The organism is Brevundimonas sp. UBA2503, assembly GCF_002341485.1.
Taxonomy (GTDB): Bacteria; Pseudomonadota; Alphaproteobacteria; order Caulobacterales; family Caulobacteraceae; genus Brevundimonas; species Brevundimonas halotolerans.
Genome location: NZ_DDOD01000018.1, coordinates 1 through 48,232, shown reverse-complemented (window position 1 = coordinate 48,232; position 48,232 = coordinate 1). Strand labels below are relative to the sequence as shown.

At 67.7% G+C, this 48,232-nt stretch carries 49 protein-coding genes and 1 tRNA gene; 30 read left to right on the top strand and 20 right to left on the bottom strand.

Annotated features, from left to right (window positions below; all coding sequences use genetic code 11):
• Positions 1-17: 17 nt before the first annotated feature.
• Positions 18-1,889, bottom strand: a complete 1,872-nt coding sequence (cobT, locus tag B4K74_RS08335; protein ID WP_286692546.1) for a cobaltochelatase subunit CobT — start codon at positions 1,887-1,889, stop codon at positions 18-20.
• A gap of 566 nt (positions 1,890-2,455) precedes the next feature.
• Positions 2,456-3,007 (bottom strand): inorganic diphosphatase, encoded by a 552-nt coding sequence (gene ppa / locus B4K74_RS08330; protein WP_286692545.1) that lies wholly within the window; start codon positions 3,005-3,007, stop codon positions 2,456-2,458.
• A gap of 128 nt (positions 3,008-3,135) precedes the next feature.
• Between ppa and B4K74_RS08325 the strand changes: the two genes are divergently transcribed.
• Complete coding sequence (locus B4K74_RS08325; RefSeq protein WP_123287660.1) at positions 3,136-3,846, top strand: DUF599 domain-containing protein; 711 nt, start codon at positions 3,136-3,138, stop codon at positions 3,844-3,846.
• A gap of 241 nt (positions 3,847-4,087) precedes the next feature.
• Here B4K74_RS08325 and B4K74_RS08320 read toward each other — a convergent pair whose 3' ends face one another.
• Positions 4,088-4,969, bottom strand: coding sequence for an N-formylglutamate amidohydrolase (locus tag B4K74_RS08320; protein WP_286692544.1), 882 nt, complete (start codon positions 4,967-4,969; stop codon positions 4,088-4,090).
• 141 nt (positions 4,970-5,110) lie between these two features.
• Between B4K74_RS08320 and cpdR the strand changes: the two genes are divergently transcribed.
• Positions 5,111-5,467: a cell cycle two-component system response regulator CpdR gene (cpdR, locus tag B4K74_RS08315; protein WP_123287662.1), complete on the top strand. Its 357-nt coding sequence runs from the start codon at positions 5,111-5,113 to the stop codon at positions 5,465-5,467.
• Positions 5,468-5,566: 99 nt separating this feature from the next.
• Positions 5,567-5,641: transfer RNA gene (locus tag B4K74_RS08310), tRNA-Val, on the top strand.
• 67 nt (positions 5,642-5,708) lie between these two features.
• Here the strand turns inward: B4K74_RS08310 and cydX are convergent.
• From cydX to B4K74_RS08295, 3 genes are read right to left on the bottom strand one after another with little or no spacing between them, the layout of a single operon-like run.
• Complete coding sequence (cydX, locus tag B4K74_RS08305; protein WP_123287663.1) at positions 5,709-5,840, bottom strand: cytochrome bd-I oxidase subunit CydX; 132 nt, start codon at positions 5,838-5,840, stop codon at positions 5,709-5,711.
• Between the two features lie 17 nt (positions 5,841-5,857).
• Positions 5,858-7,006 (bottom strand): cytochrome d ubiquinol oxidase subunit II, encoded by a 1,149-nt coding sequence (cydB, locus tag B4K74_RS08300; RefSeq protein ID WP_286692543.1) that lies wholly within the window; start codon positions 7,004-7,006, stop codon positions 5,858-5,860.
• 23 nt (positions 7,007-7,029) lie between these two features.
• Positions 7,030-8,604, bottom strand: a complete 1,575-nt coding sequence (locus B4K74_RS08295; RefSeq protein ID WP_286692548.1) for a cytochrome ubiquinol oxidase subunit I — start codon at positions 8,602-8,604, stop codon at positions 7,030-7,032.
• A gap of 221 nt (positions 8,605-8,825) precedes the next feature.
• On the opposite strand from B4K74_RS08295, the gene cydD reads away from it, so the two are divergent.
• Both cydD and B4K74_RS08285 read left to right on the top strand, forming a co-directional pair.
• A complete protein-coding gene (gene cydD, locus B4K74_RS08290) occupies positions 8,826-10,337 on the top strand; it encodes a thiol reductant ABC exporter subunit CydD (protein WP_286692542.1) in 1,512 nt (503 codons plus the stop codon).
• Positions 10,334-12,022 (top strand): amino acid ABC transporter ATP-binding/permease protein, encoded by a 1,689-nt coding sequence (locus B4K74_RS08285; RefSeq protein WP_286692541.1) that lies wholly within the window; start codon positions 10,334-10,336, stop codon positions 12,020-12,022. The genes cydD and B4K74_RS08285 overlap by 4 nt, the downstream gene beginning before the upstream one ends.
• On the opposite strand, the gene B4K74_RS08280 is transcribed toward B4K74_RS08285, so the two are convergent.
• Positions 11,957-12,694, bottom strand: coding sequence for a Crp/Fnr family transcriptional regulator (locus B4K74_RS08280; RefSeq protein WP_286692540.1), 738 nt, complete (start codon positions 12,692-12,694; stop codon positions 11,957-11,959). The genes B4K74_RS08285 and B4K74_RS08280 overlap by 66 nt on opposite strands.
• 90 nt (positions 12,695-12,784) lie before the next feature.
• On the opposite strand from B4K74_RS08280, the gene B4K74_RS08275 reads away from it, so the two are divergent.
• Both B4K74_RS08275 and scpA read left to right on the top strand, forming a co-directional pair.
• Positions 12,785-14,182: a methylmalonyl-CoA mutase family protein gene (locus B4K74_RS08275; protein ID WP_286692539.1), complete on the top strand. Its 1,398-nt coding sequence runs from the start codon at positions 12,785-12,787 to the stop codon at positions 14,180-14,182.
• Positions 14,179-16,326 (top strand): methylmalonyl-CoA mutase, encoded by a 2,148-nt coding sequence (scpA, locus tag B4K74_RS08270; protein ID WP_286692538.1) that lies wholly within the window; start codon positions 14,179-14,181, stop codon positions 16,324-16,326. Before B4K74_RS08275 ends, scpA begins: the two co-directional genes overlap by 4 nt.
• 9 nt (positions 16,327-16,335) lie before the next feature.
• Here the strand turns inward: scpA and B4K74_RS08265 are convergent, their stop codons facing one another.
• The 8 genes from B4K74_RS08265 to B4K74_RS08230 form a co-directional block, all read right to left on the bottom strand.
• Positions 16,336-16,734 carry a hypothetical protein gene (locus B4K74_RS08265; RefSeq protein ID WP_123287669.1) on the bottom strand — a complete coding sequence of 133 codons (399 nt, stop codon included), beginning with the start codon at positions 16,732-16,734 and terminating at the stop codon, positions 16,336-16,338.
• A gap of 20 nt (positions 16,735-16,754) precedes the next feature.
• A complete protein-coding gene (locus B4K74_RS08260; protein WP_286692537.1) occupies positions 16,755-17,138 on the bottom strand; it encodes a hypothetical protein in 384 nt (127 codons plus the stop codon).
• Complete coding sequence (gene mnmD, locus B4K74_RS08255; RefSeq protein WP_286692536.1) at positions 17,135-18,952, bottom strand: tRNA (5-methylaminomethyl-2-thiouridine)(34)-methyltransferase MnmD; 1,818 nt, start codon at positions 18,950-18,952, stop codon at positions 17,135-17,137. Before mnmD ends, B4K74_RS08260 begins: the two co-directional genes overlap by 4 nt.
• A 111-nt stretch (positions 18,953-19,063) precedes the next feature.
• Positions 19,064-19,309, bottom strand: a complete 246-nt coding sequence (locus B4K74_RS08250; RefSeq protein ID WP_123287763.1) for a hypothetical protein — start codon at positions 19,307-19,309, stop codon at positions 19,064-19,066.
• 140 nt (positions 19,310-19,449) lie between these two features.
• Positions 19,450-20,322 carry a flagellar motor stator protein MotA gene (motA, locus tag B4K74_RS08245; RefSeq protein WP_123287672.1) on the bottom strand — a complete coding sequence of 291 codons (873 nt, stop codon included), beginning with the start codon at positions 20,320-20,322 and terminating at the stop codon, positions 19,450-19,452.
• A 78-nt stretch (positions 20,323-20,400) separates the two neighbouring features.
• Positions 20,401-22,200 (bottom strand): long-chain-acyl-CoA synthetase, encoded by a 1,800-nt coding sequence (locus B4K74_RS08240; protein WP_123287673.1) that lies wholly within the window; start codon positions 22,198-22,200, stop codon positions 20,401-20,403.
• 155 nt (positions 22,201-22,355) lie between these two features.
• Entirely contained in the window at positions 22,356-22,898 is a 543-nt protein-coding gene (locus B4K74_RS08235) for a lipocalin family protein (protein WP_286692535.1), read from the bottom strand.
• Positions 22,899-22,962: 64 nt separating this feature from the next.
• The gene (locus B4K74_RS08230; RefSeq protein WP_286692534.1) at positions 22,963-23,859 is read right to left on the bottom strand and encodes a DUF1206 domain-containing protein; all 897 of its coding nucleotides are present in this window, start codon (positions 23,857-23,859) and stop codon (positions 22,963-22,965) included.
• An 83-nt stretch (positions 23,860-23,942) separates the two neighbouring features.
• On the opposite strand from B4K74_RS08230, the gene B4K74_RS08225 reads away from it, so the two are divergent.
• Positions 23,943-24,905 carry an ABC transporter ATP-binding protein gene (locus B4K74_RS08225; protein WP_123287675.1) on the top strand — a complete coding sequence of 321 codons (963 nt, stop codon included), beginning with the start codon at positions 23,943-23,945 and terminating at the stop codon, positions 24,903-24,905.
• Positions 24,902-25,669, top strand: coding sequence for an ABC transporter permease (locus B4K74_RS08220; protein ID WP_123287676.1), 768 nt, complete (start codon positions 24,902-24,904; stop codon positions 25,667-25,669). Before B4K74_RS08225 ends, B4K74_RS08220 begins: the two co-directional genes overlap by 4 nt.
• Before the next feature lie 117 nt (positions 25,670-25,786).
• On the opposite strand, the gene B4K74_RS08215 is transcribed toward B4K74_RS08220, so the two are convergent.
• Positions 25,787-26,173 carry a hypothetical protein gene (locus B4K74_RS08215; protein WP_123287677.1) on the bottom strand — a complete coding sequence of 129 codons (387 nt, stop codon included), beginning with the start codon at positions 26,171-26,173 and terminating at the stop codon, positions 25,787-25,789.
• 44 nt (positions 26,174-26,217) lie between these two features.
• Positions 26,218-27,738, bottom strand: a complete 1,521-nt coding sequence (putP, locus tag B4K74_RS08210) for a sodium/proline symporter PutP (protein ID WP_286692533.1) — start codon at positions 27,736-27,738, stop codon at positions 26,218-26,220.
• Between the two features lie 136 nt (positions 27,739-27,874).
• On the opposite strand from putP, the gene B4K74_RS08205 reads away from it, so the two are divergent.
• Positions 27,875-28,120, top strand: coding sequence for a hypothetical protein (locus tag B4K74_RS08205; protein ID WP_286692532.1), 246 nt, complete (start codon positions 27,875-27,877; stop codon positions 28,118-28,120).
• Positions 28,121-28,123: 3 nt separating this feature from the next.
• On the opposite strand, the gene cysS is transcribed toward B4K74_RS08205, so the two are convergent.
• Positions 28,124-29,533 carry a cysteine--tRNA ligase gene (gene cysS, locus B4K74_RS08200; RefSeq protein WP_286692531.1) on the bottom strand — a complete coding sequence of 470 codons (1,410 nt, stop codon included), beginning with the start codon at positions 29,531-29,533 and terminating at the stop codon, positions 28,124-28,126.
• Between the two features lie 164 nt (positions 29,534-29,697).
• On the opposite strand from cysS, the gene folE reads away from it, so the two are divergent.
• The 15 genes from folE (at position 29,698) to B4K74_RS08125 (ending at position 40,485) form a co-directional block, all read left to right on the top strand.
• A complete protein-coding gene (folE, locus tag B4K74_RS08195) occupies positions 29,698-30,321 on the top strand; it encodes a GTP cyclohydrolase I FolE (RefSeq protein ID WP_123287679.1) in 624 nt (207 codons plus the stop codon).
• Positions 30,322-30,477: 156 nt separating this feature from the next.
• Entirely contained in the window at positions 30,478-30,921 is a 444-nt protein-coding gene (locus B4K74_RS08190) for a biopolymer transporter ExbD (protein ID WP_123287680.1), read from the top strand.
• A 105-nt stretch (positions 30,922-31,026) separates the two neighbouring features.
• Positions 31,027-31,347 (top strand): MmcQ/YjbR family DNA-binding protein, encoded by a 321-nt coding sequence (locus B4K74_RS08185; RefSeq protein WP_286692530.1) that lies wholly within the window; start codon positions 31,027-31,029, stop codon positions 31,345-31,347.
• A gap of 67 nt (positions 31,348-31,414) precedes the next feature.
• Entirely contained in the window at positions 31,415-32,260 is an 846-nt protein-coding gene (locus B4K74_RS08180) for an aldo/keto reductase (RefSeq protein WP_286692529.1), read from the top strand.
• 21 nt (positions 32,261-32,281) lie between these two features.
• Positions 32,282-32,530, top strand: coding sequence for a helix-turn-helix domain-containing protein (locus tag B4K74_RS08175; RefSeq protein ID WP_286692528.1), 249 nt, complete (start codon positions 32,282-32,284; stop codon positions 32,528-32,530).
• A gap of 52 nt (positions 32,531-32,582) precedes the next feature.
• Entirely contained in the window at positions 32,583-34,112 is a 1,530-nt protein-coding gene (locus B4K74_RS08170) for a UbiD family decarboxylase (RefSeq protein ID WP_286692527.1), read from the top strand.
• Between the two features lie 42 nt (positions 34,113-34,154).
• The gene (locus B4K74_RS08165) at positions 34,155-34,484 is read left to right on the top strand and encodes an AbrB/MazE/SpoVT family DNA-binding domain-containing protein (RefSeq protein ID WP_286692526.1); all 330 of its coding nucleotides are present in this window, start codon (positions 34,155-34,157) and stop codon (positions 34,482-34,484) included.
• Positions 34,484-34,798, top strand: coding sequence for a type II toxin-antitoxin system PemK/MazF family toxin (locus tag B4K74_RS08160; protein WP_286692525.1), 315 nt, complete (start codon positions 34,484-34,486; stop codon positions 34,796-34,798). The genes B4K74_RS08165 and B4K74_RS08160 overlap by 1 nt, the downstream gene beginning before the upstream one ends.
• Before the next feature lie 33 nt (positions 34,799-34,831).
• Positions 34,832-35,449 carry a hypothetical protein gene (locus tag B4K74_RS08155; RefSeq protein ID WP_123287687.1) on the top strand — a complete coding sequence of 206 codons (618 nt, stop codon included), beginning with the start codon at positions 34,832-34,834 and terminating at the stop codon, positions 35,447-35,449.
• A gap of 113 nt (positions 35,450-35,562) precedes the next feature.
• Entirely contained in the window at positions 35,563-37,350 is a 1,788-nt protein-coding gene (locus tag B4K74_RS08150; protein WP_286692547.1) for a M14 family metallopeptidase, read from the top strand.
• Positions 37,350-37,778, top strand: coding sequence for an MAPEG family protein (locus B4K74_RS08145; protein WP_286692524.1), 429 nt, complete (start codon positions 37,350-37,352; stop codon positions 37,776-37,778). The genes B4K74_RS08150 and B4K74_RS08145 overlap by 1 nt, the downstream gene beginning before the upstream one ends.
• Positions 37,779-37,832: 54 nt before the next feature.
• Complete coding sequence (locus B4K74_RS08140) at positions 37,833-39,182, top strand: TldD/PmbA family protein (protein ID WP_286692523.1); 1,350 nt, start codon at positions 37,833-37,835, stop codon at positions 39,180-39,182.
• Positions 39,179-39,973, top strand: a complete 795-nt coding sequence (locus B4K74_RS08135; protein WP_286692522.1) for a 3'(2'),5'-bisphosphate nucleotidase CysQ — start codon at positions 39,179-39,181, stop codon at positions 39,971-39,973. The genes B4K74_RS08140 and B4K74_RS08135 overlap by 4 nt, the downstream gene beginning before the upstream one ends.
• Before the next feature lie 43 nt (positions 39,974-40,016).
• Complete coding sequence (locus tag B4K74_RS08130) at positions 40,017-40,274, top strand: DUF4170 domain-containing protein (protein ID WP_286692521.1); 258 nt, start codon at positions 40,017-40,019, stop codon at positions 40,272-40,274.
• Positions 40,275-40,278: 4 nt separating this feature from the next.
• The gene (locus tag B4K74_RS08125; RefSeq protein WP_123287692.1) at positions 40,279-40,485 is read left to right on the top strand and encodes a hypothetical protein; all 207 of its coding nucleotides are present in this window, start codon (positions 40,279-40,281) and stop codon (positions 40,483-40,485) included.
• A gap of 3 nt (positions 40,486-40,488) precedes the next feature.
• Here the strand turns inward: B4K74_RS08125 and B4K74_RS08120 are convergent, their stop codons facing one another.
• Positions 40,489-41,154 (bottom strand): fused DSP-PTPase phosphatase/NAD kinase-like protein, encoded by a 666-nt coding sequence (locus B4K74_RS08120; RefSeq protein ID WP_286692520.1) that lies wholly within the window; start codon positions 41,152-41,154, stop codon positions 40,489-40,491.
• Between the two features lie 88 nt (positions 41,155-41,242).
• On the opposite strand from B4K74_RS08120, the gene B4K74_RS08115 reads away from it, so the two are divergent.
• From B4K74_RS08115 to lpxK, 4 genes are read left to right on the top strand one after another with little or no spacing between them, the layout of a single operon-like run.
• Complete coding sequence (locus B4K74_RS08115; protein WP_286692519.1) at positions 41,243-43,069, top strand: ABC transporter ATP-binding protein; 1,827 nt, start codon at positions 41,243-41,245, stop codon at positions 43,067-43,069.
• Positions 43,066-43,758: a lysophospholipid acyltransferase family protein gene (locus B4K74_RS08110; protein ID WP_286692518.1), complete on the top strand. Its 693-nt coding sequence runs from the start codon at positions 43,066-43,068 to the stop codon at positions 43,756-43,758. Before B4K74_RS08115 ends, B4K74_RS08110 begins: the two co-directional genes overlap by 4 nt.
• The gene (locus B4K74_RS08105; RefSeq protein ID WP_286692517.1) at positions 43,755-45,041 is read left to right on the top strand and encodes a 3-deoxy-D-manno-octulosonic acid transferase; all 1,287 of its coding nucleotides are present in this window, start codon (positions 43,755-43,757) and stop codon (positions 45,039-45,041) included. The genes B4K74_RS08110 and B4K74_RS08105 overlap by 4 nt, the downstream gene beginning before the upstream one ends.
• A complete protein-coding gene (gene lpxK / locus B4K74_RS08100; protein WP_286692516.1) occupies positions 45,038-46,048 on the top strand; it encodes a tetraacyldisaccharide 4'-kinase in 1,011 nt (336 codons plus the stop codon). Before B4K74_RS08105 ends, lpxK begins: the two co-directional genes overlap by 4 nt.
• Positions 46,049-46,051: 3 nt before the next feature.
• On the opposite strand, the gene B4K74_RS08095 is transcribed toward lpxK, so the two are convergent.
• Positions 46,052-47,380: a metal-dependent hydrolase family protein gene (locus B4K74_RS08095; protein ID WP_286692515.1), complete on the bottom strand. Its 1,329-nt coding sequence runs from the start codon at positions 47,378-47,380 to the stop codon at positions 46,052-46,054.
• Positions 47,381-47,505: 125 nt separating this feature from the next.
• Between B4K74_RS08095 and B4K74_RS08090 the strand changes: the two genes are divergently transcribed.
• On the top strand, positions 47,506-48,195 hold the full coding sequence (locus tag B4K74_RS08090) for a murein L,D-transpeptidase catalytic domain family protein (protein ID WP_286692514.1): 690 nt from the start codon (positions 47,506-47,508) through the stop codon (positions 48,193-48,195).
• The last annotated feature ends 37 nt before the right edge of the window (positions 48,196-48,232 follow it).

Below are 48,232 nucleotides of genomic sequence, written 5' to 3'. Positions count from 1 at the left end.
CTTTATGAGTTCAGAACCTAGGCGGCCCGCCTGAGCCTGCGGCCTGCGCGTTCCGTCTTGGGTTTGGCATCGAACAGTTCGGCCAGTTTCTCGATCATGGCGCCGGCCAGCTGGTCGACGTCGGTGATCATCAGGGCGCGGCGGTAGAAGCGGGTCACGTCGTGGCCGATGCCGATGGCCAGCAGTTCGACGTCGGACCTGTCCTCGATCTGGCCGATCACCTGCCGGAGGTGGCGTTCCAGATAGTGGACCGGATTGGCGGTCTGGGTCGTGTCATCGACGGGGGCGCCGTCGGAGATGACCATCAGGATGCGCCGGGCCTCGGTGCGGGCCAGCATGCGCTCGTGCGCCCACGCCAGCGCCTCGCCGTCGATGTTCTCCTTGAGCAGGCCCTCGCGCATCATCAGGCCGAGGTTGCGCTTGGACCGGCGCCAGGGGGCGTCGGCGGTCTTGTAGATGATGTGGCGCAGCTCGTTCAGGCGGCCGGGGTTGGCGGGACGACCGGCGGTGATCCAGGCCTCGCGCGGCTGGCCGCCCTTCCAGGCGCGGGTGGTGAAGCCGAGGATCTCGACCTTGACGCCACAGCGCTCCAGCGTGCGGGCGAGGATGTCGGCACAGACGGCGGCCACCATGATCGGCCGCCCGCGCATGGAGCCGGAGTTGTCGAGCAGTAGGGTCACGACCGTATCGCGAAACGGGCTCTCGCTCTCGGCCTTGAACGACAGGGGCGCGGTCGGGTCGGTGATGACGCGGGTCAGGCGAGCCGTGTCGAGGACGCCCTCTTCCAGATCGAACATCCAGCTGCGGTTCTGTTGCGCCAGCAGGCGGCGCTGCAGCTTGTTGGCGAGGCGGGCGACCACGCTGGACAGCTGGGTCAGCTGCTGGTCCAGCAGGGCACGCAGGCGGTCCAGTTCGACCGGGTCGCAAAGCTCCTCGGCGGCGATGACCTCGTCAAAGGCGGTGGTGAAGGCGCGATAGACGGAGGGGTCATTGCCGCCTTCGCCCTCGGTGCGGCCGGGGCGCATGCCCTCTTCGGTGTCGGAGGCCTGATCCGACTCTTGCCCGTCGGCCTCGGCCGGAGCGCCGTCCGGACGGCTGTCGCGCTCGCCTTCCGAGCCGGAGTCCTCGCTGCGGCCCTCGGGTGAATTGTCCTCGCTGTCGCCGGTGTCGGGGTCTTCGCTGTCGTCCTCGGTCTCGGAAGGGGCGTCGTCCGCCGCCTCGTCCTCGCCCTCGGTGTCGTCGGCCTCGTCGGCCTGGCCATTGCCGGGATCGAGGTCGAGGGCCTTCAGCACGGCCTGCATCTCGCGGCCATAGACCTGTTGGTCGTCCAGCGCCGCGACCAGCCGGTCGAGCGCCGGACCGGCCCGCTCGACCAGGTCGTCACGCACCAGATCGAGGGTGGCGGCGGCGGCTTTGGGCAAGGGGCGCTCGCCCAGTCGTTCGGCCAGCAGCAGGCCCACGGCCTGATCCAGCGGCACCTGATCCGCCTCGGTCACGCGGGTAAGGCCGCTGCGCTCCATGCGGGTGACGAGGGCGGCCTCCAGATTGGCGCGAACCCCGGCCATGGCGCGGCCGCCCACGGCCTCCACCCGGGCTTGCTCGGCGGCCTCGAACACCTCGGCGGCGCGGCTGTCCAGCGGGGTCAGGGTCCGGTGCAGGCTGTCGTCATGATTGGCCAGCCGCAGGGCCAGGCGGTCGGCCTGTCCCCGCAGGGAGGCGCTTTCCGGGCCGGAAGGGTCGCGCGGCGGGTGCGGCAGGGTTAGCACGCCATTCGACATGCGCGGCCCATCCGAGGCGAACACGACCTCGAGCTCGTCCTGCTCCGCGAGGGCCCGCGCGGCATGGGCGAGGGCGCGCTTGAAGGTCTCTGTCGGTGTGTCCGGCGGCATGGTCCTGACCTAGCCCCGGCGGGGCCTCGGGGAAAGGGGCGCGTCCGGGAATTGAGACGGTGAGAAAACACCGTCTGAATAGTCTGAATGGTCTGAAGGAGTGTCCTCATCTCCTCCCCGCCTGCGGGGAGGTGGATCGCGGGCGTAGCCTGCGAGGCGGAGGGGGCGGTGAGACCGGGGACGTCGTGCGCGACGCGTTGTTCAACGGCAGCGCTACCCCCTCCACCACTCCGTGGTCCCCCTCCCCATCAAGATGGGGAGGAGATGAGAATTCACCGTCTGAACCGTCTGAACCGTCTGGTTTCGCACCTCCGCTGTCCGGGGGAATGGCAACCGGACAGTATGGATCAGGCGCGGACCCGGTCGGGAAGAACGGTGCGGGAACGGGGCGGGCTTCTGAAAAAGTTGGTTTTTGGGGCGGTGGCCATCATGGTCACCGCCCTCAGTCCAGCGTCATCCTCGGGCTCGACCCGAGGATCGGTGACGTCCGCAACGGCCAACGGTCTGCCCGGACCGATCCTCCGATCAAGTCGGAGGATGACGAGACATCAGGACCGGCGGGGCCCTCAGCCCTTCTTGTCGGCCTTCAGCTTGTCCTGGTGGGCGCGGATGCCGATGGCGATCAGCTCGGCGGCCTCGCCGGCGTCGCCCCAGCGCTTGACCGTCGTTTCCTTGTTCTTCTCCAGATCCTTGTAGCGGGTGAAGAAGTGCTGGATCTGGTCGATCATGATGGCCGGCAGCTGACGATAGCTGGCGACGTCGGTGTAATAGGGGTGGAGCGCGTCGACGGGTACGGCGAGGATTTTTTCGTCCATGCCCTTTTCGTCTTCCATGATCAGCACGCCGATCGGGCGCGAGCGGATGACGCAGCCGGGCACCACCGGCGTCGGGTTCAGCACCAGCACATCGCAGGGGTCGCCATCGGCCGACAGGGTGTGGGGCACAAAGCCGTAATTGGCTGGATAATACATGGCCGTATGCAGGAAGCGGTCGACGAACAGGGCGCCCGACGCCTTGTCCATCTCATATTTCACCGGCAGGCCCCCTTGCGGGATTTCGATGATGACGTTCAGGTCCCAGGGAGGATTGGGGCCGACGGGGATGGCATCAATGTTCATGACGGGTCTATTGTGCACTTGCGAAACGGGGAGGCGCGCGTGATAGGCAAACCCGGCACCAGTAGCAAGCGTTCCGCGCAGGGCCCGACGGATGGGGCGGCAAGGGCATTCTCCATGAGGCGTCGCACATGAGCTCCCTCGACTGGGCCGCAGTGGCTCTCTTCATCCTGTGCTGGCTGGGCTATGAGCCGGTCCTGCGCGTGCTGTCGCGACGGTTCGGCACCCTGAATCAGGACATGGAGCTGGTCCGGCAGGTGTGGATGTCGGTGATGACCCGGCGCGAGATCCGGCTGGTCGACAGCCAACTGATGGGTCATTCGATCAATTCGGCGTCGTTCTTTGCCTCGACCAATCTGCTGCTGATCGCGGCGGTGGCGGGCATATTGTTCGGCGGAGAGGCAGCGCTGAGAGGCTTTGCCGCCGTGGGGGCGGAGGCCGTGCCCCTGCCGCTGCTGGAGGCCAAGCTGGCGCTGATTCTGGCGTGTCTGGTGCGGGGCCTGCTGGATTTCATCTGGTCGATTCGCCAGCTCAACTACACCCTTGCGGTGATCGGCTCGGTGCCCGAGCAGGACGAGGCGCTGGATCGGGCCGCGCTGGGCCGGGCGGCCGGCGATCTGATCAATCCGGCGCTGGCGTCATTCAGTCAGGGGGTGCGAGCCTATTATTTCGCCCTCGCGGCGGCCGCCTGGCTGATGGGGCCGCTGTGGCTGGGCGCGGGGGTGATCGCGGCCTTCGCCCTGCTGATCTGGCGGCAGGAGGGGTCGCCCGCAGCCCGGGCCATCCGCAAGGTGCGGGCAGTTCTGGAATCGGAGTCGGGCAAGGGCCCGCCTGCGCCCTGATACTGAGCAGTTGCAGCCCTTAATGGGATATTTTTTTGACGTTGAAACGGTTACATCGGCCAAAAATACCGCTTGAGTGTTACAATGCGTGACGACGGGTGAAAAATACCTGCTTGACGATTTGTGCACTGCAACCTAACTTGACCTTGACGCCTTCGGGCGTCTTGCCCTTCCTGGGCGTTTCCTCCCTATAGACTTTCATGCCGCGCCTCCGGGCGCGGCATTTTTTCTGTCCGAGGGGTCAGGGGACGAGGTCGCTCGCCTCCCGCGCCAAGCTGTCGATCAGGCGGGTGATGATTCCTTGGCAGCGCGCCCAGCCCGGGCCCGGCTGCATAAGCGCCTCATCCAGATATAGCGCCCGGGAAATCTCGATCTGGAGGGCGTGGAAGCCCTCGCCCGGGTGGCCCCAGCGCTCGGTCGTCCAGCCCCCGGCGTAGGGCTGGTTCAGCGCCACCCTGAGCCCTTCGCCGCGCAGGAGGGCCGCCACGCGCCGGGTCAGGGCGGTCGCGCAGGCCACGCCGTGGCGGTCGCCAAGTACGATCTGGGGGAAGGTGGCGACCGGGCGTTTGGCTGGCGGGCTGGCGCGCGGGCCGGGCATGGAGTGCCAGTCGATCAGAACGGCTACACCGTGCCGGGCGCGGGTCTGCTCCATCAAGGTGTCCAGCGCCGCGTGATAAGGACCATGGGCTTCCTTGATGCGGCCGGTGACCTCGGCGAGGCTGATGCGATCGCGGTAGAGGGGGCGCCCGTCGCCGGTCAGGCGCGGCACCACGCCATAGCCCGATTGGGCCCGTGGCCCGCCCTCTGATCCTGTCGGCAGGTCGTCGATGAGGGTGGGATCGAGGTCGGTCGGGGCCCGGTTCAGGTCGAGCCAGGCCCGGCCATGGGTCGCCAGCAGCAGCGGGATGCCGTGCCCGGGCGCGCCCTCGATCAGGCGGTCGACCAGGGCATCCTCGGCGCTGCGCAGCGACAGCTCGGACAGGTCCGGGTCAAAGCCCGCCGACTTCGGGTAGAGGCGGCCCGAGTGCGGCGAGGCGAACACCAGCGGACTGGTGGCCTCCCCGACAGGGGACAGCAGGCGAAACGGGGCCTGGGCCTGCAGATCCCCGTCTTCACCCGACATACGCCCTCCCCTTTGGCCCGCCCGTCGAATCCCTGTGGACACGGATCACTGATTTTCATGGCCGGTTTACGCTTGTCGCCTTAACCTTTTCCACAAGTGAGTAAAACGGCCGTTCGGGCTGACGGCTTTGGGGACCAATCGATGGCACGCATTCTTCTGGCAGAAGACGATGGATCACTGCGGGGCTTTCTGACCCGGGCGCTGGAGCGGGCCGGTCATGAGGTCGTCGACTGCGAGAATGGCGATGACGCCATCGATGCGCTTGAGGACGGCCCCTATGACCTGCTGCTGACCGATATCGTCATGCCGGGTGCCGACGGCATCGAGGTGGCCCGCGTGGCCGCCGCCCGCCAGCCGGGCCTGCGCATCATGTTCATCACCGGCTTTGCCGCCGTGGCCCTGACCGCCGCCCAGAGCACCCCCCAGGCCAAGGTGTTGGCCAAGCCTGTGCACCTGCGCGACCTGGTCGGCGAAGTCGAGAAGATGATCGCCGCCTGATAAGCGTTCTGACAAGGCCGTGAGGGGCTTGCAGTCTCGCGCGGAGACGGGTTATACCCCGCGCCTTCCCGGACCGGCACCTGCCGGCCCCGCCCCGGCGGACGCGTAGCTCAGCGGGAGAGCACCTCGTTGACATCGAGGGGGTCACAGGTTCAATCCCTGTCGCGTCCACCATTCCTTTCCAGACAATGCGCAATCACAAAACCCGCCCGGGTGACCGAGCGGGTTTATATCGTGGGGGTCACTCCTCCGGGTCGGGCACGGACTCGCCGGTGTCGCCCTCGTCGAACAGGCGGAACTCGTGCCAGAGGCCGTTGAGGATGCCGAACGCGACGGCGAGGCCGAGGCCGAGGATCCAGGCAAAATACCACATCGTTCAGGCCCTTCGGTTCAGTAGAGGTCGGGGTTGGTCTTGAGCGCGGCGGTGGTCGAACGCCCCCACAGCACCTTGTAGACCCAGGCGGTGTAAATCAGGATCAGCGGCAGGAAGACCACCGTCACCCCCAGCATGATGAACAGCGTCAGATGGCTGGACGAGGCATTCCAGACCGTCAGGCTGGAGCCCGGGTCGATCGAGCTGGGCAGGATGAAGGGGAACATCGACAGGCCGACGGTCGAGATGATGCCGACGGTCGCCGCCGAGGAGCCGACGAAGGCCACGGGCTCGGACTTGCGCCACAGGCCCAGCAGGGCCGCAGCGGTGCCGAGGAAGCCCAGCGCCGGGGCGATCAGCATCCACGGATAGGTCGCATAGTTGTCCATCCAGGCGCCGCCGGCGGCCTCGACGGTCGAGCGCAGGGGGTTGGAGAAGCCGTTGGGGTCAACCTCGCTGACGATGCGGAAGCCGAGGTCACCGAACGCCACCCAGGCACCGCCCGCCGCGAACAGCACGAGGCTGAGCAGGCCCGCGACGGTGCCGATGGCAAAGGCGCGTTTCTGCACCGGACCGCGCTCGGCCTTGAGCCCCAGCCAGGTGGCGCCGTGCAGGACCAGCATGGTCACCGACAAGAGGCCGCACAGCAGGGCGAACGGGGTGAACAGACCCAGCAGGGTGCCTTCGTAGAAGGACCGCAGGTCACTATCGAGCCGGAAGGGGGCGCCGATCAACACATTGCCGACGGCGACACCGAACACCAGGGCAGGCACAAAGCCGCCGATGAACAGGCACCAGTCCCAGAAGCTGCGCCATTTGGGCGAGGGCCGCTTGGACCGGTATTTGAAGGCCACGGGTCTTAGGATCAGGGCGGACAGCACCAGGAACATGGCGAGGTAAAAGCCCGAGAAGCTGACCGCATAGACGAACGGCCAGGCGGCGAAGATGGCCCCCCCGCCGAGGATGAACCACACCTGGTTGCCCTCCCAGGTGGCGCCGATGGTGTTGATCACCATACGGCGTTCCTCGTCGGTCCTGGCGACGAACGGCAGCAGGGCGCCGACGCCGAGGTCAAAGCCGTCGGTCAGGGCGAAGGCGATCAGCAGCACGCCCAGCAGGCCCCACCAGATGACACGGAGGGTGGCGAAATCGAGAGGCAGTTCCATGACGGATCTCCGGGTCTGTCGGGTCAGGCGGTGGCGGGTTCGGTCTCGCCTGAGGGCGATCCCGGTTCGGAGTCTGAATCGCCATGTCCGGCGAAGGGCCCCTTCTTGATGGTGCGCAGGATCAGGCCGACCTCGACCACGGCCAGCGCGCCATACAGGACGGTGAAGCCGATGATGGTGCCCCACAGCTGCGGCACGGTTAGGCTGGAGGCGCCGAGGAAGGTCGGCAGGACCCCTTCGACGGCCCAGGGCTGACGGCCGACCTCGGCCACGATCCAGCCCAGCTCGGCCGCGATCCACGGCAGGGGAATGGCCAGCACGGCGAGGCGCAGGAACCACTTGGTCTCATGCTTGCGCAGGGTGCACAGGATGAAGGCCGTGGCGAACAGACCGATCATCAGGAAGCCGATGCCCGCCATGATGCGGAACGACCAGAACATGACCGGGACATTGGGCACTGTCGCCCAGGCGGCGGCGCGGACCTGTTCGGGGGTGGCCTCACGCGGGTCGGCCACGAAAGGGCGCAGCATCAAGCCATAGCCCAGGTCGTTGCGGCGCAGTTCGAAGTCGCCGCGGGCCGTGACGTCCTCCGGATCGGCCTTGATCCGCTCGAGCGCGTCATAGGCCAGCATGCCGGATTCGATCCGGGTCTCGGCCACGGCGACGAGGGGCAGGATGCCCTCGACCTGGCCGTCCAGACTGCGGGTCGAGATCAGGCCCAGAACATACGGGATCTTGATCTCATAGTCGGTGCGGTGGTCGACCATGTTCGGCAGGCCGACGGCGGTCAGGCCGGCGGGGGCGGGCTCGGTCTCCCACATGGCCTCGATAGCGGCCAGCTTCATTTTCTGGTTGTCGGTCAGGGCATAGCCGCTCTCGTCGCCCAGCACGACGACCGACAGGGACGAGGCCAGGCCGAAGGCGGCGGCCACGGTCATCGACCGTTTGGCAAAGCCCTTGTGGCGGCCCTTGAGCAGATAAAAGGCGGAGATGCCCAGGACGAAGACGGCGGCGATGACATACCCGGCCGAAACGGTGTGCACGAACTTGGCCTGGGCCACCGGGTTGAACAGCACGGCCATGAAGTCCGTGACCTCCATCCGCATGGTGTCCGGGTTGAAGGTCGAGCCGACCGGGTTCTGCATCCAGCCGTTGGCGATCAGAATCCACAGGGCCGACAGATTGGTGCCCAACGCCACGAGGAAGGTGACGAACAGGTGGGTCACAGGCTTCAGCTTGTCCCAGCCAAAGAACATCAGCCCGACGAAGGTGGCCTCGAGGAAGAAGGCCATCAGACCCTCGATCGCCAGAGGGGCCCCAAAGATGTCGCCGACGTAGTGGCTGTAATAGCTCCAGTTCATACCGAACTGGAATTCCATGGTCAGGCCGGTGGCGACCCCCAGCACGAAGTTGATGCCGAACAGCGTGCCCCAGAATTTGGTGATGGTCCGCCAGATGGGGCGGCGGGTCATCACATAGATCGACTCCATGATGACCAGCATGAAGGCGAGGCCCAGCGTCAGGGGCACGAACAGGAAGTGGTAGAGGGCCGTCAGCGCAAACTGAAGGCGGGACAGGTCAACGACCGCCAGATCGATCATGGAACCGAACACTCCCTTGGTCATGGCCGGATTGGCCGGATGTGATGCCGCCCTAAACCATGGGGCGAGTCGCGCCTTGATCTGGATCAAGGGCCGGCAGGATCGGAATCCAGTATAAGGCCCGGGTGACCGCCGTGCCCCCCTCCCCCCTGACCCTGCGACACTGGTTGCGTGAAGCCGGCCGCCCGCAGAGGCGGGGCCTGGGTCTCGCGGCCCTGATGACCACAGCTGATGTGCTGCCGGCCGTGGGTTTCGCGGCGGGACTGGCTCTGACCCTGACGGCTTGGCCGGACCGGCCGGGCGCAATGGTGACCGGGATTCTGCTGATGGTGGCGGCGTTCGCCGTGCGTGGCCTGATGTCGCAGCGGGCGGCTGACGTCGGTGCCCGGGCCGCTGCCGGGATCAAGGGACAGGTGCGTCGCGGCGTCGTGGCCGATCTGTTTGCCGGGCTGCGGCCGTCCGGGGGCGGGCTGATCGCCGCGGTCGAGGGTGTGGACCGGCTGGAGGGCCACTATGCCCGGTTCGAGCCCGCGCGGATGGCGGCGGTGGTCGCCCCGGTGCTGGTGCTGATCGCCATTGCTACGGCCAGTCCGGTGTCAGCGTTGATTCTGGCCCTGACCCTGATCCCCTTTGGCCTGAGCCTGTGGCTCGCGGGCACGGCGGCGGCGGCCGAAAGTCGCAACCAGTTTCAGGCGCTGGAGCGGTTGTCAGGACTATTTCTGGATCGCATCCGGGCGCTGCCGGCCGTTGCGGCCTTTCAGGCCTCGGACACGGTGGCATCGGAAGTCGAGCGCGCGTCAGACGCCCTGGCCAAACGCACGGCCCGGGTGCTGAGGATCGCCTTCCTGTCCTCGGGCATACTGGAGTTCTTCTCGGCGCTGGCGGTGGCGCTGGTCGCGGTCTACTGCGGCTTTCAGCTGCTGGACCTGATGCCGGTGCCGATCCCCGAACCACTGGATCTGGGCCGGGCCGTGTTCGCTCTGGTGCTGGCGCCCGAAGTCTATGCCCCCCTGAGACGCATGGCCGCCGCCTATCACGACCGGCAGGCTGCCGAGGCCGTGGTGCCGACCCTGGAACGCCGTGACGCCCCGACCCTCCTGCCCGCGCCGCGTCTCGGCAAGAGCCCGGCCGTGAGCTTTCGGGGTGTCGACATTGCCTATGGCGACGCGCCGCCTTTCGTCTCCGGGTTCGATCTGAAAATTCGCCCCGGTCAGGTCATCGCCCTGACGGGCGCCAGCGGTACGGGCAAGAGCAGCCTGCTGCACCTGTTCCTCGGCCTGTCGCCGCTGTCGGCAGGCGAGGTCGAGGTCGATGGCCATCCCCTGTCGCGACACGGGGACTGGTGCGGACAGATCGGCTGGATGGGACAGGCCACCGTGGTCGTGCCGGGCACCCTGGCCGACAACATCGCCCTGTCGCAGACGGGCGCATCGCGCGACCTGATCCGGGCGACCGCGGAACAGGCCGGTCTGACGCTCGACCTCGATCGCCGGATCGACGAACGCGGCGGGGGTCTGTCGGGCGGCGAGCGGCGCAGGCTGGCGCTGGCGCGCGCCATGCTGAAACAGGCCCCCCTGCTGCTGCTGGACGAGCCGACCGCCCATCTGGATGCCGAGGCCGAGGCGGCGCTGATCCCGGCGCTGGCTGCCTCCATCAAGGGGCGGACCTGTCTAATCGCCACCCACTCCCGCGCCGTGATGGCGCTGGCCGACCGGGTGGTGGCGCTGTGAGCCGGTCCCTGTCTCCTCTTGAGCAGTTGATCCGGGCCGAGGTGCGGGCGCAGCGTCCGCGCCTGATGATCGCCACCGTCGCGGCCATCGGCGTGACCTGCGGGGCGGCGCTGCTGCTGGGCCTGTCGGGCTGGTTCATCACGGCGGCGGCGCTGGCGGGCCTTGCCGGACCGGCGGTCGCCCATGCTTTCAACTATATGATCCCGAGCGCATTGATCCGGCTGCTGGCGATTGTGCGGACCGGCTCGCGCTACGTCGAACGGGTCGCCGGGCACGAGGCCGCCCTGCAGGGTCTGGGGCGGCTCAGACCGCGCCTCTATGCCCGGCTGGCCGAGGGTCGGGGGGCCGTGAAGACGCTGGCGGCAGGTGAGGCCTCATCGCGGCTGATCGAAGATGTGGACGCCATTCAGACGCGGTTTATCCGCCTGTCGGCGCCCTGGGCGCTGGGCGCAGGACTGCTGGTCTCGGCCGGGATGGCGGCGCTGGCACACGTCGCTTCAGCGGTCACGCTTGTCGTCGGCGCGGCCGTGCTGGTGCTGGGCAGCCGCTGGATCGCCGAGCGATGGGTTCAGCCGGCCGCTGCGGACCGACAGGCGGCGCAGGGGCAGCTGAAGGCCCGGCTGGCCGAGCTGGAGGCCGCGACGCCCGAGCTGAAGGCCTGGTCTCTGGAAGGCTGGGCCACCGCTGAGGTCGCCCGGGTGGCCGATGCGGCAGACGCTGCCGCTGTGACGCTGGCCCGGCGGGCTGGCTCCCTGATGAGCTGGGCGGGCGCGGTGACGGGATTGACGCTGGCCGGGGTCGTGGGTCTGCCCCTGATCCTGTCGCCGGTGCCGCCCGCAACGCCCCTGATCGCCGTGGCGGCGCTGGCGACTGCGGCGGGTATGGAAGCGGCGCTGGCCCTGGTGGTCGCCCTGCGCGATGCCGGAGCCGCCCGCGCGGCTAGCGCGCGTCTGGAGCCCCTGATGGGTGAGGTCGAGGCGGCCCGCATGCAGACCCCCGCCGGGACCGCGCTGGGCCTGTTTCCGGATCGACCGGAGATTCCGGGCGGGGCCCGGGTGCGGCTGAGTGGTCCGTCGGGGATCGGAAAGACCACCCTGATCGAGCAGCTGATGGGGCTGAGGGTCGATGTGGAGGGCCGCATGTCAGCCGGCGGGCTGGACCCCGCCCGGAGCGATGTCGATGTCAGGGGCCTGTTCGCCTATGCGGCGCAGGAGGTGTCACTGCTGGACGGGACGGTGGCCCAGAACCTGAGGCTGGCCGACCCGAAGGCGCCCGAGGCCCGACTGTGGGAGGTTCTGGAAGAGGCGGCGCTGGCCGAGCGGGTCGCCACCGCGCCCAAGGGGCTGAACATGCCGATCGGGCCGGGCGGGGCGTTTCTGTCCGGGGGTGAGCGGCGGCGGCTGACGCTGGCGCGGGCGTATCTGCGGACGGCGCCGTGGCTGGTGCTGGATGAACCGACCGAAGGGCTGGATGCGCGAACCGAACAGAAGGTCCTGCACCGGTTGAAGGCACGGCTTGAGCGCACCGGTCAGGGACTGGTGCTGATCACCCACCGGCCCGCAGGGGTCGACCTTTGCGACCGGGTTGTGGAGGTCGTCCAGCGGCCGGAGGCGGAGGCCTCAGCGCTCCCCGTCTGCGAGCTGGGTCAGACGTTCCGGTCGCAGGATGCGCAGCTCGGCGACTGACACCAGCTGCACGATGCCGGCGGTCTTGAAGCGCCCCAGGACGCGGCTGACGGTCTCGATGGTCAGGCCCAGATAGTCGGCGATTTCGGTGCGGCTCATGGGCAGGCGCAACTGACCCTCGGCGTGCGGACGCATGGGATCCCGGTCTGCGAGATTGAGCAGGAAGGAGGCCAGTTTTTCTTCGGCCGTCTTGCGACCCAGCAGCAGGATCTGGGCCCGGGCCTCGGTCAGTTCATGGCCCGCGCGCTCCAGCAGGACCGCCTCCAGCTTCGGGGACTGACGAACCAGGGTGCGATAGTCCCCGATGGCGAACCGGCAGGCCGTCACCGGCTCGATGGCCTCGACCGAACCGGCATGGCGCGCGGCGGCCTCCAGCCCGACAAAGTCACCCGCGAACAGGAAGCCGGTGATCTGACGCCGCCCATCGGCCAGCAGGGTCTGCACCCGTGCTGTGCCCGACGTGAGGTTGTAGAGATAGTCGGCGCGATCCCCCTGACGGGTCAGGGCCTGTCCCGCCGCGAATCGGACCGGTTCGGCCATGGCTGACAGGCGCGCCAGATCCTCGCCCTCCAGACTGGCGCAGACGCTGAAAGCTCGCGCGCCGCACGCGCCGCAGTCGGCAGCCAGCGGGCGGCTGGGACAGACGGGCGGCTTCAATCGGACCTGGAGCATGCAACGTTCCGGTGGGAGGAACCCCTGTGATAGGCCCTGGCAGGCACCGATACAATTGCGACGCGCCGCCGCCTCGGCCATAGAGGCCCCATGTCGAACTCGCCCTTTGCCACCCCCTCCCCCGCCGACTGGCGCGCGCTGGCCGAAGCCGCGCTCAAGGACCGCGATCTGGCCAGTCTGGTGCATCTGGATGCCGACGGTCTGGATCTGCGGCCGCTGTATGCCGCCGCGAATGCGGGAGAGGCCGTGACGGCACCCCGGCCCTCCCATGCCGACGGGCGGGCGTGGGACCTGCGGGTTCTGGTGGAAGGCGATGATGCGGCCGCGCTGAACGCGCTGGCGCTGGCGCAGCTGGAGGGGGGCGCGGCCTCGCTTCTGGTGCGCGGCGGCGTGACGGCGGATTCGGACACGCTCGTCCAGACGCTGGCGGGGGTTCAGCTGGAACTGGCCGAGGTGGCACTGGACGCGGGTCTGGACGGGGCGACCGCCGCCGATGCGCTGGCGGTGGCGGCCAAGGGCTCTCCGCGCGCGCGGCTGGCCTTCCACATGGATCCCGTCTCGGCCTTTGTCGGCCAGGGCGGCGGGGCGCGACCGCTGGCGGACTATCTGGAGCTGGCGGGCAATACGGCGGCGCGCCATGCCGAGGCCTATCCCGACGCCCGCGCCTTCCTCGCCTCGGGACGGGTGGTGCACGAGGCCGGCGGCACGGCCGCACAGGAATTGGGCTATCTGCTGGCCAATGCCGTGGCCCTGACCGATGCGTCGGGGCGCGCGGGCCTGTCGCCGGCGCAGGCGTTTCAGCGGATGGTTCTGGGCGTGTCTCTGGACCAGAGCTATTTCGACGGCCTGGCCAAGGTGAGGGCGCTGCGCCTGATGTGGCGCACGCTGACCCGGGCGTGGGGAGCCGAGTCTGAGGCGGTGATCGAGGCGCGGTCGTCGCGACGTATGCTGGCGGCGCGGGACGCCTGGCCCAATCTGTTGCGGCTGACAGCGGCGGGCTTTGCCGGCGCGGTAGGCGGGGCCGATGTGATCGTGCTGGACGCCTTCAGCCGGGCGGCGGGCCTGCCCGATGCCTTTGCCCTGCGGCAGGCGCGCAATACGCAGCTGATCCTGATGGAGGAAGCGCATCTGGGGCGGGTCGACGATCCGGCGGCGGGCTCCTGGTTTCTCGATACCCGCACCCGCGATCTGGCCGAGGCGGGCTGGGCGGCCTTCCGACAGGTCGAGCGCGAAGGCGGGCTGGTGGCCTCGGTCGAAGGCGGCGGTCTGCAGAGCCGTGTGGCGAAGGCGCGGGAGGCTTTGGTCGCCGGCTATGCCCGCGGCGATGCCCATCTGATCGGCGTGACCCGCTTTGTCGACGAGGACCCGCGCCCGGCCCATGTGACGGACGAGACGGACTCCGCGCCGCCCACGCCGGACCACCGCTGTGAGCCGCTTTCCCCCCTGCGCCTCGCCGCAGATCTCGAGACCGGGGAGACCGCCCGATGACCCGCCCCGATTTCACCACCCTGACGCTGGACACCGGCGCTACCGGGACCGGACCGCACCGTACCGCCTGGCAGACGCCGGAGGGCATCTCGGTCGCGCCCCGGTATGAGGCAGACGCGCTGGAGGGGATGGACTTCATCCATGGCCTGCCGGGGATCGCGCCCTATCACCGGGGCCCCTATCCGACGATGTACGCCCAGAACCCGTGGACCATCCGCCAGTATGCGGGGTTCTCGACAGCCGAGGAATCGAACGCCTTTTACCGGCGCAATCTGGCGGCGGGGCAGAAGGGGCTGTCGGTCGCCTTCGATCTGGCCACGCACAGGGGCTATGATTCCGACCACCCGCGCGTCGCCGGCGATGTCGGCATGGCGGGCGTGGCGATCGACTCTATCCTGGACATGCGGACCCTGTTCGACGGCATCCCGCTGGACAAGATGAGCGTGTCGATGACGATGAACGGGGCGGTGCTGCCGATCCTGGCCCTCTATGTCGTCGCCGCCGAGGAACAGGGGGTCGCCCCCGCCCAGCTGACCGGGACCATCCAGAACGACATCCTCAAGGAGTTCATGGTCCGCAACACCTACATCTATCCGCCCGCGCCCTCGATGCGGATCATCTCGGACATCTTCGCCTGGACGGCCGAGCATGCGCCGAAGTTCAACTCGATCAGCATCAGCGGCTATCACATGCAGGAGGCCGGGGCCTCGGCCGATCTGGAGCTGGCCTATACGCTGGCGGACGGCATCGAGTACCTCAAGGCGGGCGTGGACGCCGGCATGGACGTGGACCGGTTCGCGCCGCGCCTGAGCTTCTTCTGGGCCATCGGCATGAACTATTTCATGGAAGTGGCCAAGATGCGGGCCGGGCGGCTGCTGTGGGCCGAGGCCGTGTCAAAGTTTGGCGCCAAGAACCCCAAATCACTGAGTCTTAGGGCGCACTGTCAGACCTCGGGCTGGTCGCTGGCGGCGCAGGATGTGTTCAACAACGTCAGCCGGACGATGGTCGAGGCCATGGCGGCGGCCGGTGGCCAGACCCAGAGCCTGCACACCAATGCGCTGGACGAGGCACTGGCCCTGCCGACCGATTTCTCGGCCCGGATCGCGCGCAACACCCAGATCCTGCTGCAGCAGGAGACCGGCCTGACGCGGGTGATCGACCCGTGGGGCGGCAGCCACTATGTCGAGCGGCTGACCCACGAACTGGCCGAGCGGGCGCGGGCCCATATGGCCGAGGTCGAAAGCCTGGGCGGCATGGCCAAGGCCATCGAGGCCGGCATTCCCAAGCTGCGCATCGAGGAATCGGCGGCCCGGACCCAGGCGCGCATCGATACCGGCCAGCAGACGGTGGTGGGGGTGAACCGCTATCTGTCCGATCAGGTCGACGACATTCCGGTGCTGAAGGTCGACAATGCGGCGGTGCTGGCGGCCCAGATCGACAAGCTGAAGCGGCTGCGGGCCGAGCGCGACGAAGCCGCCACCACCTCGGCCCTGGATGCCCTGACCGCAGGCGCGAAGGGCGACGGCAATCTGCTGGCCCTGTCGATCAATGCAGCACGCGCCAAGGCCACCGTCGGCGAAATCTCGGATGCGCTGGAGGCCGCCTTTGGCCGTCATGTGGCGACGGTGAAGACGGTCTCGGGGGTCTACGCCCGGGAAGCGGGCAAGGACCCGAAGATCAGTCGGGCGCGGGACATGGTCGCCGCCTTTGTCGAGAATGACGGCGGGCCGCCGCGCATCCTGATCGCCAAGCTGGGTCAGGATGGCCACGACCGGGGTCAGAAGGTGATTGCCACGGCCTATGGCGACCTCGGCCTTGAGGCCACGGCCGGATCGCTGTTTCAGACCCCGGCCGAGGCCGCGCAGGAAGCGGTCGAGAAAGGCGTTCACGCCGTGGGCGCCAGCTCGCTGGCCGCCGGGCACCTGACGCTGGCGCCGCAGCTGATCGCCGAGCTGAAGAAGCTGGGCCGCGAGGACATCATGGTGGTGGTCGGCGGGGTCATTCCGCCTTCAGACGTTCAGCCGCTGCTGGATGCCGGGGTGGCGGCGGTCTATCCGCCCGGGTCCGTGATCGCGGACACGGCCATTGACCTGATCGACAAGCTGAACCAGCGGCTGGGCTATGCCCAGAAGCCCAAGGGCTAGATCGGCAACCTAGGGCCGGTAGCGTGACGGCAGGGCCGCGACCTCTTCCGCGCTCAACTGGCGGACCACGCGGGCGCGACACCGGTTGGACGAGGCCCCGGCCACGGCCACATCGACGGACAGGGAGTCGGACACGCAGGTCCGGGTGCTGGATCCGACCAGAGGGGTGAAGGCCAAGGTGTTGGCGCTTTCAATGCCGGAGCAATAGCTGGTGGTCTGGACCTCGAACACGTCGCCGCCCAGCGCCTTCACATAGATCGAGGGCGACTGACCCGCGCGAAAGTTGATGATCCGGTCGGACATGAAGCAGGCGCGCTGGGTGCCGTCGGCCATGACCATGTCCGGCCCCGGGGCGCAGGCGGCAGCCAGCATCAGGATGGGCAACGAAAGCGCGGCGATGCGGATCATGGCGAGTCTCCGGTGAGGGGTTAGCTGCGGCCCTCGAGGCGGGGGCCGACACGGGCACTGCAGTATTCCACGGGGCTGACGTTACCACGCACGGCGATGCGGGTGGAATCGCCCGGGCACAGACGGGTCACGCCCAGGGCATCGGGCTCAAGCGCAAAGCCCAGCGAGCTGTCGAGGCCCGTACAGGCCCCGTAGACCGTCAACGGATAGGAGTCGCGCCCGACGTTCAGATAGACCGTCTGGCCAGGACCGTCGCTGAAGCCCCGCACTTGGGAAGGCGAGAAACAGGTCTGGTCATTGAAGGCCGTCGTGTCGCCCGACGGGGTCGTCGGCGCGCAGGCGCCCATAGCCAGAAGCGATCCGGCGAGGGCTAGCGAAACGGGGGTTCGGATCGAAAGGGTCATGCATCGCTAACGTCCGACGGTAACGAGGGTTTCGCAAGTCCGGAATCGCGGCGACGCGGGTCGAACCTTCGGGCGACGGCGTCTGGCACAGGCGATGGCCGGTCGAGGCACAGGGCCGCGATATGCTCGGCCAGAAGGGGGGCGAGGCAGAAGCCCCGGGAGCCCAGACCCCCGAGGACATAAAGGCCTTCGTCCAATCGGCCCGCATAAGGCAGGCGGTCGGGCGTGGTGGCCCGGGTCGCGGCGCGGGATGTGATGGTGCCCTCTTCCAGCCCGTTGGCGAGCCCGGGAAACCGGTCTGCGAGCGCCGTGCGATTGCGCGCCGTGTCGGCGGCGCGGACCTCTGTGCCGGTGTCATCCCGGTCGTGAGTCGATCCGAACAGGAGGTCGTCGCCGATCGGAATGGCATAGCCGCCCCAGGCCACGGGCGGAGGCGCGGCAATGCCCCGGGCCACCTCGACCTGACCGCGCACGGGCTGCAGAGAAAGGTTGGGCATCAAAGCCGCTGTGCCCGCCCCCCCGGCCAGGATCAGACAGGCCGTGCGACGGAGGACGGCTCCGTGCGGGTCATACAGGACCCAGCCCTGCGGATCGCGCTCTACCCGGGCCACTGGGGCGCACGTGACCCCCGCCGGCAGCCAGGAGGAGAGGATGGCTCGCGGCCGCACGACCCGGGCGTCGGCCATGAGGAGGCCCGGGGTCTCAACCGCCTGACCGAGGTGGTCGGAGACCTCCCGGGCCGACAGGACGGTCATGTGCCCACCCTGCCAGATCGGTTGTGCGGCGATCTTGGCGTGACGGTCGATGTCGCGCTCGCGCCCCGGCAGTTGCAGCACACCGCGCGCCAGCACCGCGCCCTCGACGGCGTCATACAGCTGTCCGGCCCGCTCCAGCGCCTGGGCATAGCCTGAGGCGAGGTCGGCGTCGCCGACATCCAGACGCGGCGTGACGAGGGCCGCTTCAAAGCCGGATGCGCCTGCGCCGGGTTCCTCGGCCTCGATCACCTCGACGGCGCGGCCCTGCGCCGCAAAAGCCCGGGCAAGGGATGCCCCGGCGATCCCGGCGCCCAGGATGACGATGTCGGCGGGCGCACAGTCCGGGGCGGGCGTTCCGTGGCGCACCGCTTCCAGTCGCTCACGCTTGCGGCCATGACCGGGACGTTTGTCGACGGCGAACCCCGCTTCGGTCAGGCCGCGCCGGACGGCACCGGCAACCGTGAAGGTGGCCAGGCGCGCGCCCGGGCGGCTTAGGGCGGCGACCTGGGTCATCACGGCGGGGGACCACATGTCGGGATTGCTGGCGGGCGAGAAGCCGTCCAGGAACCAGGCGTCGGCTGCGCCGGTCCAGTTCGAAAGCCCCTGCTCGACCGGCCCGACGGCGAGGTCGAGCGTCGCATTGAAGGTCGGCAGGTCCAGCCGGTGCAGACCCGGCGTCGCGGATGGCCAGACAGCCCACATGGCCCGGATGGCGGGTTCCAGCTCGGGCCAGCCGGACAGGGCACGGGCGGCCTCGTCGCGGGAAAGGGGAAAGCCCTCGATCGAGAACAGGCTGAGGCGGGCCCCGGGATAGGCATGGTCGCGCCACAGCATCAGGAGAGCCGCGATGTTCAGCCCGGTTCCAAACCCCAATTCGGCGACACAGAAATGATCGCGACCGGCGAAGGCACCCGGCAGGCCGCAGCCCTCAAGAAAGACGGCACGCGTCTCGGCCAGACCGTCTTCGGGCGAGAAATAGATGTCGCCGAACCGTCCCGAACGCGGGGTGCCGTCGTCGTCCCAGATCAGGTCGGCGGAGGTGTCGGAGGGGGGAGTCATAACCTTCCCTATCGGGCCGGGAGACAGGTGTCGCGACGGCGCAAGAAAAAAGGGCCGCCCGTGAGGGCGACCCTTTCCCGATCAGGTCCCGAAGGACCGTATCTGTTTGGCTTACTGGGCCGGAGCGGCTTCGGCAGCCGGAGCTTCCGTGGCCATGGCTTCGCCAGCGGCGGCCGTGGCTTCGTCGGCGGCAGCGCCGGCTTCCATGGCGGAGGCTTCGGCGTCGGCAGCGGCGTCTTGAGCCACTTCGGCTTCGGCAGCAGCTTCTTCAGCCGGAGCGGCTTCGTCAGCGGCGGGGGTGCAGGCGGTGATGGCCAGGGCGGCAGCCGAGGCGGCGATCAGAGCGACGATACGCATGTGTTTTTCATCCTTCAGAAGGTTCAACGAGGTCATGAATCCCCGCAAAGGTGTGATAACGGAAATGTGAGCCGAGTCGCAAGCGAATTCTCACGGGTTCGTGATCTTCCGTGAGCGGTACGTGTGGATGAAGCCGGTCGTCAGGCCGCTTCCATCGGGGCGTTGGCCAGGCTCTCTTCCATCTCGGTGAACGAGGGCTGGGCGCCGGAGGGGATATCCCCGCGACCGATCTCGACCGAGATCTGGGCCGCATTGCCGTGCAGGTGCGCGACCAGCACCGACTGGATGATCTTGTAGAAGGCGCCGTCGCTGTCGACAATCTCCTTAAGGCGGGCGGCCATCGGCCCGACCAGTCCATAGGCCAGGAACACGCCGAGGAAGGTGCCGACCAGGGCGCCGCCGATCATGCCGCCCAGGATTTCCGGCGGCTCGGTGATCGAGCCCATGGTCTTGATGACGCCCAGCACGGCCGCGACGATGCCCAGCGCCGGCAGGCCGTCGGCCATGGTCTGAAGGGCATGGGCGCCGGCCAGACCCTCGTGGTGGTGCTTTTCCAGCTGTTTTTCCATGGCGTCCTCGATCTGATGCGGATCCTCGAGGTTCATGGTCATCATGCGCAGGGTGTCGCAGATGAAGTCGGTGGCGAAATGGTCCTTCATGATCTTCGGATATTTCTGGAAGATCGTGGATTCGGCGGGCTTTTCGATGTGGCTTTCAAGGGCGATGACGCCCTTGGACTTCATCGTCTTGGTCAGCTGGAACAGCAGGCTGAGCAGGTCGATATAGTCCTTGCGCTTCCACTTGTTGCCGACGAACACCTTGCCGAAGCCGGCCAGCGTCGCCTTAATGGTGCCGACCGAATTGCCGATCAGGAAGGCGGCCACACCGGCGCCCAGGATGGCCATCAGCTCATAGGGGAGGGAGTGCATGATCACCCCCATCTTGCCACCCGCCAGGATGTAGCTGCCGAACACCATGGCGAACAGCAGGATAATGCCGATGATCTGGAACATGGACGGAGGCGACACCTGTGGCGAACGAGAGGCGTCAACCCTGCCCGTTAATGCTTAAGGCCGCGTTGCCAAGGGTCGCTAGAGCCGTGTCTCGCCGTCGAGGATGGCCTGGCGGGCGGCGGGGGTCAGTTTGGTGTAGCCGGCCTTGCCGCCTCGCACGAACAGGGGGCCGTCGACCTTGTCCGGGTCGAAGCCGTCTGTGACCAGATCGACCTTGCGGTATTTGAAGGTGCCGGTGGTGTCGACGGCCTTCATGACGCGCACGAACTGGGGCTGTGCATAGGACGGCAGGTTGGCCTCGACATATTCGGCAAAAGCGGTGGCGCCGAAACGGCCCTCGACGACCAGCGCGACCATGCCGGCCTTGCCGTCCTGACCCGGGACGGGGACGCCGTAGGCGATGACTTCCTTGACGCCCGGCGCCTCGGCCAGCCGCTGTTCGACCTCGGCGGTCGAGACATTCTCGCCCTTCCAGCGGAAGGTGTCGCCGATCCGGTCGATGAAGTAGAAATAGCCCTCGCGGTCCTGACGCATCAGGTCGCCGGTGCGAAACCAGCGGTCGCCGGGCTTGAAGACGTCGGTCAGGATCTTTTTCTGCGAGGCGGACTTGTCGGCATAGCCCGAGAAGTCGTGGCGGGTGTCATCGCCGATCATGCCGATGGCCTCGCCGACCTCACCGACCTCGGCCAGGCGGCAGCGCCCGTCAGAGCCGCGCACCGGGGTTTCGGTGTCGAAGTCGAACTGCACCAGACGGATGTTGACCTTGCCCTTGACGAACCAGGGCACGCGGCCGATCGCACCGGGCTTACCGTCGAAATTGAAGACCGAGACATTGCCCTCGGTCGAGCCGTAGAATTCAAGGATTTCAGGGATGGCGAACCGGGTCTTGAAGTCGTCCCAGACGTCGGGGCGCAGGCCATTGCCATAGGCGAGGCGCAGTTGGTGGGCGCGCTCGTCCTCATGCTCGGGGCTGTTGACGAGGTAGCGGCACAGCTCGCCGATGTAGACGAAGACGGTGGCGCCGGACTTTTTCACATCGGGCCAGAAGGCGGTGGCCGAGAAGCGCTTGCGCAGCACCAGCTTTCCGCCGTTCAGCAGGGCCGGGCCGATGCCCACCAGACCGCCGGTCGAGTGATAGAGGGGCAGGACGTTGTAGATGACGTCCTTTTCGGTCGTGGCCGTACAGCCTGCGAAGGCGCGCATGTAGGTGCGGGCGCGCGAATGGGGCACGCGCGCGGCCTTGGGCATGCCGGTGGTCCCGGACGTATAGATGTAGAGGGCGGTCGAGCGATTGGTCAGGCCCGCCCGCGCGCTGGGGGCCGGGCGCACGGACGATGCGCTGCGGAGCGGGGTGTCGAGGTCGCGGCGGTCGCTGACCTCGTCCTCATCGGCGAGGCCCAGCACCCACAGCATCATGTTGCGGTCGGTATGGGGACGGGCGTCCTCGAGCGCGCGCCAGCAGTCCTGATCGGTGATGATCTGGGAGGCGCCGGAAATCTCGATGCAGTGGCCCAGAGCCGGGCCGGTCAGGTTGGTGTTGATCAGGGCGGTGGCGACGCCGACCTTGGACAGGCCGAACCAGGCCGCGAGGTATTCGGCCCGGTTCAGCATGACCAGGGCGACCGTATCGCTGCGCTTCAGATTGCGGCCGCGCGCCCAATGGGCGAAGCGGTTGGCCATGCTGTCGAACTCGCGGTAGGTCAGGCTGCGATGTTCGTCCTCGATGGCGATGCGGTCGGGGAAGCGGTCGACGGCCTCCTCGAGGTCGTCACAGACCAGCACCGTACTGTCGAGATCGATCGGCTTGATGCGCGAAAGCAGGCGACGCAGTCCGGCGGCAAACTTCAGATCCCGTCGGATATTGGCCAGCAAGCCCATGATCGCCCGATCCTCCCTGTGCGGCTGTTTCACCGGTGATGACGGGCCGGAGGCGTCAGGTCAACCACGAGGGGAATCGTCGGGTGCTGCGGGACGCGGTTTGTGGGCGGGCGTGGCGCGCGTGCCCCGGTGACGCAGGGTCAAGCGCCGGAAGGTTACTCGGCCGGCGGGAACTCCAGCTTCGACACGTCATAGCCCAGCTCGGCCGATCGCCGGACGAGGGCCTGAAGCTCGGCATCGGTCGGAATCTCACGCGTGTAGATGAACAGCTTCTCGAAGGTCGGGTCGGCCGAGATGAACCAGCTGTAGTCATCGGCCCGGTCGAGGATCCAGTAGTCCCAGGTGACGAAGCCCGCGACATAGCGGACGCGCAGTCGGGTGTTGGTGCCGGGATCGAGGATTTCGCCGCGCCCGCCAATGGCCTTTTCGCGACCGTCCGGGGTATCGACCTGACAGGTGTCCAGCACATCGACGCGGGTCTCATTGACCAGGGTGTAGTTGGAGGCCCCGGCCACGCAGCCGTCCGTGATCGACATGGGCAGGCGGGCGACCTCCAGCCAGCGACCCGAATAAAGGCGTTCGGCATCAACCGGCTTGAGCGGCTCGGGGGCGCGGTACTCCGAGGGCGACGGGGCGGTGACGCAGGCGCTGACCATCAGGGCCGGGGCAGCGAGGGCGGACAGGCGAACGAGGGTCATGGTCAGGGCTCCGGGCAGGCAGGTACCGCAGATACGCCGGGGGATCGCCTCCGGACGCGGACCGTCAGGTGATTTCGAGGTCGCGCGGCGGGCGGATGCGGCGAAAGCGACCCTCGACGAAGGCAAAGGCGCCGAAGGCCATCATCCCCAGCGCGGTGGCGCTCAGCAGCCACGGGCCGGCCGGCAGGGTCTCGACCGCCTCGAGCGCGCCGCCAAAGCTGGTGATCGCCGACTCGCGCTCGCGGAACCCCGCCAGCATAACCAGACCGGCCAAGGGGAAATAGGCGAGGCCCCGGGCGACATAGCCGATGTGGGCCAGAGGCACGACGCGCTTGCAGATCTTTTCGGAACAGGCGAGGTCGCGGGCGAAATCGGACCGGAAGCCGCGCACGACATTGCCGACGCCGACCGCCAGAATCACCAGACCGACGCCGATCAGCATGGCCTGTCCGAACGGCAGCTCCATCAGGGCGCGCGCCTTCTCCTGATTCTCCGCGACGTCCTCGCGGGTTGGATTGGCGAAGACCTCGTCCAGCACCTCAAAGACGGTCGAGGCCAACAAGCCGTAGACCACACCGCTGATCGCCTGCCCCGCCCTCTTGCCAAGGGCGGACAGGTCGCTGCCTTCGTTGTCGGCATCGAAGACTGACTGCAGCACCCGCCACAGCACAAAGGCCCAGAGGCCGAGCCCGAGGGCCATCAGCCACAGCCGTCCGAAGGGCTGTCGCGCCAAGGCTTCGACCACGCCGGTAGACCCGGCCGTCTGACTGGTCAGATCGTGGGCTGTCAGCATCAGGATCACGCCGATCGACAGATAAACAAAGCCGCGCGCGCCATAGCCGAAGCGGGCCAGAGCCTCGAACACCGTCGACAAGTCGGACCGCCGCCGCCAGAGCCTGCGCACGCGCGTGATCAGTTTTTCGGTGCGGTGTTCAGCCCAGCGGATATCCATCGGCGGCATCAACTCTCCAAACCGCAGGAAGCTCCGCTTGTGAGGCGGGTACCGAGCCCCTAATTGGCAGAGCCGGACACGAGGGGGACGGAATGCAGCCGGTCATTTCTATCGACGGCCTGACAAAGACCTATGCCAGCGGCCATCAGGCGCTGAAGCAGGTCGATCTGGAGATTTCAAAGGGCGAGATTTTCGCCCTGCTGGGGCCGAACGGGGCCGGCAAGACGACGCTGATCAGCACCATCTGCGGGATTGTTACCCCCAGCACCGGCACGGTGCTGGTCGACGGGCACAATATCCAGTCCGACTATCGCAAGGCGCGCGAGCGGATCGGCCTGGTGCCGCAGGAACTGACCACCGACGCGTTTGAAACCGTCTGGGCCACCGTCACCTTCAGCCGCGGCCTGTTCGGCCGGGCACCGAACCCGGCCTTTATCGAGCAGACGTTGCGGGATCTGAGTCTGTGGGACAAGAAGGACGCCAAGCTGATGACCCTGTCGGGGGGCATGAAGCGCCGGGTGATGATCGCCAAGGCGCTCAGCCACGAGCCGGACATCCTGTTCCTTGATGAGCCGACCGCCGGCGTTGATGTCGAATTGCGCCGCGACATGTGGGCCTTGGTGCGGGGCCTGCGCGAGCGGGGCGTGACCATCATCCTGACCACCCACTATATCGAGGAGGCCGAGGAGATGGCCGACCGGGTGGGCGTGATCCTGAACGGCGAACTGATCCTGGTCGAGGACAAGACCAAACTGATGAAAAAACTCGGCAAGAAGACGCTGACGTTGAACCTGCAGGATCCCATGCAGGCCGTGCCGACCGAGCTGGCCGAATGGAAGGTCACGCTGAAGGCCGACGGTAATGAGCTTGAGTATGTGTTCGATGCCAATGCCGAGCGCACCGGCGTGCCCTCGCTGCTGCGCGCGGTCAGTGATCTGGGCATCGGTTTCAAGGATCTGAACACCGCCCAGAGCTCGCTGGAGGACATCTTCGTCAGCCTGGTCCATCGCGACAAACCGGCCCGACCGTCGACCGGTGAAGGAGCCGCATCATGAGCTTCAACGCCTATGGAGTCTGGGCCATCTATCGCTTCGAGATGGCGCGGGCGCTGCGCACCTTCTGGCAGTCGATCGTCACCCCGGTCATCACCACGGCCCTCTATTTCGTGGTCTTCGGCTCGGCCATCGGCAGCCGCATGACCGAAATCGACGGTGTGGCCTACGGCGCCTTCATCGTGCCCGGCCTGATCATGCTCAGCCTGTTCACCCAGTCGATCTTCAACGCCAGCTTCGGCATCTATTTCCCGAAATTCACCGGCACCATCTACGAGATTCTGTCGGCGCCCATTTCGCCGTTCGAGATCGTTCTGGCCTATGTCGGGGCGGCGGCGACCAAGTCGATGGTGCTGGGGCTGATCATCCTGGCGACGGCTGCGCTGTTCGTGCCTCTGCGGATCGAGCATCCGCTGATGATGATCGCCTTCCTGGTGCTGATCGCCACCACCTTCTCGCTATTCGGCTTCATCATCGGCATCTGGGCCCAGGGGTTCGAGCAGCTGCAGATGATCCCCATGCTGGTCGTGACGCCGCTGACCTTCCTCGGCGGGTCGTTCTATTCGATCGACATGCTGCCGGGCATCTGGCGGACCATCTCGCTATTCAACCCGGTCGTCTATCTGATCTCGGGCTTCCGCTGGGCCTTCTATGGGGTCGGTGACGTTAGCGTCGGCATCAGCCTGACGGCGACGCTGGGCTTCTTCTTCACCTGTCTGGCGATCGTCGGCTGGATGTTCAAGACGGGCTACCGCCTGAAGGCCTGAGCCAATGGCACATCGTCATCCTCCGACTTGATCGGGGGATCGGTGCGGGCAGACCGTCATTCGTTTGGGGCGACACCGATCCTCGGGTCGAGCCCGAGGATGACGGGTTGAAGGTATTCAGCCCGGCGACTTCATCGGCACATAGCCGCGATCGACCATGCGCCGGAGCCCCTCATAGGCCTCGGACAGTTCCTCGAAGGCGGTGCGGGCCGCGGTCAGGCGGGCGATCTGGTCGGGGGTGGACGGGGCGCCGGACTCGGACTGGCGCAGCGCCTCGGCCACCCATTTGGCGCGGGCGGTCGCCACGGTGATCGCCAGCCGCTGGAAATGACCGGCGTCGACCGAGGACAGCATCTGGCCCACAACCTCGCGGTTCGAGACATAGGCCGTGTAGTCGATCTGCTCCATCAGGCCGCGCAGGCGGCGCTGTTCGTGCGGGTCGATGTCCTGGGGTTCGAAATGATCCCGGGTCCGCCGGTAGCTGGACGTCTGGATGGTCGACATGGCGCACCTCTGAAGGCGTAAGCCCTCAGGGTGGGCCCGGTCGGTTAACGGGGGGTTTCGGGCTCACCCTTGCGATGCAGGGCCTGACGGACCGCCTCGAAGGTCGACTGGACGTCCTCGGACGGGGCCTTGCCCATCATGCTGACCAGCCAGATGGCCAGCCAGCTGAGGATGAAGCCGGGCACGATTTCATAGACGCCGCTGCCCTGCGACAGGGTCTGGCCGTCGGCCAGCACGGGGGCGTAGATCCAGACCAGAACCGTGACCGCACCGACGATCATGCCGGCCAGCGCCCCGTTGCGGGTCATCCGCTTCCAGGTCAGCGACAGGATCACCAGCGGCCCGAAGGCAGCGCCGAAGCCGGCCCAGGCGTTGGAGACCAGGCCCAGCACATTGTTCGAGGGATCATAGGCGAGGAAGATGGCCGCCAACGACACGGCCAGCACGGCCAGTCGGCCGATCATGACCAGTTCCTTCTGGGGCGCATTCTTACGCAGGAAGATGGAATAGAAGTCCTCGGTCAGTGAGCTGGACGACACCAGCAGCTGGGACGAGATGGTGCTCATGATCGCCGCCAGAATCGCCGCCAGCAGGAAGCCCGTGATCAGCGGATGGAACAGCACATCCGACAGGATGATGAAGATGGTTTCGGCATCGGCGACCTCGACCCCCATGCGGGTGGCATAGGCCAGGCCGACCAGACCGGTGCCGAGCGCCCCGATCAGGGTGACCAGCATCCAGCTCATGCCGATATTGCGCATGGCCGGCACATCTTTGAGCGAGCGCACGGCCATGAAGCGGACGATAATGTGAGGCTGGCCGAAGTAGCCGAGCCCCCATGCCATGGCAGAGATGACGCTGATAATCGTCGCCCCCTCGAACAGGTTGAGGAGGCCGGGATCGATGCCGCGCACCGTCTCGGTCATCGCGTCGACGCCGCCGATCTGCATCAGGGCGACGATGGGCACCAGGATCAGGGCCACGAACATGATGCAGCCCTGCACAAAGTCCGTCAGGCTGACAGCCATGAAGCCGCCGACCATGGTGTAGGCCAGAACCACGCCCGCCGTGATCCACAGACCCCAGGAGTAATCGAGGCCGAAGGCGCTCTCGAACAGCTTGCCGCCCGCGACAAGGCCCGAGGAGGTGTAGAGCGTAAAGAAGACGACGATGACCAGCGAGGAGATCACGCGCAGCAGGCGCGACCGGTCCATGAACCGCTTGTCGAAATAGTCGGGGATGGTGATCGCGTCATTGGCCATCACCGTATAGGTGCGCAGCCGCGGGGCGACGATCAGATAGTTTGCCAGCGCACCGAGGAACAGGCCGATGGCGATCCAGGCCGAAGACAGCCCGGACAGATACATGGCCCCCGGCAGACCCAGCAGCATCCAGCCGCTCATGTCCGAGGCCCCTGCGGACAGGGAGGCGACCGCCGGTCCCAGCTTTCGTCCGCCCAGCATATAGCCCGACACGTCCGAAGTGGACTCGCGGTACGAGTACAGCCCGATGCCCAGCATCAGGGCGAAATACAGGCCGAGGGTGATCCAGGTTCCGGTTTCCATACGCGAAGGGGTAGCAGCGTTGCCGCAATCGGGTCCACCCCCCGCCACATTCCTGAACGGAACAGCAGGCGTTGCCACGGGTTAGCCATAGTCAGGGGCAAGCTAATGTGTCCCACACCTTGTGATGGAGAATTCGATGAATGACCGTCTGAAACGACCCGCAATCCTGTCGGCCGCTGCGGTCGGTGCTCTAGGCCTGTCGCTGGCCGCCTGCGCCGGCATGGGACCGCGCGATGGCACCTATACCCAGCAGCTGGACGCGCTCCGGGCCGACTGTGATGCCCGTGGCGGCATCCTGACCCCGACCGGTGCGCAAAGCGCCTCACCCGAGCGGGACTATGCCTGCGAAATCCGCGGTCTGCCGTCCAGCCGGACGCGTTGACGCCTAGGACCGGAGGCGCCAGCGGGCGCCCTCGGCTCCGTCCATGACTTCGACGTTGAGCGCCGCCAGCCGGTCGCGGATGCGATCCGCCTCGGGCCAGTCCTTGGCGGCCCGGGCGGTGGCACGCTGTTCAATCAGGGCCTCGACCTCAGCCGCCAGATCGTCGGAGGCATCGCCTTTCAGCCAGTCGGCTGGGTCGGACTGGAGCACGCCGAGAACATCGGCTGATGCAAGCAACTGACCCTTGGCCTGCGCAACAGCAACGGCGTCGCCTGCGGTCAGCCCGCGTTCGATGTCGCCGGACAGCGCAAACAGCACCGCCATCGCGCCGGGAGTGTTCAGGTCGTCCTCAATGGCCTTGAGGAATTCGGCGGCCGGCTCGTCGGTCGATGCGGCGACGTCGGCAGAGCGGGCCAGCGCGCCATACAGCCGGTCCAGCGACTTGCGACTTTGATCCAGCAGGTTCTGGGTCCAGTCCAGCGGCTGCCGGTAGTGGGCGGACAGCAGGGCCCAGCGCACCACCTCGCCCGGAATGGCCTGCACCAGATCGTGGAGCAGCAGCACATTGCCGAGCGACTTGGACATCTTTTCCGCGTCGAGCGTCAGAAAGCCGTTGTGCATCCAGTAGCGGGCATAGTGGTCGTGCGGGCGTTCGCCATGGGCGTGACCGTGGGCGCAGACGCCCTGGGCGATCTCATTCTCATGGTGCGGAAAGGCCAGATCGATCCCGCCGCCGTGGATGTCGATCGGCAGGCCCAGCACCTGTTCGATCATGGCCGAGCATTCGATGTGCCACCCCGGACGGCCCGGGCCCCAGGGGGACGGCCACTCCGGCTCGCCCGGCTTTGACGGCTTCCACAGGACGAAGTCGTGGGGGTTCTTCTTGTACGGCGCCACCTCGACCCGGGCGCCGGCGATCATGTCGTCCAGATTGCGGCCCGACAGCGCGCCGTAGGCCTCGTACGAGGACACATCGAACAGCACATGGCCCTCGGCCGCATAGGCGCAGCCCTGATCCAGAATCGCCCCGATCTGGGCCACGATGGCATCCATGTGATCGGTGACATGGGGGGCGATATCGGGCGGTGTGACGTTCAGCCGCGCCATGTCCTCGAGGTAGGCGGCCTCATAGCGGGCGGTGATCTCTCCGATCGGCACGCCCTCCTTCGTCGCCTTGGCATTGATCTTGTCATCCACGTCGGTGACGTTCCTGGCATAGACGACGTGTTGGGCCCCGTAGCGACGGCGTAGGAGCCGCACCAGAACATCGAAAACCACCGGCGGGCGCGCATTGCCGATGTGGGCGAAGTCATAGACCGTCGGTCCGCAGACATAGAGGGTCACGCGCGTCTGATCACGGGGCTCGAAGACCCGTTTGGTGCGAGTCAGGGTGTCGTGGAGCACGAGAGGCATGGCGGGGGCCGGTCCGGCTTGCTTGCGGGGAAAGGGGATCATCCCATATAGCCGGGACGGGACGGGTCCAACCACACAGTTCGTTCCCGCAGAAAAAAGGGAGAGCGGCGCGCGTCATTTCCGGAACCCTCGTTCCGGCGCAACTTCGTCGCCATTACATCGATATGGATGCCATTGTGCAAAAGCCCAGCCTGGTCACCGACGCCGACACCAACGCCATCATCCGTCCGTCGCGCGAAGAGGCCATGCAGGCCGTGCGCACCCTGCTCGCCTGGGCCGGTGACAACCCCGACCGCGAGGGCCTGATCGATACGCCCAAGCGCGTGGTCGACGCCTATGGCGAATGGTTCGAAGGCTATGGCGCCGATCCGGCCAAGGAACTGTCGCGCACCTTCGAGGATGTGCAGGGCTATGACGACATGGTGCTGCTGCGTGACATTGAGGTCGAGAGCCACTGCGAGCACCATATGGCGCCGTTCCTCGGCAAGGCCTATGTCGCCTATGTGCCGACCGAAAAGGTCGTGGGCATCTCCAAGATCGCCCGCGTGGTCGAGATCTTCTCCAAGCGGCTGCAGACCCAGGAAGTCCTGACCAACCAGATCGCAGGGGCCATCGAATCGCACCTGAAACCGGCCGGCGTGGCCGTGCTGATCGACGCCGAACACCAGTGCATGACCACCCGCGGCGTTCATCACCGCCATGTTTCGACCATCACCACCCGCTTCACTGGCGTCTTCAAGAGCGATCCGGCGCAGATGGAGCGGTTTTTGAAGCTGGCGAGGGGCTGAGAAGGGTCGGCGGGTTCGCCCGTCAGGCGTAATCCTCAGAATCGGAACCCTTCAGGGCCTCTGACCGCTTTACAAGCGCCGTCAGGATCGCCAAGAGACGGTTGAAGCTGATCCACACGTACGCCCCGAGCGGCGGCATGACACGGAGACGACCCCATGGGCGCCAAACTTTCGGGACCGAGCGGTGGCAAGACCATCAGCCAGAACGCGGACATCAACGTCACGCCGTTCGTCGACATCATGCTGGTGCTGCTGATCATCTTCATGGTCGCCGCGCCGCTGGCCACCGTGTCGATCCGTCTGGACCTGCCGCCGGCAACGCCGCCCGAGCCGGGCCAGGAAATCGTTGAGCCGGTCGTCATCAACATCCAGGAATCCGGACAGCTGTATGTCGGCGTGGGTGACGTGCTGACCGAAACCGACATCACGCGTCTGCCGGTCGACGCCTGTGCGGCTCTGGGCGGCGGCGCCTGCCAGGAAGAGCGCGTCTTCATCCGGGCCGACGCCGAGGTCGCGTACAATGAGTTCATGACCGTCATGAACACCCTGCAGCAGAACGGCTTTCTGAAAGTCGGCCTGATGAACGAAGACATCATGTAGGCATCGGGCCAACCGCCTGATACCGAAAGGGCCGCTCCTGTCCGGGGCGGCCCTTTTCAATTCGGAGCGCGTACAATTACCAAGGACGAGGTCGACGCCCTGATCATGGCCCTGCCCGGGGCGGAACATGGGACAGCCTATGGGCACCCCTGCTGGCGAATCGCGGGCAAGTTTCTGACGCGCCTGCGGGCCGAGGACGACAGTCTGGCATTGGATGTCGGCTCGATCGAGCGGCGCGACATGCTGGTCGAGGTCGACCCCGAGGTCTTCCACATCACCGACCACTATCGCCCCTATGCCTATGCGCTGATCCGCATCGAGCGGGTCGACCCGGACTGGCTGAAGGCCGAACTGGCCAGCCGCTGGCGTAAGGTCGCGCTGGCGAAACTGAGGAAGGCCCATCCGGAGATGGCCGAGGCCGGCTGAGTGCGCCCTTGATACTTCGGAGATCAGCCCCAGCTAAAGTCCCCTCCCCACGCCGAAGGATTTCCCCATGGCAACGGCCGACACCCTGACCGTCGACGGACGCGACATCCCGCTGCTGGGATTTGGCACCTGGCAGCTGGAGCCCGACGACGCGCGGCGGATGGTCGGGCACGCCCTGTCGAACGGCTATCGCCACATCGACACCGCCTGGATCTACAAGAATGAAAAAGGCGTCGGCGAGGGCATCCGCGATGCCGGACTGGCGCGAGACAGCTTCTGGCTGACCACCAAGATCTGGGTGGATCATTTCAGCCACGACGCCTTGCTGAAGCAGGCCGAGGAATCGGCAAACAGCCTGGGCACGGCGCCCGACCTGCTGCTGCTGCATTGGCCGAAGGCGACGCCGCCGCTGGCCGAGACGATCGGGGCCCTGAATGAAGCTAAGGCGCGCGGCCTGACCGCTGCCATCGGCCTGTCGAACTTCCCGTCCGGCGAGTGGAAGAAGGCGCAGGACCTGTCCGAGGCGCGGCTGATCACCAATCAGGTCGAATACCACCCCTATCTGTCGCAGAAGACGTTGATCGACACGGCCCGGGACCTCGGGTCATCCGTCACGGCCTGGTCGCCGCTGGCCCAGGGCAAGATCGTCGAGGACGCCACGATCCGCGCCATCGCCGAGGTCCACGGCAAGTCGGTCGGACAGGTGACCCTGCGCTGGATCGTGCAGCAGGGCGTGATCGCCATTCCCAAGACCTCGAAGGAAAGCCGCGCGGCCGAGAACCTCGACATCTTCGACTTTGCCCTCACCGAAGACGAGATGGCCCGCATCCACGCCCTGGCCCATCCGGGCGGTCGTCTGGGTGACTGGATTGATCCGGTCTTTGAATGGGATCAGGATACCTCCCAACAATAAGAACCCCAGGGAGGTTCGCAGATGGGCCGTGTCCTGGCGTTTCCGGGAACGAACCCGGGTGATGTCGCGGTCGGACGTCGGCTGAAGCACTGGCGAGACCAGCGCGGGTGCGATGTCGATGCGCTGGCGGGAGCGCTGAAGCTGACACCCGAGGCGGTGCGCCGGCTGGAAAGTGGCCACGCCCATATGACCTCGACCCAGATGGCCGTCGCCACCCGCCACCTGCACCTGCCGGTCTGGGCGCTGGTGTCGGACACACCGGCCTACTGAGCGACATCCTGGCCGCGTGACAGACGCCGCGGGCCCGCCTAAGCGTGGGCGCATGGCCTACAAGTCCCTGCGCGAATTCATCGATCTGCTGGAAGCCGAGGGCGAGCTGGTGCGCGTCCGCGAACCGGTCTCGACCCAGCTCGAAATGACCGAGATCCAGACCCGGCTGCTGCGCAACGGCGGCCCCGCGGTGCTGTTCGAACAGCCGGTCATGCCGGATGGGTCGATCAGCCCCATACCCTGCCTCGCCAATCTGTTCGGCACGGTGAAGCGGGTGGCCATGGGCGTGACGCTGGAGGGCAAGAGCCGCACCACGGCGGCCGAACTGCGCGAGGTCGGCGAGCTGCTGGCTTTCCTCAGGAATCCGACCCCGCCGCGCGGTCTGGCCGATGCCATGGAGATGCTGCCGCTGGCCAGGACCGTCATGGCGATGCGGCCGAAGGTGGTGAAAAAGGCGCCAGTGCAGGAGGTGGTGCTGAAGGGCGACCAGATCGACCTGACCGCCCTGCCCGTTCAGGGCTGCTGGCCGGGCGAGCCCGCGCCGCTGATCACCTGGGGTCTGGTCGTCACCAAAGGCCCGTCCGACGACCGCGAGGATGACTTCAACCTCGGCATCTATCGCATGCAGGTCCTGGGCAAGGACAAGGCCATCATGCGCTGGCTGGCCCACCGTGGTGGAGCCCAGCACTATGCCCGGCACAAGAAGGCGGGCAAGCGCGAGCCCCTGCCCTGCGCCGTGGTGCTGGGGGCCGATCCGGGCACCATTCTGGCGGCCGTGACGCCGGTACCGGACACCCTGTCGGAGTACCAGTTCGCCGGCCTGATGCGCGGCGCCAAGGCCGAGCTGGTACCCTGCAAGACCGTGCCCCTGATGGTGCCGGCCACCGCCGAGATCGTGCTGGAGGGCCACGTCCTGCTGGACGAGCACGCGGCCGAGGGGCCCTACGGCGACCACACGGGATATTACAACTCGGTCGAGACCTTCCCGGTATTTCAGGTGTCGGCCATCACCATGCGCCGCGACCCCATCTATCTGACCACCTTCACCGGTCGCCCGCCGGACGAGCCCTCGGTGCTGGGCGAGGCGCTGAACGAGGTCTTCATCCCCCTGCTGCGCCAGCAGTTTCCCGAGATCGTCGACTTCTGGCTGCCGCCCGAGGGCTGCAGCTATCGCATCGCCGTCGTGTCGATGAAGAAGGCCTACCCGGGTCACGCCAAGCGCGTGATGATGGGCTGCTGGAGCTATCTGCGGCAGTTCATGTACACCAAATGGATCATCGTGGTGGACCACGACATCAACGCCCGCGACTGGAAGGATGTGATGTGGGCCATCTCGACCAAGATGGACCCGGCCCGCGACATCACCGTCATCGAAAGCACGCCGATCGACTATCTGGACTTCGCCTCGCCCGAGAGCGGCCTCGGCTCCAAGATCGGTCTCGACGCCACCGACAAGCTGCCCCCTGAGACCAGGCGCGAATGGGGCGAGGAAATCCGCATGGACGAGGCCGTGGTCGAACGGGTATCGGAGATGTGGACCCGCCTGGGATTACCCGGTGACGGAACGCCGATCTGGAAGTGAGGGCTTGGCCGTGTTATAACTTCGTTGCAACGGAGTTCGGCCATGGCCACCTCAATCCGGAAAATCGGCAACTCGCAAGGTGTCATCCTGCCAAAGCCGGCGCTTCAGGCGCTGGGCGTAGCGGAGGGCGGCGCGGTGGAGTTTGTCTATGAGCCCGGCAAGATCAGCATTGTCCCGGCCCAGCGACCTGTCCGCGAAGGATGGGAGGAAGACGCCAAGGCGATCGCGGCCGCAGGGCTGACCGCTGAGGAGCGCGAGTGGGTAGACGCCGATCTGTCAGACGATATCCCCGACGCTTGGGATGCCCATACCGAGGCGGACATGGATCGCGTCGAGGCTGAACTGCTCGCCGACGGCGTGGTGAAACCATAGTGCCGAAGCGCGGCGAGGTGTGGTGGGTGAAGCTGGACCCCACCGTCGGACACGAGATCCGCAAGACCCGTCCGTGCATGATCGTCTCGCCGGACGAGATCAATCGCCATGGCACCTGCATCGTCGTGCCTCTGACCAGCAGTCAGGGGCGGCGCTACCGCGTCGCCACGCCCATTTCAGAAAAGCCGGGTGCGGCGGCCGTGGATCAGGTTCGGATGATTGATCACGCACGGCTGGGCCGTCGCATTGGCGAGGCTGAAGCCGGTATCCTGAGCGCCACCCTGGCGGTGCTTCGTGAGATGTTCGAGGAATAGGGCGACGACAGGCGTCGCACTTCAGGGGGCCACATGAGCGCGTTCGAGTTCTTTTTCAGCTTCTATGGCCTGTTGCTGGGGTTATCGGTGGCGGAGCTGGTGGGCGGGTTTTCGCGGGTGCTGCATGAGCGCGAGCGGATCCGGTTCGGCTGGCTGACGCCGCTGCTGGCGATCTTTGTGGCCATCGACATCGCCACCTTCTGGAATCAGGCCTGGGTGATCTTTCGCTTTGCGCCGTTCAACTTTGCCCTGCTGGTGCTGGGGCTGGTGGTGGCGGGGACCTTCTACGTTGCGGCCAGCGTGACCTTTCCGCGGGTGGCGACCGAGGGGAAGAGGCTGGACCTCGACGACCACTTCTGGGCGCACCGGCGGATCGTGTTTGCCTGTGTGCTGGCGGCCAATCTGATCGTGGCGGCAACCTTCTTTGCCATCACCGGACTGAGCGGCGAGATTGCCCGGATTCCGCTGGGGCCGATCTTCTGGATCGGGCTGGCGATCTTTATCGGCGGCACCTCGATCGGGGCCTTTGCGCCCTCCCGCAAGTGGGTCATCGGGGCGCTGGTCGTGCTCGTCGCCTACCACGTTTTCACCACCGCTCGGGCGCTGACCGCGCTGGTCCAGGCCGGGGGCTGGTCGCTGCTGGGAAGCTAGCCCAGACGTTGCGGCCCTCTGTCCGGCATGATCAAAGGGAGCCCATGATGCGTCGCCTTATCCTGATCAGTCTGCTTGCGGCGTCGGCCCAGCTTTTTACGGGAGCCCTCGCCATGGCCCAGACCCCCTCGCCCGCCCTGCCCAACCAGGCCCTGTATGATCCGCAGGGCTTCCTGCCGCCGGCCCCGGCGTGGGACGGGGCCAGCCGGTCGCTGTTGCGGCCCGCGTCAGACCCGTGGGCCACGGACTTCGAGCGCGACCCCGAGCTGGATTTCAGCCCCAACTATGAGGACACGCGCGCCTGGTTCGACCGGCTGGATGCGGCGTCCGACTGGATCCGCATCGAGGAGTTTGGAACGTCGCCCGAGGGGCGGCCGATCTATGCGGTGATCGCCTCCAAGGACGGGGCCAAGTTCGATCCGTCCAAGCCCGTGATCCTGGCGCAGGCGGGCATCCACCCCGGCGAGATCGACGGCAAGGACGCGGGCATGATGCTGCTGCGCGACATCGCCTTTTACGGGCGCGACGACCTGCTGGACGGGGCCAATCTGATCCTGATCCCGATCCTGTCGGTGGACGGGCATGAGCGGGCCAGTGCGTATTCACGGCCGAACCAGCGCGGTCCGCGCATTCAGGGCTGGCGCAACACCGCGACCAACCAGAACCTGAACCGGGACTATATGAAGCTGGACCAGCCCGAGATGCAGGCGGTGCGCGGGCTGGTCCTGAAGTATCAGCCGGACCTGTATGTCGACATCCACGTCACCGACGGCCTCGATTATCAATATGACGTGACCTATGGCTACAACGGCGAGAACGGCATCTGGAGCCGCAGCCCGGAGACGGCGCTGTGGCTGGACCGTGCCTTCAAGCCGGCGATGAATGCGGCGCTGGAGGCGCAGGGCCACATCCCGGGTGAGCTGGTGTTCGGCATCGACGACCAGAACCCCCGCGCGGGCCTTTCGGACGGCGGGCTGGGCGAGCGGTTCTCGAACGGCTGGGGCTCGGCCGCCCATGTGCCGACCATCCTGATCGAGAACCACAGCCTGAAACCCTATGACCAGCGGGTGCTGGGCACCTATGTCTTCCTCGAGACGGCGCTGACGGTGCTGGCGGACGAGGGCAGCGATCTGCGGGCTGCGGTCGAGGCCGACCGGGCCCTGCGCCCCGCGACCGTCCCGACCAATTTCGTGCCGAGCGAAGAGCCGGTCTCGATCCGCCCGTTCAAGGGCATCCGCTATGAAACCTATGTGAGCCCGGCGTCCGGCCGCGAAGAGGTGCGCTGGCTGGGCGTGGCCGATCCGGAGCTGTGGCAGATGCCCTTCTACGGCTCGGTGCCGACGCTGGAGCTGGCGCGGCCCGAGGCCTATTGGGTGCCGGCGCACCGGGCCGACATCATCGAGCGGCTGAAGATGCACGGTATCGAGATGGAGACCCTGACCGAGGCGCGCACGGTGTCCGTCGAGATGCTGCGGCTGGAGGACATCCGCCTGTCGCCCCGTACCAATGAGGGCCATGTGCCGGTCCGGGTGGGCGGCGTGACGCCCGAGGCCCGCGACTGGACCTTCCCCGCCGGCTCGGTGCGGGTGTCGACCGACCAGCCGCTGGGCGATGTCGTGGTGCTGCTGCTGGAGCCGCAGTCGAGCGAGAGCTTCTTTGCCTGGGGCATGTTCCTCGAGGTGCTGAACCGCGTCGAATATATCGAGGGCTATGCCATTGCCCCGCTGGCCGAGGCGATGCTGGCCGCCGACCCGGCGCTGAAGGCCGAGTTCGAGGCCAAGCTGGCCGCCGATCCCGAGTTTGCCGCGAACGGTGACGCGCGCCTCGCGTGGTTCTATGAGCGGACGCCCTTCTATGACGACCGCTTCAACCTGTATCCGGTCGCACGGGAGACACGCTGATGACGCTGGCGGATTTCATCCAGCCCGAGGCCGCCGCCGGGGCGCTGGACGCCCTGTCGCTGTGGGTGGGCCTGTTGGTGCTGTGGCTGGTGGTGCTGTCGTTTGGTGTGGTCGGGCAGAGGCGACGGCTGAAGGTGGCCTTTGGCGACGGCGGCCATGTGTCGCTGACGGCGGCCGGGCGAGCCTTTGGCAATGCAGCGGAATATGTGCCGGCCGGCCTGATCGCCCTGTTGCTGCTGGCCCTGACGGGGGCGACGCCGCTGTTGATCCATAGTCTGGGCGCGACCCTGCTGGTCGGGCGGGTGATCCATGCGGGCGGGCTGCTGTTCCAGAAGGGGCCGTCGCTGGGCCGGATCCTGGGTATGCTGCTGACCTATGCGGTGCTGTTGTTTGCGACAGGGCTCCTGATCGGACAGGCCGTCGGCTGAGGTCGGACAGGCGCGGACGGTTGCCCCTGAGAGCCGCTGTCGCCATATCGGGGCATGGCCGATTCCCCTGCTCCCTCCGCTGATCTGATCCATGATGTCCTGGCCGCCGCGCTAAGGGCCGGTGCTGATGCCGCCGAGGCCGTGACCGCCGAGCGGACGTCGCTCTCGGTCGGCGTGCGCGACGGGGCGCTGGAGGATGTCGAGCGCGAGGAATCGCACGATCTGGGCCTCCGGGTCTTCATCGGGCGGCGGCAGGCGACGGTTTCGACCTCGGACCTGTCGGCGCCCACGCGGGCGCGGCTGATCGAGCGGGCCGTGGCCATGGCGCGGCTGGCCCCCGAGGATCCCTATGCGACGCTCGCGCCCGAAGACCGGCTGGCCCGAGCGCCGTTCCGCGAGCTGGATCTGTATGACGCCGCCTTCCCCGAGCCCAAGGCGCTGGAGGCGGCGGCGCGCGACTGCGAAGCGGCGGCGTTGGGGGTCGAGGGCGTGGCGCGGTCGGAGGGCGGCCATGCCTCGGCCTCGCGCAGCGCCTGGCGGCTGGTGACCTCGCACGGGTTCGACGGCCAGTATCGCGGCACGGCCTTTTCGCTGGGCGCAGGCGTGATCGCCGAAAAGGACGGGGCGATGGAGCGGGGCGGCGAGCACCGCACCCTGCGCCATCTGTCAGACATGCCGTCCGCCGAAAGTCTGGGGCTGGAGGCCGGGCGCCGCGCCGTGGCCCGGGTCGGAGCGCGCAAGATCGCCTCGCAGACCCTGCCTGTGATCTTCGAGAACCGGGTCGCGACCCAGGTGCTGTCGCCGCTGCTAGGCGCCATCTCCGGCCCGTCGATCGCACGCGGCACGTCGTTCCTGAAGGACGCCATGGGCGAGGCGGTGCTGCCTGCCCACCTGTCGCTGATCGATGATCCGTTCCGGATGCGGGGTCTGGGTTCGACTCCGTTCGACGATGAGGGGGTCGAGGTGGTCGAGCGGGCGCTGGTCGACAAGGGCGTGATCACCACCTGGCTGATGAACACCGCGGCGGCGGCGCAACTCGGGCAGACCAGCACCGGCCATGCCTCTCGCGGGCTGGCCGGGCCGTCGGGGGTCTCGACCCACAATCTGCACCTGACGCCGGGCGAGGCGGACCTGCAGGGCCTCATGGGACAAGCCGGGACGGGCCTGCTGGTGACCTCCATGTTTGGGCCGTCGCTGAACCCCAACACCGGCGACTGGTCGGCGGGGGTGTCGGGCTTCTTCTTCGAGGGCGGCCAGATCACCCATCCGGTCAGCGAGGTGACCGTGGCCGGCAATCTGCGCCAGCTGTGGAAGCGGATGGTAGCGGGCGGCGATCTGGAGTTCCGGTCTTCGTTCAACAGCCCCTCGCTGCTGATCGACGGCGTGGCGGTGGCCGGCAAGTGACCGATCTCGCCGCCGATCTTGCCCTGATCGTCGAGGCCGCGCGCGAGGGCGCCATCCTCGCCGAGGCCGAGCGGGTCAAGGGGCTGGAGATCGAGCGCAAGCCCGGCGGCTCGCCGGTGACCAGCGCCGACTATGCCGTCGATGCCTTTCTGAAGGACCGCCTGCGGACGGCCCGGCCCGACTATGGCTGGCTGTCGGAGGAGACGCCGGACAGCCCCGAACGGCTGAAGCACCGGCGCATCTTTGTGGTCGATCCGATCGACGGCACCCAGGCCTTTATCGCCAACCGCCCCTGGTGGTGCATTCCCATCGCCGTGGTCGAGGACGGCCAGCCGGTCGCGGCGGTCATCCATGTCCCGGAACTGGGCGACACGTTCGAGGCCACGCTCGGCACCGGTGCCCGGCTGAACGGCCGGACCATCCGGGCCAGCGACACCGATACGCTGGAGGATGCCTCCCTGCTGGCCAGCGCCCAGATGCTGCAGGGCCCGCAGTGGGTGACGCCCTGGCCGCCCATGCGGTTCGAAAAGCGCAACGCCCTGGCTTACCGGATGGCGCTGGTCGCGGGCGGAGCGTTCGACGCCACGGTGGCGCTGACGCCGAAATGGGATTGGGACGTTGCGGCCGGGGCCCTGATCGCGCGCGAGGCCGGGGCTATTGTCACCGATCACCTCGGCGGGGACTGGCGCTTCAACCGGCCCGACCCGCGTCAGGCCAGCCTGATCTGTTCGGCACCGGCCCTGCACCCGTTGATCCTGGAGCGAACCGGGGCTATCCCCCGGGCCAGTTGACCCCTCCCCTTCATCAGGAGGCCTGCCCGCAGGCCAGCCGCCCATGACCGACACCCCCAAGACCCAAGGCCAGGAACCCGAGCAGCTGCTGCATCTGGTGATCGGCGGAGAGCTGCGCCACCTCGACGCCCCGGTGTTCCGCGACCTGTCCAAGATCGACTTCGTCGGCGCCTTCCCCAGCTATGCCGAAGCCAAGAAGGCGTGGAAGGCCAAGGCCCAGGCCACGGTCGACAACGCCCACATGCGCTATTTCATCCTGCATGCGCACCGCATGATCGACCCGCGCGGCGACGCCCACTGAGCCGATGACCCTGTTCGGCCAGACCTTTGATACGCAGCAGGTGTTCGCCCTGGTGCTGCTGTGCGCCAGCCTGATCTATTGGGTGTTCGTCATGCGCGGCGAGCGCAGCTATCATCGCTGGTTCAAGCGCTGGGAAGCCGACCGCAAGGCCCGCCGCGAGGCCGAGCGCCGCGCCGAGGGCGGTGGCGGATCGGGCGGTCCGTGGGGGTAGGCCCTACTCCCGCTTGAGCAGGCGTTCGGTGAGCACTGTGCCCCACCAGCCGGCCTTGAACTCGGCGCGGATGGCCTTGGGGTCATAGCCGGGGCTGTCGACCCATTCGAGGAAGCCGATGCCCTGCGGCTCGATCTCGTGGACGTATTTCTCGAGGTAGAAATCCAGCACCCCCGTCAGGCCCTCGCGGCTGTGCAGATACTTCTTGGACAGCTGGCCCATGGCCTCGGAGATCGGCTCGCCGAGGTGGAAATGGCGGTAGAAGACCGCCATCAGCCCGGCGCGGTCGGCGCCCGACTTGCAGTGGATCAGCACGGGGTATTCGATGGTCTGGAACAGGGCTTTGGCCCGGTGCACCCGGTCGGGACCCGGCACGTCGCGCGAGTCGAGCGGCGCATCGATCAGGGTCAGGCCCAGCCGCTCGCAGGCGTCCTTCTCGAGCCAGTAATAGGCCTCGTCCCGCGCGCCGCGCAGGTTGATGACGGTCTTGATGCCCCGCGCCTTCCAGCGGGCCAGCTGGCGCGGTGAGGGCTGGTTGGTGCGCACCAGATCGGGGCCCAGCCAGTGGGCGTTCGAAAAGGCCACGCGCAGGAAGGCATGGTCCTCAAGCCAATAGGACAGGTGGGTCTTGAAGCGGCCCAGGCGCGTGGACAGATCATGGCGCGACATGGGGGCAGATAGCCTTTCGCCGGGAAGGGCAGCAATGCAATTTCGCCAGAAGCTTGACTTGCCGCGGCGAGCAGACGACCGAGAGGACATGTCCGCGCACGACGCATCCTCCAGACCTGCCCGCCCGCTGCTGGGCCGGATCTGGCGTGACTATCTGTCCCGGCACAAGGCGGCGCTGGGGCTGTCGATGCTGTGCGCGGCGGTGGTCGGGATCATGGCCGCGACGGTGCTGCAGCTGCTGGAGCCGGCCATCGACGGCCTGTTTCTCGGCGAGGCGGTGACCATCTGGGGCGTGATCACCGTGCCCCCCGGACGGGCGCTGGTGTGGATCCCCCTGATCATCATAGGCGCGGGCCTGATCTGGACTGTGGCGGCGCTGGGACAGGCGGCGCTGGTCAACCGGCTGGGCCACGGCATCGTCGGCGACATCCAGATCAAGCTGTTCGGGGCGATGATCCGGGCCGATCTGGCGCGGCTGCGGGCGCAGCATTCGGGCGGCTTTGTCTCGTCCGTGCTGTTCGACGCCAATCTGGTGCGGGAAGCCTTCACCAACGGCATGGTCAACTATACCCAGCATGCGCTGACCCTGATGGCGGTGATCGCCTATATGGCCTGGAGCGACTGGCGACTGACGCTGATCGTGTTGCTGGGCGCGCCGCTGATCGCCCTGGTCATCCGCCGGTTCGGCAAGCGGATGAAGAAGGCGACGACCGGGGCCATGGTCGAGACCGGCAATCTGTCGACCGCCCTGATGGAGAACCTCGACGGCGTCCGCCTGATCAAGATCGAGAACCGCGAGGACGCCGAACAGGCCCGCGTGGGCGAGGTCGTCGGGCGGCGCCAGCGCCATGTGATCAAGAGCGCCGATGCCCGCGCCTTTGCCGGGCCGATGTCGAACCTGGTGGCGATGATCGTGGTCGCCGCCGTCATGGCCTATGCGGGCTGGCAGGCGCGCGACGGGGCCATGACGGTCGGGGCCTTTGCCGCCTATATCGGCCTGCTGATGGCGGCGGGGCAGTCGCTGCGTCAGGTGACCAATCTGCAGACCGTCATGTCCGAAGGGCTGACCGCGGCCGACCGGCTGTTCAGCGCGCTGGATATCCAGCCCGAGATCCGCGAGGCGCCGGACGCGGAACCCCTGCCGCACGGGCCGGTGACGGTGGCGCTGGAGGGCGTGTCGTTCGCCTATGGCCCGCTCAGCGAGGGCAGTGCCCCCACCCTGTCCGACGTTGAGCTGGTCGTGCGGCCGGGCGAGACTGTGGCGCTGGTCGGCCCGTCCGGCGGCGGCAAGAGCACCATCCTGAGCCTGCTGCCGCGCTTCTATGATGTGACGGCGGGCCGGGTGACGATCAATGGCCGCGACATCCGCGAGATCCGGCTGGCCGATCTGCGCGACCGGATCGCGCTGGTCACGCAGGAGCCCTTCCTGTTCGACGATACGCTGGCGGCCAACATCGCCTATGGCCGGCCGGGCGCGACGCAGGACCAGATCGAGGACGCGGCCCGGGCGGCGGCGGCGCATGAATTCATCACCGCCCTGCCCGACGGCTATCAGACCCGGGCCGGCGAAGCGGGCCTGCGCCTGTCGGGCGGTCAGCGCCAGCGGGTGGCGATCGCCCGGGCCTTCCTGAAGGATGCGCCGATCCTGCTGCTGGACGAGGCGACCAGCGCACTGGACACCGAGAGCGAGGCGCTGGTGCAGGCGGCGCTGGAACGGCTGATGGAAGGCCGCGCCACCCTGATGATCGCCCACCGCCTGTCGACGGTGCAGAACGCCGACCGCATCTATGTGATCTCGGCCGGGAGGGTGGTGGAGCAAGGCAGCCACGCCGATCTGGTGGCGCAGAAGGGCCTCTACGCCCGGCTGGCGCGCAGTCAGGCGCTCGACGGGCAGCCCGCGGGGGTTCCGGCATGAGGCCATTGCGCAATCCCCTGATCCAGAAGACGGTCGCCTGGCTGCTCTCGCAGTGGATGGTGTTCTGTTACGCGACCCTGCGCTGGCAGCGCGAGAATGAGGGCGTCGCCGAGGCGGTCTGGGATCAGGGCGGCGGGGTGCTGGTGGTCTTCTGGCATTCGCGGCTGGGGCTGGCCCCGGCCAGCTGGCCGCACGGACGGGCCCAGCCGACCAAGGGGCTGATCTCGCTCTCGCCCGACGGACAGTTTCTGGCCCGGGCCATGGCGCGGCTGGGCTTTCCCGCCATCCGTGGATCTTCGGCCAACAAGGACAAGCGGCAACAGGCCAAGGGCGGGACGCAGGCGTTGCGCGACGGCCTGCGCCAGTTGAAGGCGGGCGGACTGGCGATCACGCCCGACGGCCCTCGCGGCCCGGCCAATGTCATGGCGCCCGGCCTGCCGACGCTGGCCCGGATGTCGGGGGCACCGGTGCTGCTGATCGGGGTGTCGTGCAATCCGGCCATCCGGCTGAACAGCTGGGACCGGGCGGTGCTGCCCCTGCCGTTCGGCAAGGGGGCGGTGGTCTGGGACCGGGTGGACTGGCCCGAGGACGGCGACATGGACGAGGTCACCGCCGAGTGGACCGACCGGCTGAACGCGGTCGAGGCGCGCGCCGACCGGCTGACAGGCTTGAGCAGGGACCCGGCGTGAGCCTGCTGCTGCGCACCTATCGGCTGCTGACCCGGGTGCTGGAGCCGCTGGCGCCGCATGTGCTGGCGTACCGGGCGCGGAAGGGCAAGGAAGACCCCGCGCGCATCGAGGAGCGGCTGGGCCATGCCGCGGCCGGGCGGCCCGCCGGCGCGCTGGTCTGGATGCATGCCATCAGCGTCGGCGAGAGCCTGTCCCTGTTGCCGGTCATTGCGCTGCTGGCCGAGCGGCGGCCGGACCTGTCGGTGCTGGTGACGACGGGGACGCTGACCTCGGCCCGGATGATGGCCCAGCGCCTGCCCAAGGGGGTGATCCACCAGTATGCGCCAGTCGACGCGCCGGGGGCGGTCAGCGGATTCCTCGACCACTGGCGGCCGTCGCTGGGCCTGTTTGTCGAGAGCGAGCTGTGGCCGAACCTGATCCTTGAGGCGCAGGCGCGGGGCATTCCGCTGATGCTGGCCAGCGCGCGGATCACCGAGCACAGTGCGGAGGGCTGGAAGAAGCGTCCGGCGGCGGCGCGGAGGCTGCTGGACGCGTTTGCCAGCATCCTGCCGCAGGATGACGCCTCGGCGGCGCGGATCGCCGATCTGGGCGGACGGACGGACGGGCGGGTTAATCTGAAGCTGGTCCGGGCGCCCCTGCCCTTTGACCGCAAGGCGTTCGACCGGCTGAGCGAGGCCATCGGCGACCGGCCCGTGGTCGTGCTGGCCAGCACCCATGAGGGCGAGGAGGCGGCGCTGGTCCAGCGGCTGCAGGCGCTTGATCCCCTGCCCTTCCTGATCGTCGTGCCCCGCCACCCGGAGCGGGCGGGAACCATCGAGGCCGACATGGCGGCGCTGGGCCTGACGGTCGCGGTGCGGTCGCGGGGGGAGATGCCCGGCGCGGACACGGACGTCTATCTGGCCGATACGCTGAACGAGATGGGCCTGTTCCTGAGGCTGGCCGAGGTCGTGGTTCTGGGCGGCGCCTTTGGTCCGCTGATCGGACGCGCGCCCGTCGGCGGCCATAATCCGCTGGAGCCCGCGCGGCTGGCGAGGGCGACGCTGACCGGGCCGGACATGAGCAACTGGAGCATCGCCGGGACGATGGCCGAGGCGGGGGGGCTCGAGATCCTGACCGACCTGTCGCGTCTGGCGCCCCGGGTGGCCGCGCTGCTGGCAGACCCGGATCAGGCCCGCCAGCTGGGCCGGCAGGCCGAACAGGCCGCGGCGGGCGCCGATGGCGGGCTGGAAGTCCTTTGGCAGGCGATGGCACCGCTGCTGCCCCCCGCCGGAGGCCGCCGATGAAGATCTCGACCCCGCGCTGGTGGTACCGCCGCGACCGCAAATATGGCGTTCTGCCCCGGCTTTTGCTGCGTCCGGTCTCGTGGATCTGGGCGGCGGCGACCGCGCGGCGGATGGCCCGGACGGTGCCCCATGACCCCGGCGTGCCGATCATCTCGATCGGCAATCTGACGGTCGGCGGCTCGGGCAAGACGCCGATCGCGCTGGCGATCCTGGAACGGCTGAAAGCACGCGGCGTCGCGGCCCACGCCCTGTCGCGCGGCTATGGCGGCAGGCTGGAGGGTCCGGTGCGGGTCGATCCTGGCGCGCACACGGCGGAGGACGTGGGCGACGAGCCGCTGATGCTGGCGCAGGTGGCGCCCGCCTGGATCGCGCGGGACCGGGCGGCGGGGGCCGACGCTGCCGTCGCATCCGGGGCCGAGGCGCTGGTGCTGGATGACGCCCACCAGAACCCGACGCTGACCAAGACCCTCAGCCTGATCATCGTTGACGGCGAGACCCGCGACGACGAATGGCCATTCGGCGACGGGGCGGTGTTCCCGTCCGGCCCGATGCGGGAGCCGCTGGCGACGGGTCTGGCCCGGGCCGATGCGGTGGTGGTGCTGATGCCCGCCGACCTTCCGACGCCCGATCCGGAGCTTCTGGCCCTGTTCGGGGCGCTGCCCGTTCTGATCGCGCGGCTGGAGCCGGCGGGGCCGCCGCCGCCGGGACCGCTGATCGGCTTTGCCGGCATCGCCAAGCCGTGGAAGGTCGAGCGGTCGCTGAAGGCCGCCGGCTGTGATCTGGTCGACTTTGCCCCGTTCGCCGACCACGCCGCCTACTCCGAAGGCGAGCTGAGGGCCCTGGCCGAGCGGGCGGCGGTGTTCGACGCCGGTCTGGTGACAACCGAGAAGGACTGGGTGCGCCTGCCCCCCGACTGGCGCGCCCGCGTCACCGCCTGGCCCGTCCGCGCCCGCTTCGAGGACGAGGCGGCGCTGGATACCTTGCTGGCCCGGACCTGCGGGGGCTGAGCCCTACTCCGAGCGGTACACCACCCCGCCCTTCATGACGAAGGTGACGCGTTCGAGTACGGTGACGTCGCTGAGCGGGTCGCCGCGTACGGCGATCAGGTCGGCGGGCATGCCGGGCGCGATACGGCCCGCCTGATCGGCGATGCCGAGGTGTTCGGCGGCGTTGACGGTGGCGGTCTGGATGGCCTCCAGCGGGGTCAGGCCCGCGCGGACCAGCAGGGCAAACTCCTGCGCATTGTCGCCATGGGCCGAGACGCCCGAGTCGGTGCCAAACGCGATGCGCACGCCGCCCCGGTGGGCGCGGCCGGCCATGTCGAGCATCAGGGGCCCGGCCTGCAGGGCCTTATCGGTCTGGGCCGGGGTGAAGAAGTTGTCGGGCCCCGAGGCGACGCGGGCGACATAGTCCCCGGCCATCAGGGTCGGGACCAGCCAGGCGCCGCTCCGACGCATCAGGCGGATCGACTCGTCATCGAGATAGGTGCCGTGCTCGATCGAATCGCCGCCGGCGCGCAGGAAGGCATTGATGCCGTCGGCGCCGTGGGCGTGGGCGGTGACGCGGCGGCCCATGCGGTGGGCGGCCTCGACGATGGCGGCCAGCTCGGCCTCGGTGAACTGCTGGCCCAGACCGGCGGCCGTGTTCGACAGGACGCCGCCGGTCGCGGTGATCTTGATGACGTCGGCCCCGGCGCGGACCTGCTCGCGGACGGCCCGCATGCAGTCGTCGACGCCCGAGCAAATACTGGGTGAGGACAGGACGTGCAGGACCTCGTCGCGGTAGCCGTTGGCATCCCCATGGCCGCCGTGGATCGAGACCGACGAGCCCGAGGCGATGATGCGCGGGCCGACCACATCGCCCCGCCGGATGGCGTCGCGCAGGGCGAAGACGGCCTCATTGGCCCCGCCCAGATCGGCCACGGTGGTGAAGCCGGCCATCAGGGTCAGCCGGGCGTGGCGGACCCCGATCATGGCCCGGTCCGAGGTCGACAGGGTGACGGCATCCAGCCGGCCGGTCGGGCTCTGCTGGCTGGTCAGGTGGACGTGGCTGTCGATCAGGCCGGGCAGGACGAAGGCGCCGCGCAGGTCGATGATGCGGCCTACCTCAGCCTCATTAACGAAAAACCCGTCGCGGATTTCGACCACCCGGCCGTCCGCGATCACAACAGTTTTATCCGTGAGAATTCTGCCGGTTCCGGGGTCGGCGAGCAGGCGCCCGACCTGCAGGAACGTCGTTCCCCCATCAGGAGAAAGGCCAGTCGGGACCGCGCCTTGCTGTGCCAGACTGGGCACGGCCGACAACAGCAACAGGCCAAGGGCCATCAGGATCGAACGCATTTCCACCTCCCCGGTATGAGGCTTGCACCATAGGCCCTTGGAGAGTTTCGCCAAGGCTCAGGTTGCTATGGCCGTACGGATTTGAAACAACCTGTCATGATCGTTGAACCGCAAGAGGGCGTCGCATGCGGATATCGAGACGAGGACTGATCCTGGGGGGCTCCGCGCTGATGGCGGGATGCTCTTCCGCCACCGCCAGCACGGTCGACCTGGCCGCGCCGCTGGTCATGCCGGAACCGGTGCCGACCCCGGCCGTCGCGCCTGTCGTTCTGTCCGGTGACCCTGCGCCGCTCGATCCCAAGGGCATGGTGCGCAAGGAAGTGATGGACCGGGCCATGGCGGCGCTGGACATCCACCACCGCAAGATCCCGCAACGGGACCGCATGTATCTGGTCGACTTCAAGGTGCATTCGGCCGAGCCGCGCCTGTATGAAGTCGATCTGCTGGCCGGGACGGTCACGGCGATGCGCACCAGCCACGGCCGGGGGTCCGATCCGGAGCATACGGGCGTGCCGCGCGCCTTTTCCAACACGCCCGAGAGCTTCATGTCCTCGGTCGGCAGCTATGTGACGGCGGGCCCGAACTGGGGTCCGCAGCAGGGGCCGAATGTGCTGCTGGACGGTCTGGAGTATTCGAACGACAAGGCGCGCGAGCGGGCCATCATCGTGCACGGCGCCGACTATGCCGATCCGGACTTCCTGGAGCGCGAAGGCAAGCTGGGCCGGTCGTACGGCTGTTTCTCGGTCGCCCACGCCGACCTGCCGGGCCTGCGTGAGCGGATGGGCGAGGGCCGCCTGCTGTTCGCGTTCAGCTAGGCAGCCCCCTCCACCGCTACGCGGTCCCCCTCCCCCG

Coding starts and splice junctions, on each gene's coding strand:
- cobT (WP_286692546.1), bottom strand. CDS start 1,889: ATGCCGCCGGACACACCGACAGAGACCTTCAAGCGCGCCCTCGCCCAT.
- ppa (WP_286692545.1), bottom strand. CDS start 3,007: ATGAACATTGATGCCATCCCCGTCGGCCCCAATCCTCCCTGGGACCTG.
- B4K74_RS08325 (WP_123287660.1), top strand. CDS start 3,136: ATGAGCTCCCTCGACTGGGCCGCAGTGGCTCTCTTCATCCTGTGCTGG.
- B4K74_RS08320 (WP_286692544.1), bottom strand. CDS start 4,969: ATGTCGGGTGAAGACGGGGATCTGCAGGCCCAGGCCCCGTTTCGCCTG.
- cpdR (WP_123287662.1), top strand. CDS start 5,111: ATGGCACGCATTCTTCTGGCAGAAGACGATGGATCACTGCGGGGCTTT.
- cydX (WP_123287663.1), bottom strand. CDS start 5,840: ATGTGGTATTTTGCCTGGATCCTCGGCCTCGGCCTCGCCGTCGCGTTC.
- cydB (WP_286692543.1), bottom strand. CDS start 7,006: ATGGAACTGCCTCTCGATTTCGCCACCCTCCGTGTCATCTGGTGGGGC.
- cydD (WP_286692542.1), top strand. CDS start 8,826: ATGACCACAGCTGATGTGCTGCCGGCCGTGGGTTTCGCGGCGGGACTG.
- B4K74_RS08280 (WP_286692540.1), bottom strand. CDS start 12,694: ATGCTCCAGGTCCGATTGAAGCCGCCCGTCTGTCCCAGCCGCCCGCTG.
- B4K74_RS08275 (WP_286692539.1), top strand. CDS start 12,785: ATGTCGAACTCGCCCTTTGCCACCCCCTCCCCCGCCGACTGGCGCGCG.
- scpA (WP_286692538.1), top strand. CDS start 14,179: ATGACCCGCCCCGATTTCACCACCCTGACGCTGGACACCGGCGCTACC.
- B4K74_RS08265 (WP_123287669.1), bottom strand. CDS start 16,734: ATGATCCGCATCGCCGCGCTTTCGTTGCCCATCCTGATGCTGGCTGCC.
- B4K74_RS08260 (WP_286692537.1), bottom strand. CDS start 17,138: ATGACCCTTTCGATCCGAACCCCCGTTTCGCTAGCCCTCGCCGGATCG.
- mnmD (WP_286692536.1), bottom strand. CDS start 18,952: ATGACTCCCCCCTCCGACACCTCCGCCGACCTGATCTGGGACGACGAC.
- B4K74_RS08250 (WP_123287763.1), bottom strand. CDS start 19,309: ATGCGTATCGTCGCTCTGATCGCCGCCTCGGCTGCCGCCCTGGCCATC.
- motA (WP_123287672.1), bottom strand. CDS start 20,322: ATGTTCCAGATCATCGGCATTATCCTGCTGTTCGCCATGGTGTTCGGC.
- B4K74_RS08240 (WP_123287673.1), bottom strand. CDS start 22,200: ATGGGCTTGCTGGCCAATATCCGACGGGATCTGAAGTTTGCCGCCGGA.
- B4K74_RS08235 (WP_286692535.1), bottom strand. CDS start 22,898: ATGACCCTCGTTCGCCTGTCCGCCCTCGCTGCCCCGGCCCTGATGGTC.
- B4K74_RS08230 (WP_286692534.1), bottom strand. CDS start 23,859: ATGCCGCCGATGGATATCCGCTGGGCTGAACACCGCACCGAAAAACTG.
- B4K74_RS08225 (WP_123287675.1), top strand. CDS start 23,943: ATGCAGCCGGTCATTTCTATCGACGGCCTGACAAAGACCTATGCCAGC.
- B4K74_RS08220 (WP_123287676.1), top strand. CDS start 24,902: ATGAGCTTCAACGCCTATGGAGTCTGGGCCATCTATCGCTTCGAGATG.
- B4K74_RS08215 (WP_123287677.1), bottom strand. CDS start 26,173: ATGTCGACCATCCAGACGTCCAGCTACCGGCGGACCCGGGATCATTTC.
- putP (WP_286692533.1), bottom strand. CDS start 27,738: ATGGAAACCGGAACCTGGATCACCCTCGGCCTGTATTTCGCCCTGATG.
- B4K74_RS08205 (WP_286692532.1), top strand. CDS start 27,875: ATGAATGACCGTCTGAAACGACCCGCAATCCTGTCGGCCGCTGCGGTC.
- cysS (WP_286692531.1), bottom strand. CDS start 29,533: ATGCCTCTCGTGCTCCACGACACCCTGACTCGCACCAAACGGGTCTTC.
- folE (WP_123287679.1), top strand. CDS start 29,698: ATGGATGCCATTGTGCAAAAGCCCAGCCTGGTCACCGACGCCGACACC.
- B4K74_RS08190 (WP_123287680.1), top strand. CDS start 30,478: ATGGGCGCCAAACTTTCGGGACCGAGCGGTGGCAAGACCATCAGCCAG.
- B4K74_RS08185 (WP_286692530.1), top strand. CDS start 31,027: ATGGCCCTGCCCGGGGCGGAACATGGGACAGCCTATGGGCACCCCTGC.
- B4K74_RS08180 (WP_286692529.1), top strand. CDS start 31,415: ATGGCAACGGCCGACACCCTGACCGTCGACGGACGCGACATCCCGCTG.
- B4K74_RS08175 (WP_286692528.1), top strand. CDS start 32,282: ATGGGCCGTGTCCTGGCGTTTCCGGGAACGAACCCGGGTGATGTCGCG.
- B4K74_RS08170 (WP_286692527.1), top strand. CDS start 32,583: ATGGCCTACAAGTCCCTGCGCGAATTCATCGATCTGCTGGAAGCCGAG.
- B4K74_RS08165 (WP_286692526.1), top strand. CDS start 34,155: ATGGCCACCTCAATCCGGAAAATCGGCAACTCGCAAGGTGTCATCCTG.
- B4K74_RS08155 (WP_123287687.1), top strand. CDS start 34,832: ATGAGCGCGTTCGAGTTCTTTTTCAGCTTCTATGGCCTGTTGCTGGGG.
- B4K74_RS08150 (WP_286692547.1), top strand. CDS start 35,563: ATGGCCCAGACCCCCTCGCCCGCCCTGCCCAACCAGGCCCTGTATGAT.
- B4K74_RS08145 (WP_286692524.1), top strand. CDS start 37,350: ATGACGCTGGCGGATTTCATCCAGCCCGAGGCCGCCGCCGGGGCGCTG.
- B4K74_RS08140 (WP_286692523.1), top strand. CDS start 37,833: ATGGCCGATTCCCCTGCTCCCTCCGCTGATCTGATCCATGATGTCCTG.
- B4K74_RS08130 (WP_286692521.1), top strand. CDS start 40,017: ATGACCGACACCCCCAAGACCCAAGGCCAGGAACCCGAGCAGCTGCTG.
- B4K74_RS08125 (WP_123287692.1), top strand. CDS start 40,279: ATGACCCTGTTCGGCCAGACCTTTGATACGCAGCAGGTGTTCGCCCTG.
- B4K74_RS08120 (WP_286692520.1), bottom strand. CDS start 41,154: ATGTCGCGCCATGATCTGTCCACGCGCCTGGGCCGCTTCAAGACCCAC.
- B4K74_RS08115 (WP_286692519.1), top strand. CDS start 41,243: ATGTCCGCGCACGACGCATCCTCCAGACCTGCCCGCCCGCTGCTGGGC.
- B4K74_RS08110 (WP_286692518.1), top strand. CDS start 43,066: ATGAGGCCATTGCGCAATCCCCTGATCCAGAAGACGGTCGCCTGGCTG.
- lpxK (WP_286692516.1), top strand. CDS start 45,038: ATGAAGATCTCGACCCCGCGCTGGTGGTACCGCCGCGACCGCAAATAT.
- B4K74_RS08095 (WP_286692515.1), bottom strand. CDS start 47,380: ATGCGTTCGATCCTGATGGCCCTTGGCCTGTTGCTGTTGTCGGCCGTG.
- B4K74_RS08090 (WP_286692514.1), top strand. CDS start 47,506: ATGCGGATATCGAGACGAGGACTGATCCTGGGGGGCTCCGCGCTGATG.